53 protein-coding genes (1 of these 53 cut by a window edge) are annotated in these 56,741 nt (G+C 63.1%); 16 read left to right on the top strand and 37 right to left on the bottom strand.

Translation table 11 applies throughout. The features are described from left to right. Window positions 1–2,149: the 3' portion of a heavy metal translocating P-type ATPase gene (locus WA950_RS18685; RefSeq protein WP_424553225.1), read on the top strand. 356 nt of this gene lie to the left of the window's left edge; 2,149 of the gene's 2,505 nt are visible here — the last part of the coding sequence; its start codon lies beyond the left edge, outside the window; the stop codon is at window positions 2,147–2,149. 61 nt (window positions 2,150–2,210) lie between these two features. Next, entirely contained in the window at window positions 2,211–2,657 is a 447-nt protein-coding gene (gene cueR / locus WA950_RS18680) for a Cu(I)-responsive transcriptional regulator (protein ID WP_424553224.1), read from the top strand. A 426-nt stretch (window positions 2,658–3,083) separates the two neighbouring features. Here the strand turns inward: cueR and WA950_RS18675 are convergent, their stop codons facing one another. The 8 genes from WA950_RS18675 to WA950_RS18640 all read right to left on the bottom strand — a co-directional run bounded on the left by WA950_RS18675 (window position 3,084) and on the right by WA950_RS18640 (window position 11,488). Beyond that, a complete protein-coding gene (locus tag WA950_RS18675; RefSeq protein WP_424553223.1) occupies window positions 3,084–3,380 on the bottom strand; it encodes a DUF2218 domain-containing protein in 297 nt (98 codons plus the stop codon). Between the two features lie 58 nt (window positions 3,381–3,438). After that, window positions 3,439–4,389: a FecR family protein gene (locus WA950_RS18670; RefSeq protein ID WP_424553222.1), complete on the bottom strand. Its 951-nt coding sequence runs from the start codon at window positions 4,387–4,389 to the stop codon at window positions 3,439–3,441. Between the two features lie 61 nt (window positions 4,390–4,450). After that, on the bottom strand, window positions 4,451–4,999 hold the full coding sequence (locus WA950_RS18665; protein WP_424553221.1) for an RNA polymerase sigma factor: 549 nt from the start codon (window positions 4,997–4,999) through the stop codon (window positions 4,451–4,453). 269 nt (window positions 5,000–5,268) lie between these two features. Continuing rightward, window positions 5,269–6,066, bottom strand: a complete 798-nt coding sequence (locus WA950_RS18660; protein ID WP_424553220.1) for an ABC transporter ATP-binding protein — start codon at window positions 6,064–6,066, stop codon at window positions 5,269–5,271. Then, the gene (locus WA950_RS18655; RefSeq protein ID WP_424553219.1) at window positions 6,053–7,039 is read right to left on the bottom strand and encodes a FecCD family ABC transporter permease; all 987 of its coding nucleotides are present in this window, start codon (window positions 7,037–7,039) and stop codon (window positions 6,053–6,055) included. The genes WA950_RS18660 and WA950_RS18655 overlap by 14 nt, the downstream gene beginning before the upstream one ends. Next, window positions 7,036–8,064, bottom strand: a complete 1,029-nt coding sequence (locus WA950_RS18650) for a FecCD family ABC transporter permease (protein ID WP_424553596.1) — start codon at window positions 8,062–8,064, stop codon at window positions 7,036–7,038. Before WA950_RS18650 ends, WA950_RS18655 begins: the two co-directional genes overlap by 4 nt. Window positions 8,065–8,078: 14 nt before the next feature. Next, window positions 8,079–9,002, bottom strand: coding sequence for an iron-siderophore ABC transporter substrate-binding protein (locus WA950_RS18645; RefSeq protein ID WP_424553218.1), 924 nt, complete (start codon window positions 9,000–9,002; stop codon window positions 8,079–8,081). A gap of 65 nt (window positions 9,003–9,067) precedes the next feature. After that, window positions 9,068–11,488 carry a TonB-dependent receptor domain-containing protein gene (locus tag WA950_RS18640; RefSeq protein WP_424553217.1) on the bottom strand — a complete coding sequence of 807 codons (2,421 nt, stop codon included), beginning with the start codon at window positions 11,486–11,488 and terminating at the stop codon, window positions 9,068–9,070. 396 nt (window positions 11,489–11,884) lie between these two features. On the opposite strand from WA950_RS18640, the gene WA950_RS18635 reads away from it, so the two are divergent. Next, complete coding sequence (locus tag WA950_RS18635) at window positions 11,885–12,502, top strand: catalase (RefSeq protein ID WP_424553216.1); 618 nt, start codon at window positions 11,885–11,887, stop codon at window positions 12,500–12,502. A 48-nt stretch (window positions 12,503–12,550) separates the two neighbouring features. Here the strand turns inward: WA950_RS18635 and WA950_RS18630 are convergent, their stop codons facing one another. The 4 genes from WA950_RS18630 to WA950_RS18615 all read right to left on the bottom strand — a co-directional run bounded on the left by WA950_RS18630 (window position 12,551) and on the right by WA950_RS18615 (window position 17,138). After that, the gene (locus WA950_RS18630) at window positions 12,551–13,156 is read right to left on the bottom strand and encodes a deaminase (protein ID WP_424553215.1); all 606 of its coding nucleotides are present in this window, start codon (window positions 13,154–13,156) and stop codon (window positions 12,551–12,553) included. Between the two features lie 79 nt (window positions 13,157–13,235). Continuing rightward, window positions 13,236–14,708, bottom strand: coding sequence for a nucleobase:cation symporter-2 family protein (locus tag WA950_RS18625; protein WP_424553214.1), 1,473 nt, complete (start codon window positions 14,706–14,708; stop codon window positions 13,236–13,238). 713 nt (window positions 14,709–15,421) lie between these two features. Then, window positions 15,422–16,078, bottom strand: a complete 657-nt coding sequence (locus WA950_RS18620) for an NADPH-dependent F420 reductase (RefSeq protein WP_424553213.1) — start codon at window positions 16,076–16,078, stop codon at window positions 15,422–15,424. Further along, window positions 16,071–17,138: an LLM class flavin-dependent oxidoreductase gene (locus WA950_RS18615; protein WP_424553212.1), complete on the bottom strand. Its 1,068-nt coding sequence runs from the start codon at window positions 17,136–17,138 to the stop codon at window positions 16,071–16,073. The genes WA950_RS18620 and WA950_RS18615 overlap by 8 nt, the downstream gene beginning before the upstream one ends. Before the next feature lie 111 nt (window positions 17,139–17,249). Here WA950_RS18615 and WA950_RS18610 point away from each other — a divergent pair, with 111 nt between their 5' ends. Then, window positions 17,250–17,624 carry a winged helix-turn-helix transcriptional regulator gene (locus WA950_RS18610; protein WP_424553211.1) on the top strand — a complete coding sequence of 125 codons (375 nt, stop codon included), beginning with the start codon at window positions 17,250–17,252 and terminating at the stop codon, window positions 17,622–17,624. A gap of 26 nt (window positions 17,625–17,650) precedes the next feature. On the opposite strand, the gene WA950_RS18605 is transcribed toward WA950_RS18610, so the two are convergent. From WA950_RS18605 to WA950_RS18575, 7 genes are all read right to left on the bottom strand, one after another. Then, a complete protein-coding gene (locus WA950_RS18605; protein ID WP_424553210.1) occupies window positions 17,651–18,772 on the bottom strand; it encodes an NAD(P)-binding domain-containing protein in 1,122 nt (373 codons plus the stop codon). Between the two features lie 182 nt (window positions 18,773–18,954). Further along, the gene (locus tag WA950_RS18600; protein ID WP_424553209.1) at window positions 18,955–21,291 is read right to left on the bottom strand and encodes a heavy metal translocating P-type ATPase; all 2,337 of its coding nucleotides are present in this window, start codon (window positions 21,289–21,291) and stop codon (window positions 18,955–18,957) included. 102 nt (window positions 21,292–21,393) lie between these two features. Beyond that, the gene (locus WA950_RS18595) at window positions 21,394–21,768 is read right to left on the bottom strand and encodes a c-type cytochrome (RefSeq protein WP_424553208.1); all 375 of its coding nucleotides are present in this window, start codon (window positions 21,766–21,768) and stop codon (window positions 21,394–21,396) included. A 56-nt stretch (window positions 21,769–21,824) separates the two neighbouring features. Next, complete coding sequence (locus WA950_RS18590; protein WP_424553207.1) at window positions 21,825–23,267, bottom strand: multicopper oxidase family protein; 1,443 nt, start codon at window positions 23,265–23,267, stop codon at window positions 21,825–21,827. Between the two features lie 72 nt (window positions 23,268–23,339). Further along, window positions 23,340–23,609: a hypothetical protein gene (locus WA950_RS18585; protein ID WP_424553206.1), complete on the bottom strand. Its 270-nt coding sequence runs from the start codon at window positions 23,607–23,609 to the stop codon at window positions 23,340–23,342. 208 nt (window positions 23,610–23,817) lie between these two features. Further along, a complete protein-coding gene (locus tag WA950_RS18580) occupies window positions 23,818–24,534 on the bottom strand; it encodes an LrgB family protein (protein WP_424553205.1) in 717 nt (238 codons plus the stop codon). Further along, entirely contained in the window at window positions 24,531–24,899 is a 369-nt protein-coding gene (locus WA950_RS18575) for a CidA/LrgA family protein (RefSeq protein WP_424553204.1), read from the bottom strand. Before WA950_RS18575 ends, WA950_RS18580 begins: the two co-directional genes overlap by 4 nt. Before the next feature lie 277 nt (window positions 24,900–25,176). Between WA950_RS18575 and WA950_RS18570 the strand changes: the two genes are divergently transcribed. The 5 genes from WA950_RS18570 (at window position 25,177) to WA950_RS18550 (ending at window position 30,310) form a co-directional block, all read left to right on the top strand. Continuing rightward, the gene (locus WA950_RS18570; RefSeq protein WP_424553203.1) at window positions 25,177–25,848 is read left to right on the top strand and encodes a response regulator; all 672 of its coding nucleotides are present in this window, start codon (window positions 25,177–25,179) and stop codon (window positions 25,846–25,848) included. After that, window positions 25,845–27,257, top strand: coding sequence for a sensor histidine kinase (locus tag WA950_RS18565; RefSeq protein WP_424553202.1), 1,413 nt, complete (start codon window positions 25,845–25,847; stop codon window positions 27,255–27,257). The genes WA950_RS18570 and WA950_RS18565 overlap by 4 nt, the downstream gene beginning before the upstream one ends. Before the next feature lie 80 nt (window positions 27,258–27,337). Then, window positions 27,338–28,330, top strand: a complete 993-nt coding sequence (locus WA950_RS18560) for a Bug family tripartite tricarboxylate transporter substrate binding protein (protein WP_424553201.1) — start codon at window positions 27,338–27,340, stop codon at window positions 28,328–28,330. 10 nt (window positions 28,331–28,340) lie between these two features. Beyond that, entirely contained in the window at window positions 28,341–28,781 is a 441-nt protein-coding gene (locus WA950_RS18555; protein WP_424553200.1) for a tripartite tricarboxylate transporter TctB family protein, read from the top strand. Beyond that, the gene (locus tag WA950_RS18550; RefSeq protein WP_424553199.1) at window positions 28,781–30,310 is read left to right on the top strand and encodes a tripartite tricarboxylate transporter permease; all 1,530 of its coding nucleotides are present in this window, start codon (window positions 28,781–28,783) and stop codon (window positions 30,308–30,310) included. The genes WA950_RS18555 and WA950_RS18550 overlap by 1 nt, the downstream gene beginning before the upstream one ends. Before the next feature lie 94 nt (window positions 30,311–30,404). Here the strand turns inward: WA950_RS18550 and WA950_RS18545 are convergent, their stop codons facing one another. After that, complete coding sequence (locus WA950_RS18545) at window positions 30,405–31,922, bottom strand: glycosyl transferase family protein (RefSeq protein ID WP_424553198.1); 1,518 nt, start codon at window positions 31,920–31,922, stop codon at window positions 30,405–30,407. A gap of 186 nt (window positions 31,923–32,108) precedes the next feature. Here WA950_RS18545 and WA950_RS18540 point away from each other — a divergent pair, with 186 nt between their 5' ends. The 5 genes from WA950_RS18540 (at window position 32,109) to WA950_RS18520 (ending at window position 37,931) form a co-directional block, all read left to right on the top strand. Beyond that, window positions 32,109–34,199: a TonB-dependent receptor domain-containing protein gene (locus WA950_RS18540; protein ID WP_424553595.1), complete on the top strand. Its 2,091-nt coding sequence runs from the start codon at window positions 32,109–32,111 to the stop codon at window positions 34,197–34,199. 72 nt (window positions 34,200–34,271) lie between these two features. Further along, on the top strand, window positions 34,272–35,195 hold the full coding sequence (locus WA950_RS18535) for a siderophore ABC transporter substrate-binding protein (protein ID WP_424553197.1): 924 nt from the start codon (window positions 34,272–34,274) through the stop codon (window positions 35,193–35,195). Between the two features lie 54 nt (window positions 35,196–35,249). After that, a complete protein-coding gene (locus WA950_RS18530) occupies window positions 35,250–36,215 on the top strand; it encodes an ABC transporter permease (RefSeq protein WP_424553196.1) in 966 nt (321 codons plus the stop codon). Next, window positions 36,205–37,176 (top strand): iron chelate uptake ABC transporter family permease subunit, encoded by a 972-nt coding sequence (locus WA950_RS18525; RefSeq protein WP_424553195.1) that lies wholly within the window; start codon window positions 36,205–36,207, stop codon window positions 37,174–37,176. The genes WA950_RS18530 and WA950_RS18525 overlap by 11 nt, the downstream gene beginning before the upstream one ends. After that, window positions 37,173–37,931 (top strand): ABC transporter ATP-binding protein, encoded by a 759-nt coding sequence (locus WA950_RS18520; protein ID WP_424553194.1) that lies wholly within the window; start codon window positions 37,173–37,175, stop codon window positions 37,929–37,931. The genes WA950_RS18525 and WA950_RS18520 overlap by 4 nt, the downstream gene beginning before the upstream one ends. A 75-nt stretch (window positions 37,932–38,006) precedes the next feature. Here WA950_RS18520 and WA950_RS18515 read toward each other — a convergent pair whose 3' ends face one another. The 10 genes from WA950_RS18515 to WA950_RS18470 form a co-directional block, all read right to left on the bottom strand. After that, window positions 38,007–39,164 (bottom strand): alpha-hydroxy acid oxidase, encoded by a 1,158-nt coding sequence (locus WA950_RS18515; protein WP_424553193.1) that lies wholly within the window; start codon window positions 39,162–39,164, stop codon window positions 38,007–38,009. A 1-nt stretch (window position 39,165) separates the two neighbouring features. Continuing rightward, window positions 39,166–40,458, bottom strand: a complete 1,293-nt coding sequence (locus WA950_RS18510) for a hypothetical protein (protein ID WP_424553192.1) — start codon at window positions 40,456–40,458, stop codon at window positions 39,166–39,168. 25 nt (window positions 40,459–40,483) lie between these two features. Next, window positions 40,484–41,215: a histidine utilization repressor gene (gene hutC, locus WA950_RS18505; protein ID WP_424553191.1), complete on the bottom strand. Its 732-nt coding sequence runs from the start codon at window positions 41,213–41,215 to the stop codon at window positions 40,484–40,486. A 52-nt stretch (window positions 41,216–41,267) separates the two neighbouring features. After that, window positions 41,268–42,281 (bottom strand): zinc-dependent alcohol dehydrogenase, encoded by a 1,014-nt coding sequence (locus tag WA950_RS18500; protein ID WP_424553190.1) that lies wholly within the window; start codon window positions 42,279–42,281, stop codon window positions 41,268–41,270. 5 nt (window positions 42,282–42,286) lie between these two features. After that, window positions 42,287–43,615 carry a histidinol dehydrogenase gene (hisD, locus tag WA950_RS18495; RefSeq protein ID WP_424553189.1) on the bottom strand — a complete coding sequence of 443 codons (1,329 nt, stop codon included), beginning with the start codon at window positions 43,613–43,615 and terminating at the stop codon, window positions 42,287–42,289. Between the two features lie 39 nt (window positions 43,616–43,654). Then, window positions 43,655–44,455 (bottom strand): ABC transporter permease, encoded by an 801-nt coding sequence (locus tag WA950_RS18490; protein ID WP_424553188.1) that lies wholly within the window; start codon window positions 44,453–44,455, stop codon window positions 43,655–43,657. Continuing rightward, a complete protein-coding gene (locus WA950_RS18485) occupies window positions 44,452–45,396 on the bottom strand; it encodes an ABC transporter permease (RefSeq protein WP_424553187.1) in 945 nt (314 codons plus the stop codon). The genes WA950_RS18490 and WA950_RS18485 overlap by 4 nt, the downstream gene beginning before the upstream one ends. A 65-nt stretch (window positions 45,397–45,461) precedes the next feature. Continuing rightward, complete coding sequence (locus WA950_RS18480; protein WP_424553186.1) at window positions 45,462–46,577, bottom strand: ABC transporter substrate-binding protein; 1,116 nt, start codon at window positions 46,575–46,577, stop codon at window positions 45,462–45,464. Between the two features lie 32 nt (window positions 46,578–46,609). Further along, window positions 46,610–47,728: an ABC transporter ATP-binding protein gene (locus tag WA950_RS18475; protein WP_424553185.1), complete on the bottom strand. Its 1,119-nt coding sequence runs from the start codon at window positions 47,726–47,728 to the stop codon at window positions 46,610–46,612. A 235-nt stretch (window positions 47,729–47,963) separates the two neighbouring features. Continuing rightward, window positions 47,964–48,731, bottom strand: coding sequence for an SDR family NAD(P)-dependent oxidoreductase (locus WA950_RS18470; RefSeq protein ID WP_424553184.1), 768 nt, complete (start codon window positions 48,729–48,731; stop codon window positions 47,964–47,966). Between the two features lie 127 nt (window positions 48,732–48,858). Here WA950_RS18470 and WA950_RS18465 point away from each other — a divergent pair, with 127 nt between their 5' ends. Next, a complete protein-coding gene (locus WA950_RS18465; RefSeq protein ID WP_424553183.1) occupies window positions 48,859–49,989 on the top strand; it encodes a histidinol-phosphate transaminase in 1,131 nt (376 codons plus the stop codon). 165 nt (window positions 49,990–50,154) lie between these two features. On the opposite strand, the gene WA950_RS18460 is transcribed toward WA950_RS18465, so the two are convergent. The 6 genes from WA950_RS18460 to WA950_RS18435 all read right to left on the bottom strand — a co-directional run bounded on the left by WA950_RS18460 (window position 50,155) and on the right by WA950_RS18435 (window position 54,103). Then, entirely contained in the window at window positions 50,155–50,352 is a 198-nt protein-coding gene (locus WA950_RS18460) for a hypothetical protein (RefSeq protein ID WP_424553182.1), read from the bottom strand. Between the two features lie 5 nt (window positions 50,353–50,357). After that, window positions 50,358–50,837 carry an ABC transporter permease subunit gene (locus tag WA950_RS18455; protein ID WP_424553181.1) on the bottom strand — a complete coding sequence of 160 codons (480 nt, stop codon included), beginning with the start codon at window positions 50,835–50,837 and terminating at the stop codon, window positions 50,358–50,360. 3 nt (window positions 50,838–50,840) lie between these two features. Next, the gene (locus WA950_RS18450; protein WP_424553180.1) at window positions 50,841–51,533 is read right to left on the bottom strand and encodes an ABC transporter permease; all 693 of its coding nucleotides are present in this window, start codon (window positions 51,531–51,533) and stop codon (window positions 50,841–50,843) included. Beyond that, window positions 51,530–52,288, bottom strand: coding sequence for a transporter substrate-binding domain-containing protein (locus tag WA950_RS18445; RefSeq protein ID WP_424553179.1), 759 nt, complete (start codon window positions 52,286–52,288; stop codon window positions 51,530–51,532). Before WA950_RS18445 ends, WA950_RS18450 begins: the two co-directional genes overlap by 4 nt. Before the next feature lie 29 nt (window positions 52,289–52,317). Then, window positions 52,318–53,109, bottom strand: a complete 792-nt coding sequence (locus tag WA950_RS18440; RefSeq protein ID WP_424553178.1) for an ABC transporter ATP-binding protein — start codon at window positions 53,107–53,109, stop codon at window positions 52,318–52,320. Window positions 53,110–53,200: 91 nt separating this feature from the next. Further along, complete coding sequence (locus WA950_RS18435; protein WP_424553177.1) at window positions 53,201–54,103, bottom strand: LysR family transcriptional regulator; 903 nt, start codon at window positions 54,101–54,103, stop codon at window positions 53,201–53,203. 89 nt (window positions 54,104–54,192) lie between these two features. Here WA950_RS18435 and WA950_RS18430 point away from each other — a divergent pair, with 89 nt between their 5' ends. Next, window positions 54,193–55,299, top strand: coding sequence for a succinylglutamate desuccinylase/aspartoacylase family protein (locus tag WA950_RS18430; protein WP_424553176.1), 1,107 nt, complete (start codon window positions 54,193–54,195; stop codon window positions 55,297–55,299). A gap of 142 nt (window positions 55,300–55,441) precedes the next feature. Here the strand turns inward: WA950_RS18430 and WA950_RS18425 are convergent, their stop codons facing one another. Then, window positions 55,442–56,719 carry a diguanylate cyclase domain-containing protein gene (locus tag WA950_RS18425; RefSeq protein ID WP_424553175.1) on the bottom strand — a complete coding sequence of 426 codons (1,278 nt, stop codon included), beginning with the start codon at window positions 56,717–56,719 and terminating at the stop codon, window positions 55,442–55,444. Between the last annotated feature and the right edge of the window lie 22 nt (window positions 56,720–56,741).

Raw genomic sequence — 56,741 nt, 5'->3', positions numbered from 1 at the left:
CAACCTCGCGACCGAAAAAGCTACCGTCCACGGCACCGCCGATGCGGCCGCGGTTCTAGCCGCCATCGAGCACGCGGGCTACGACGCCAAGGTGGTCGCGGCTCCAACCGGAGGCTACCAGACCCAGGGGGACGACCGCGCCGAGAAGAAGGAAGCAGAGCGCCGTGAACTGACCCGCGACTTTACTCTCGCGGCAGTGCTTACCGGGCCGGTCTTTCTTCTGGAGATGGGATCACACCTCATTCCGGGCGTACACGGCCTCATCGAATCGACCATTGGCATGCAGGCCAACTGGTACATACAGTTCGCGCTGACCACCCTTCTGCTCTTCATTCCGGGCATCCGTTTTTACGACAAGGGACTTCCGGCACTCTGGCGTCTTGCCCCCGACATGAATTCGCTCGTGGCCGTCGGCACGCTTGCCGCCTATGGATACTCGCTGGTCGCAACCTTCGCGCCCGGCTTCCTGCCCCCCGGAACGATCAACGTCTATTATGAAGCAGCGGCGGTCATCGTGACGCTGATCCTGCTCGGCCGGTTGCTTGAGGCCCGTGCCAAGGGGCGCACATCCGAAGCGATCAAGCGCCTGGTCGGCCTTCAGGCCAAGATGGCGCGCGTGCGCAGGGACGCCAAGACGATCGAACTTCCGATCGATTCCGTGCTGTTCGGGGACATCGTCGAGGTTCGCCCAGGCGAGCGCATCCCGGTGGACGGTGAAGTCGTGGAAGGCGAGAGCTATGTCGATGAATCGATGATCACCGGCGAGCCGATCCCCGTTTCCAAGAAGAACGGCAGCGAGGTCGTGGCCGGAACGGTGAACCAGACGGGCGCATTCGCAATCCGCGCCACGGCGGTCGGCGGCAACACTGTGCTTTCGCAGATCATCCGCATGGTCGAGGAAGCACAGGGCTCCAAGCTGCCGATTCAGGCGATCGTGGACAAGGTGACCATGTGGTTCGTGCCGGCGGTTTTCGCGCTGGCCACGCTCACCTTCGCCTCATGGTTCTATTTCGGGCCGTCGCCTGCGCTCACCTTCGCACTGGTCAATGCCGTCGCCGTGCTGATCATCGCTTGCCCATGCGCCATGGGGCTGGCGACGCCGACCTCCATCATGGTGGGAACCGGCCGCGGGGCTGAACTTGGCGTGCTCTTCCGCAAGGGCGAAGCGCTCCAGTTGCTGAAGGATGCGAAGGTCGTCGCGGTCGACAAGACGGGCACGCTGACCGAAGGAAAACCGGCCCTCACCGATCTGGAACTGACCGCGGGCTTTGAACGGGCGGACGTCCTCGCGCTTGTCGCCGCCGTGGAAGCCAAGTCGGAGCACCCGATCGCCCGGGCGATCGTGGACGCAGCCGTCGCAGAAAACATCTTGTTGCCTGCCGTGTCGGGCTTCGAATCGGTGACGGGTTTCGGCGTCAAGGCCGAGGTCGACGGCAAGCGTGTCGAGGTCGGCGCGGATCGGTATATGACCGAACTCGGCCTCGACGTCGCTGCCTTTTCCGGCGTTGCCGAGCGTCTCGGCAATGAGGGCAAGTCGCCTCTCTATGCCGCGATCGACGGCAGGCTTGCGGCGATCATCGCTGTGGCCGATCCGATCAAGGAGACGACGCCTGCTGCCATCAGGGCGCTGCACGACCTCGGCCTCAAGGTCGCGATGATCACCGGCGACAACAAGCGCACGGCCAAGGCCATCGCGGCGCGCCTCGGGATCGACGAGGTGGTGGCGGAAGTGCTGCCGGACGGCAAGGTCAGCGCGGTTCGTCGCCTCAAGGCCGAGCACGGCAAGGTCGCCTTCGTCGGAGACGGCATCAACGACGCCCCGGCACTTGCCGAGGCGGATGTGGGTCTTGCCGTCGGCACGGGTACGGACATTGCCGTCGAGGCGGCCGACGTCGTCCTTATGTCGGGCAGCCTGCAAGGCGTGCCGAATGCGATTGCCTTGTCCAAGGCGACGATCGGAAACATCCGGCAGAACCTGTTCTGGGCCTTCGCCTACAACACGGCCCTGATCCCGGTTGCCGCAGGTCTGCTCTATCCGGCCTACGGCATCCTGCTGTCGCCCGTCTTCGCCGCGGGCGCCATGGCCCTGTCGAGTGTCTTCGTGCTCGGCAATGCACTGCGCCTCAAGACCTTCAAGGTCCCGCGCTGACGAAACCTGACGGCCGATCCTTGGTTCAGGATTGGCCGTCCCTACGCACAGGAGAGAACGCATGAATATCGGACAAGCTTCCAAAGCATCCGGCGTGTCTGCCAAAATGATCCGCTACTATGAGCAAACCGGCCTCATTCCGGCCGCCGACCGTAGGGCTTCCGGCTACCGGGACTATTCGGGTACGGACGTGCATATGCTGCGCTTTATCCGTCGCTCACGCGATCTCGGTTTTTCCGTGGCCGAGATCGGCGATCTTCTCGGTCTATGGCGCGACGACACGCGGCAAAGTGCGGAGGTGAAGCGCATGGCGCAGGGCCACATCGACGGACTGGAAAAGAAGATCTCGGATCTGCAAGACATGGCGCACACGCTCACGATGCTGGTCAACGCCTGCCAGGGCGATCACCGCCCCCATTGCCCGATCCTCCAGCGGCTCGGGACAGATCAGGATGGCGAGGACCTGTCGGTTCGGCCGCGCCCCGGTGCTGTTGCCCGTTCCATGTAGCAGGCAGGTCGCTTCACCGCCACATCGCACTCCTGCGATGGCCGTCCGTCGAAAACTTGAGGCATGCCGTTCCGACCTGCTCGATAGACACGATTGGGGGCGGATGCTAAGAATGATTACTGCCGCCTCATACAGGCGCTGCCGCGCAGGACGACCTGCTTGCGTATCTCCAAGCCAGAGGGACGGCCCTCGTAGACGCTTGCGAGGCTGTATGGGCATGATTCCCCGTCTGACTACCCTTCTTGGTTGCCTGATCGGATACTTGATCGTCATAGCCATGGTGGATTCCGACATGGCTGTGGGAACCGGCGAAGCTGTCGCGGCAACCTTCATACCACCCGTCATGGGCCTTATCGGCGCACTGTTGGGAATGTCTTGGGACGAGTAACCCTCGAGTACGACCGACAGGCCGATCGCCGGAAGGACCTAGGCACCATTTGAGCGGTGCCAGGCGAGGCTTTCGAGATTTTCTCGAAAGGCAAAGCGCACCAGATGGGATTCGATGGCCGACTGGGCCCAGGCGACGGTCTCCTCCGTCGGCGCCCTCACGACCAGATGCAGGCCCTCCGCGTCTGCGTCGAGGGTCGCGATGCCACCGTCAAAGCGGCATTCGCCGTGGGTATCGGTGTATTCGACGTCTATCTTGTGAGCGAAGTGCTTGCACATCTGCACCAGATACTTGGCCGCAAATTCGGTCTTCACCACTGAGGTCGTTTCGATCATACCATTGCTCCTGTTACCGGTTGCTGTCTCTCGAGAAGGCCGGATGCCGTGATCGGCGCTAGCGGATCACGATCAGCGGGCCGATCCGTGTCACGCTCACGCCGAGTGCCTGCCGGATGAAAGACAGGGCGGCAGCCGTATCTGAAACGGTGATCGTGCCGCTCACCCGCCGATTGGCGAGCCCGCTGCCGGCAAGGACGATCCGACCGGAGAAATGGCGCCCGATCTCTTCAAGGACATAGGAAAGCGGCGCGTTTTCCACGGCGAGCTGGCCGCGCTTCCAGGCGAGGTCCACGAGGCCGTCCACTTGCCGGATATCCGTCTTTCCGCTGGCACGGTCATAGGTGGCCTGCTCGCCCTCGGAGACACGGATGGACGGCGAACCTGCACCGCTCGTCTCGAGTAGAACGGTGTGTTCGGTGACCGTCACCCCCGTGTCGAGCGCGCCATAGCGGACATCGAATGCAGTGCCGAGGGCCGTCACGCGCGTATCCCCGGCTTCGACCGTAAACGGCCGCTCGGGCGCAGACGCGACCTGGAAGAATGCCTGTCCGCGCAGCAGGCGGATCGTGCGACGCTTCTCATCGAAGTCGACAGCGATCGCAGAGGACGCATTCATCTGCACGATCGAACCGTCCTCAAGCGTGAAAACCGGCATGTCGTCCACGCCCGACAGGGCATCGGCCTGCAGGCGCATCGGACCGTCGAGAGCGAGAAACGCCGTCGCGGCGCAGGCCAGGACCAGAATGGACGAGAGGACCGGCTTGGCACGGCTGCGTGGCTCGGTCCTGATGTTGCGCAACGCCGGATCGGATTCGATGGCCGTGCGGACGTCGCCCATCAGCCCCTCGGCGACCCGGTACGTGCGACAGTTTTCCGGATCGTTCAGCCAATCCTCGAAATGCGCCTTCTCCTCCGCCGGTTGCCCGGAATCGCGGTTGCGCAGAAGCCAGTCCGTCGCTTCCCTGTTGCGCTTTCGCTGAATCTGATTGGCACGGTTGCCCCGCATCGACTTCTCCCGGAGCCTCGGTCCTGCCTTGTAGACGATTGGCACCGCCTGTTCGGGACTCTTACTCGATCCAAAGAAGACGGTCGAGGCAATGCGCGAACGCCCTGCGCAGATGCCGGTCGACCATGTTGCGGGAAATCTTGAGTTTTATCGAAATTTCATCCGGCGAAAGGTGGTGCAGCCTATGCAGAATGAAGACAACCCGGCGACGCTCCGGCAGCTCCGCGATGGCCTCCCGGAGAATGGCGACGCGCGCCTCGATTTCAAGCGCCCGGTCGGGCGCCGGGCCAACGCAGGCAACGGCGAGCGCTTCCTTTTCCGTGCCCGAGAAAAGCCCCGCCTCCCTGTTTTCGCGCCGCAACCGGTCGATACCCAGATTGATGGCGGAGCGGCAGAGGAAGGCCTTGATGGAACGTTTTTTGCGCAGGACGTCGGGCTGAGCCGCCAGCTTGATATAGAGGTCGTGAACCACATCCCTGGCGGTGGAAAGCGGGTGCCCCTTGCGCCGCACGGCCCTCGTCATGTCAGCGTAGTGGGCCTCCATGGCGCGGTTGAGCAGATCATTGCCATCGAGGGCATCCCAGCTAAGCGGAGAGGAGGAGTTGGACATCGGCACTCTGTTCCCAATCGCATGACGGCATGCCTGCGCTCACACGAGCAAAAGACATTTCGAGCCTTCGAGGAAAGGGCTATCGATTCTGCAAAATGCCTGCAAGTGCAACAGGTTAGAATTCCGAAAGGCCACCCCGCTAAATCAAGACTAAAAAACTCACCTTTACATCTGATTTCGTTGTCAGAATCCTTTTGCCGGTCGAATTCCGGGCTCGCTACCTTTGCCTGAAAAACCGGACGGCGTGATATTTCCGCAACGCTTCGCCCTTACAACGGAATGCAAAGAGGCGTGCCTGCGACGGGATCGCGAATAACAAGCGACCGCACGCCGAACACATCGGCAATCGCCTCTTGCGAGATCACGTCCGATGGATGGCCCGCCGCACTGATCCTTCCGTCTTTCAACAGGACGACGTGATCCGCATAACGGGCGGCCTGATTGAGATCGTGCAGCACGGCAACGACGGTCTTGCCGTGATCGCGCACGAGAACGGTGATCAGGTTCATCAATTCGATCTGGTGTGCGAGGTCGAGGTAGGTCGTCGGCTCATCGAGCAGCAGCACTTCGCCTTGCTGCGCCAGTGTCATTGCAATCCATGCCCGCTGCCGCTGACCGCCGGAAAGCGTGTCGAGGGGAACGTCGGCCAATGTCGTCATGCCCGTCAGCATCAGGGCCTCGTCACAGGCCATCTGATCGCTTTCGGACCAGCGGCCGAAAAGAGAGCGATGCGGATAGCGTCCCTGCCGGACGAGATCCCGCACCGTCAATCCTTCCGGCGCCACGGGCCCTTGAAGGAGCACGCCGACGCGCCTCGCCATCTCCCGCGTGCCGAGCGTTTCGATGCTCCTACCATCCAGAAGAATGGAGCCGCGTGAGGGCGTCATGAGCCCGGCAAAGGTGCGCAGGACAGTGGATTTACCGCTGCCATTCGGCCCGACAAGCGCCGTGAAGCGGCGCTCCGGCACCGGGAGATCGAGGTCCTCGACGATCCGGCGATCGCCGTAGGCGATTGATACGCGCTGCCCGGCGAGCTTTGCCGACATGGTGCATTCATCCCCGGGCATGGCGGCGCTTCCATAAGAGAGAGGCGAAGAAGGGTGCGCCGATCAATCCCGTCACGATCCCAGCCGGAAGCTGGATCGGCGCGATGACCAGACGTCCGAGGAGATCGGCGGCCACCAGGAGAATCGCCCCGCACAAGGCGGCGACGGGGAAGATCTTCGCATGGGAGGGGCCAACCAGGCGGCTTGCGACATGGGGCGCGACCAGTCCGACGAAGCCGATCAGCCCTGCCGCGGCAACCGCGGCACCGGAAATGAGCGTGCAGAGCACGATCATCAGGCCACGAATCCGATCCACCGGCTGACCGAAGCTTTTCGCCGCATCATCCCCCAAACGGATCAAATCCAGCTCGCGCGCCGCCGTCCATGCCAGCACCAGCGGAACGATCAACCAGAGAAGCAGGAAGCGCACCTTCGCCATGTCGGCGTCATAGACGCTGCCCGCCAGCCAGATCATCGCACGCTGGACATCGCCGATCTCGCCGAACGCCGAAAGGAAGGTCGTGGCGGCGCTGGCGAGCGAACCAAGGCCGATGCCGATCAGGATGATCCGCAACGACGACGTGCCGGCGCGCCACGACAGGAGGTAGACGGCTGCCGCCATCGCCGCCGCGCCCAGGAAGCCGGCGGCAGGCAACAGCAGGACCGGCGGGTCCTGCAGGAGCACGATGACGGCCATCACGGCGGCCGCAGCACCGCTGTTGATTCCCAAAACGCCGGGCTCGGCGAGAGGGTTGCGCATGATCGCCAGCATGATCGTACCGGCGCTTGCAAGCGCCGCGCCGACGAGAACGGCGAGCAGGACGCGGGGCAGACGCAAATCGTAGACGATCATGGCGTTCTGCGGGCTCGCATCCTGAGATCCGACAAGCGTTTTCCAGAGATCCCGCCATGACAAGGCGATGTCCCCGAGCGCTAGGCTGGCGACGACAAGACCGACGAGGACGATCACGAGGAGAACAAGCCAGCGCGTCATGCCTGGCTCCCTGCCCGGCTGCGCGCCAGCCAGAGGAAGAACGGCGCGCCGATCAGCGCGGTCGTCACGCCCACGGGGAAATCCTGGCTGCCGAAGATCATGCGCCCGACAAGATCGGCGACAACGACAAGCAGCGCGCCCCCGACCGCACTGAAGGGCAGAATCCAGCGATAATCGACACCGATCGTCAGCCGAACGATATGGGGAACGACCAGCCCGACAAATCCGATGGGGCCTGCAAGCGACACGGCACTACCTGCAAGCAGGATGACGACGACAATGGAAATTGTCCGCCAGGTCGCCTGGTTCTGCCCCAGCGAGCGTGCCGCTTCAGCCCCCAGGCTCAGGGTGACGAGATGTCGTCCGAGGAGAAGACCCGTCGCAAGTCCCGCCAGGATATAGGGCGCCACCCTCGCGTTTTGCGCCATCGTCCGACCAGAGACAGAGCCCGCCGTCCAGAGGCGGACGGCGTCCAGCGTGTTCTGGTCGAAGATGAGCACGGCGCTTGTGAGCGCCGTCAGGAAGGTGGCGACGACGGCGCCGGCGATGACAATCCCGAATGTCGACTGTCCCGCCGGGCCGAAAGACCCCAGGGCATGGACGAGCACAGCGGCGGCAGCAGCCCCGCCGAAGGCGAACCACATGTAGATGTCGCCGGTGCCCGCTCCAAAAAGCGTCATGACCAGCACGACGGCAAACGCCGCGCCGGCATTGATGCCGAGCAGCCCCGGCGAGGCGAGAGGGTTGTTCGTCACCGCCTGTGTGATAGCGCCGGAAACGGCGAGCGCGCTGCCCGCGAGCACGGCTGCAAGTACCCGTGGCAGGCGGATCGTCATGACCAGCAGGTGCTCCCGCGACCCATCGAAGCCACCAACCGCACTCCACACCACCGGAAGCGGGATACGCGTTGCGCCCGTCGAAACTGACCACATCGCAGCGGCAAGGAGCAGACAGAAAAGAAGGAGCAGGCCCAGAAACCTGCTCCCGTCGCTCGCCGCGTGGTGACGACGCCGTGCGATGTCCATGCTGTCACGACGGTTCATCGATCCGCCAGGATATAGCGTTCGATATCGTCAAGGATGCGGTGCGCGGAGGCGATGCCGTGAAAACTCTGCCAGGTCGTCCGATCGACGCGATGGGCGCGGCCGTTCTGCACGGCGGGCAGAAGCTGCCAGAGCGGATTGCCGGTAACTTCCTTCTCCAGTGCATCGTCCGGACCGCTCTCGAAGCCGCTGGCGGAAACATAGAGAAGAACATCGCCGTCGAGATTGGCAAGTTCCTCCCAGTCCGGCCGCTTGACGATCGTCCCGTCCGTCACCGTCTCATAGGCCGTGCGCTTCACGCCGGCTTCGTGCAGGACCGAAAACGGTGCATAGGCGCTGGGGCCATCAAGAAAGACGACAAACCGGCCCGGTGCGAAGCGGACGGTGGACACGGTGAGGTCCTTGTCCTTCATGCGCTCGCGGATCGCGGCAACGCGCGTTTCATAGGCCGCCAGCGCGTCGTCGGCCTTGCCTTCGCGGCCAGTGATCTGCGCGACGCGCTGGCGATATTTCTTCCAGTCCGTGTGATCGAGCAGCACCGTCGGCGCGATCCTCGACACCGTCTCATAAATCGCGGCATGCCCCTCCGTGCTGCCGATGATGAGATCAGGCTTCAGGGCAGCGACGCGCTCCAGGCTGGGTTCGCGCGGATTGCCGAGATCCACCATTTTCGCCTGCCTGACGACATCCAGAACCTGCTCGTCCTGGATGGCCATGTAAGGTGTGGCGACGACGGGCGCCTCGAGTTCGATGAGAAGGCCGAGCGTCAGCAGAGGATCTAGCGTGACGATCCGCCTAGCCTCCGCCGGAACGCAGAGCGGGGGATTATAGACGCCTTCCGTTATTTCCCGTCCCTGGCAGGCCGCACTCGCCAGCGAGAGAGAGGAGAGAAGGAACATGACAGTCAGACAGAAACGCAAGACGAACACCATTTCAGAGGAACACGGGCGGTGAGATCGCGGGGCTTTCGCCCCGCGATCCAGTTTCAGAACTTGGCGCGGAGATTCAGCCCGAACGACCGCCGTGCGCCGGCCTGGCCGAAGGGCAAGGCGGCATCCGGGTCGACGATGGTGAAATATTTCTCGTCGGTGAGATTTTCCGCAAAGGCGGTAATCTCCCAGTTGTCCTTCTTGAAGCCGGCCTGCGCGTTCAAGAGGAAACGAGAGTCGATCTTGTACATGCCCTTCGTGCCAAACCGCGAATTGTAGTCCGCGGTGTATTTGGCATCCGCACCGAGATAGACACCGTTCTCAAACTCATATCGCCCACCGAAACCGACGGACCATTCCGGCGCCTCGGGGAAGGATCTTCCGGCCTGATCGCCAAGGCCGACATGGTTCCATTCGAGGAACCTTGTATTGAGATAGCCGATCGACGCGAAGGCCAAGAACTGGTCCGTGACCTGATAGGTCGGTTCGATCTCAAAACCCCAGGCGCGCGAGGAAGCAGCATTTTTCGTCACGCGGTAGCCGGGGACGTCTGACCGCGGGCGGATTTCGACCTGCTGGTCCGTATACTTCGTGTAGAAAAGATTGGCATTCAGCGTGAGCCGGTCGTCCAGCAGCATTCCCTTGTAGGAAAGCTCGTAGCTCTGCGAATATTCGGGATCATACGTATCGATGGTGTAGATCGGGGCTTGGCTTCGGTTGACGTAGGAACCGCCCGAGCGGAAGCCCTGCGAATAGGTGACGCCGACCTTGTGGTCGTCACCGAACTCCTTCACCAGGCCGACTTTCGGCACGAAATTCACTTCGTTGAAGGACGAGGTGCCATTCGGCGGCGACCACACCGGATCCATTCCATAGAGCACCATGGAGTTCAGCTCGGTGTTCTTTTCCTTCAGGTAGTCCAGTCGCCCGCCGACAGTCGCAAACCACGTCGGCGCAAATTCATAGGTCGCTTCGCCGAACACCGCGAGATTCGTGGTCGTGCGCTTTTGGTCGTCATCGAGCTGATAGATCACGCCCGGCATGAAATCGGGATAGGGCTCGGCGATGAAACGCGATGCGCCGTCGAAGACCTGGTGGCTGCCGAAAACACCGGCGACCCACTTCCAGCGCTCAGCCTCGTAGTTGAGGCGAAGTTCCTGGGTGACGATCGAATCGTCATCCGTGCCCCATACGCCGGTCACGTAACCGGGCGTGTCGCCATCGACAGAACGGCGATTGTTGATGCCGTACTGGAAGCCCGATTGCGACGTGAAGCGTAGCGCGTCGGAGATGTCATGCGTGACTTCCAGACCGAGATTGTGGACTTCGGTCCAGCGATACTCCGTATAGGTGTCGGGGTTGTTGTTGAAGTCGCCACGCCCGTCATAAAGGCCTACCAGACGATCGTTCGGGCGATCCTTGGAGTAGGAATAGGTCGCAACTGCGCGGGTCTCCGGCATTTCGGACGGCGTGATCAGCACCTTGGCCCTGATGGTGCCGCTGATATCGGTGGTCAGGTCGTCATAGCCGGCATAGTGATTGAAGTTCGAGTAGCTGACATCGGAACGGGACCGCTCGAACGCACCGGCGATGCGCAGCGCAATCTGCTCCTCGACCAGCGGCGTGTTGACGGCAAATGCCGCGCCCACGAGATGGTTGCTGCCAATGGTGCTGGAAAGCTCCACTTCCTTGTCGAAGGTCGGATCCTTCGACTTGATGTAGACCGCACCGGACATGGCAGCGCGGCCGGAGAGCGTCGATTGCGGGCCGCGATAGACCTCGACCTGCTCGACATCCCAGAGATTTCTTGCGCCGAAACGCGCATTGTAGCGGGTCTGGAGAATGCCATCCACGTAGAGCGAGCCGACCGGCGCGCCGCCCGGAACGAACCCTTCCGAACTCATGCCGCGGATGACGAAGCCGGAATTGACCGTCGCGCTGTCCAGCACGTTGGCAAGGCGGCGATAGGCGTCCTGCGTATGCCGGATCTGGCCGTCCTGGATCGCCTTGGCGTTGACGATGCCGACGCTTGCGGTCGTGTCGTTGAGCGTCGTTGCCTCGCGCGCGCCGTAGAGCGTGATTGCCTCCAGCAGGGTCGCACCCTCGTCGACCGCACCCGTCGTGGCGCCGGTTCCCGTAGGGTCCAGGCTCAGTGTCACCTGGTTGCTTCCGGCAAACCGCGCATCCACGCCACTGCCGGCAAGCACGGCGTTCAGGGCCTGCCCCGGTGTCAGGTTCCCGCGCACCCCGCCCGTCGATTTTCCTGTTGCCAGGGATGCGTCATAGAGAATTTGGAGGCCCGTCTGAGCGGCAAGGCTGTTCAGCGCCGGCGTGAGCGGGCCGGCCGGCACGATGATGGACCGGGTTGCAGATTGCGATTGCTCCGATGCTTGAGCACCTGCCGGCGCTGGCGCACCGAACACAAGAGCGGCAGTTCCGGCCAGAAGCATCGCCCTGACGGAAAAACTCGTATTCATGAAACCCCCAATCCATGCGGCGTTCAAGGCGCCGCAGTCCACCAATGAAGCGGATCACACCCGCTCACTGGCTTGACGATTGGGTTTCCCAATTTGGGACTCCAGACGGCCCAATGTTTTTGAAACATTCAGTCCGGTCGGTTCACCATACCGCTGGGTCCAGGGTCCTGCCGCTGATAGACGAGTTCTTCATACCGCCATCCGACACCCCGCCCACTGAAAGCGGGTTTACATGGCAGTATCCTTTCGGGGGCCAATGCACCCACCGCGTACAACCATCGTCCAAGGTCCAAGGCGGCCAATGTGCTGAAGATCTTCAACGATCTTCTGGATGCCGCTCGAAGCTGAGCCAAACCACGCACCAGAACCTCACAATCAAGAACTGGAGTATTCATCATGGTACCCGGGCAATACGATCGTGCAGAGAAAATGGTCGAGCTGGTCCACGGAGTTTCTGGCTTCCACCCGACATATCGCGCGTTTCATGCGGTTGGCGACATTTATAGAGGAACATTTACCCCCATCCCTGAGGCGAAGCAGTTCACCAGGGCGATGCATTTTCAGCAGGCAGTGCCGATGACCGTCCGCTTCTCCGGTGGCGGAGGCAATCCGGATGCACCCCCGTCGACCACCGCCGACATGGCGTGCAAATTCTATTTCCCGACCGGTCGTGTGACCGGTCTGATTTCCCTGAATGCGGATACCTTCGTCGCCCAGAATGTCGGTCAGGTGGTCGGCTTCGTCGATGCCACAGAGCCGGACCCGGAGACCGGGGAAAAAGACGACGCCAAGGCGATGGCCTACATCTCCTCGATCCCGACGATGACGAGCGCTCTGGCACTTCGGAAAAAGATTCCGGCGCCAGTCAGCTTCGCCAAGACGGCCTATCATGCGATTCACGCGTTCCGGTTTGTAAATGCGTCGGGCAACGTTAGGCGCCAAGCTTGCCTACCTACAGGTCACTTGCCCTGCCGCTCACCGGTCTTCCAAAGTTGCCCGCCACGCCGCCAGTGAGGGGGAGTCACCAGCAGCGCGTCGGGGGAGGAGCGTTGGCGCGAAAGATCAGTTGAGCGGGATTACGTTGCCATCCTTGCTCGACTGGTACACACCAGACAGATCGTCGTATTTGCGGCTGATGGCGGCAGCCCTTTCCTTCAGTCGCGAACGATATGGTTCCGGCGCGTTTTCAACCAGACTATGGATCGATTGCCCCTTCCAGAAGGCGTTTGTGCGATTGTAACCGCCGGGCTCCAGTGTGAAGACCTCCTTCAGGATCTTCAAATCGTGCGGGATGGCGAAGGCGTCGCGGGAATCCTCGTGGCTGAAGAAGTAGAAGAAGTTGTCAAAGCCTGCCCAGGTGATCGCCGAAAGGCACATCGAGCAGGGTTCATGGGTCGACAGGAAGATGAGATCCTTCGTGTCCGGCCGGTCGCATTGCGGCATCTCGTAGAACCTCTTCAAGGTATGGACCTCGCCGTGCCATAACGGGTTCTCCGTCTCGTTGTTGGTCTCGGCGAGAACGACAGAGAGGTCCGATTTGCGCAGAAGCGCCGCGCCGAAGATCTTGTTGCCCGTGGCAACGCCGGCTTCGGTGGCGGGAATGATGCTGTTCTCCATCGTGCCGAACAGGGCATCGAGCAGGCGTTTGGTTTCGGTTTCTTCCGACATTTCGTCTCCTTCGACGTCTTGGAAAGTGGCCGGATCAGCAGCAAGGCTCGATCCGGCCCGTGTGGTTAAGCGGAAATCCTCAATGGGCGGCTTCCGGGATCATTGGAATCTCGATGCCCTTGGCGTCGTAGAGCTTGCCGTTGAGGAAGTAGTCGCCATCGTGCAGGCGCGCTACGTCCTGATAGCGGATCGTCCTCTCGGTCCCCGCGACGAACACGGACTGCTGGTCGGAATTGCCCGTCTTGAAGTGGTTGAACAGCAGGTTGAGGGCAATCGCCATCAGCGCAGCGGAGCTGATGCCGGACTGGAAGATCGTGGCAACCCAGGCCGGGAAGTGTTCGTAGAAATTTGGCGAGGCGATCGGGATCATGCCGAAGCCGATCGAGGTCGCCACGATCACCAGGTTCATGTTGTTGTTGTAGTCGACCTTCGAGAGGGTGCGGATGCCGCTTGCCGCCACCGTGCCGAAAAGCACGATCCCGGCGCCACCGAGGACGGAGCTGGGCACTGCCGCAACCACCCGGCCCATAACCGGCATGAGGCCGAGGGCTACGAGGAACAGGCCGCCCGTTGCCACGACATAACGGCTCTTCACACCCGTCACAGCAACGAGACCGACGTTCTGGGCGAAAGCGCTCTGCGTGAAAGAACCGAAGACGGGAGCGATGATGCTCGACAACATATCGGCACGAAGGCCATCGCCCAGGCGGCGGGAATCGACCTTGGTCTCGACAATCTCGCCAACGGCCAGAATATCCGCCGAGGTCTCGACCAGCGTCACCATGATCACGATGAACATGGAGATGATGGCGGCGATCTCGAAGGTGGGGTAGCCGAAATGGAAGATCGTAGGCAGGGCAAGGAACGGACCATTCGCCACCTGCGAGAAGTCAGTCATCCCGGCGACATAGGCGATGCCCGTGCCGATGAACAGCGCCAGCAGGATCGACAGCCGCGAGATCGAGGCGCTCCCGAGCTTGCTGAGCAGGAGCACGATAACGAGCGTTACTCCGGCGAGCTGGATATTGGCCGGACTGCCGAAGCCAGGCGCGCTTGGGTTGCCGCCCATCGCCCAGAAGGCGGCGACAGGCATCAGAGTCAGGCCGATGGTGGTGATGACGATACCCGTGACGAGCGGGGGGAAGAAGCGGGTGATCCGCGAAAAGACCGGGGTAATCAGAAGGCCGATCACGGATGCGACGATTACTGCCCCGAGAATGGCCTGAATGCCGCCATTGCCCGAAATCGCGATCATCGTCGCCACGCCCGAGAATGAAACGCCCTGCACCAGCGGCAAACGGCTGCCGAAGAACGGCACGCCTATCGTCTGCAGGATGGTGGCAAGGCCCCCGGCGAAAAGCGATGCCGTGACCAGGAGTCCGATATCGCTGGCGTTCAGTCCGGCTGCCTGCCCGAGAATGAGCGGTACTGCGACGATGCCTCCATACATCGTCAGGACGTGCTGCAGCCCGTATGCGAGATTGGCGAAGATGCCAAGCTTCTCGTCCTCCGGGCGTGTGTTGGGTACACTTTCCTCTTCTGCATATGCCAAGGTAAACTCCTCCCTACCTTTGCAAGCGTTTCGCTCTTGATTGCGCCCCTGTCGATCAGGCACGGCATAGCCATCGGGGCACTGGCTATGCCGGAGCCGGGCTCATGCCTGAAGCTGGGATCGCTGCCGGTCGCAGTCGCGATACGCGTGCAGATTCTGCGGCTGTGCGGATGGGGCACCCCTGGCACAGACAAAGCAAAAACGGCTATGAACGTAAATATTGCACTCCATGCCCTACAAGTCTCCATAGTTGAACCGGCTATTCTGCCAGTTTCGCTAGGACCCTGTTCCAAGAGGTGCGAGCTCTGGATCGTCATCAACTTGCGTTAAGCGGGGCATTCCAATGCAGGCTGTGCCTACAATTTCCAGATTTAATGTTCATTCTTGAAAAACTGTCAAGGCCGCACCTCTGCAGCCCTTCATTTCAATTGCATGTATTGGCGTGCAATCGCGCACCAGGTTGGTTTTGCCACTCACCAATATCAAGCAAAATCAAGGCAGCACAGGCCTTCCACGTCTCGGCGCGCACTCACATCTGTTCCAAAAAAGAGAAACATATTGAGCAGAAACGAGCGTTCTTATCTCGATAGATCCAGAGGAATTCTGACCGTCAATGGTCGCCTCGAGTGGTGCGCACTTGCAGCGAAAAGCTCCGCGCACCACTATCTCGGCTGCCTTCACTCATGCCTTCCGCAGGTGCTAGGGCCTTGAGCTCATTCCACGCCTTCCAGCGCCTGCCCGCCGGACAACAACCCGGCCATTTCCGCATGCCCGAAATCGGCGCCGAAGAGTGGCGTCCCCACCCCGAAGCGGCGGCTTGCGGACAGCGGTCCGGCGTCGACAGGATCGTAGCCTAGCCGGTCGATGAAACCGGCCACGACCGCGCGGGCCTGCGCATCGTTGCCCGCGAGCGCCAACGCGCGCCGTTCGGGGTCGCCGGACGGGCGGCTGCGCTGCTCAATCTCGTGATAGCCCAGATGGTTGAAGCTGCGCACCAGCCGGGCACCGGCCAGATGGCGCTGCACCACTTCGCTGCTCGACGCCTCGCCTTCGAATTCGAGGATGGTCCCGTCGGTCGGCGCCCAGTAGTTCATCACGTCGATGACGACCTTGCCGGCAAGCTGTTCCGACCGCAGGCTGCGGTACTTCGACAGCGGCAACGCCAGGATCACGATATCGCTGGCGGCGACCAGCGCCTCCGCAGTATCGGGCCGAGCCCCCGGAGCCATGATCTCCAGCAGCAGCGCGATCTCCGCGCCAGGCCGCGCCGTGGCGACGCGGACCTCGTAGCCGGCGGCAAGCGCCAGCCGCGCCAGCGCCGTGCCGACCCGGCCGGCACCGAGAATTCCGATGGTTTTCGGCTCAGGCATCGTTCTTCGTCTCCGTTGCGGGTGCCTTAGCGCCCAGTTCCGCATCGACCAGCGGCTTGACCTTCGTGCCGAGAAGCTCGATCGAGCGCAGGAATTCCCGATGCGGCATCTGGCCGACGTCGATCTGGAAGAACTGGCGCATATGGCCGATGCTGCCATGCAGCCTCACGATGCGCTCCGCGATCTCTTCCGGGCCACCGGCAAACAGCGCGCCGTCTCCGCTCGCTTCCTTGTCGTAGTGGAAGCGCGGCGGCGGCGAGAAACCGCGGATCCTGCCGATCTGCTCCATCACCGCATGCCAGTGCGTCCAGAAGAAATCCTTGGCCTTGGCCGAATCCTCCCCGACGAAACCGGGGCTGGCGACCGAGACCTTGACCTTTTCCGGCGCGATGCCGGCCTGGTCGGCGGCCCGGCGGTAGAGTTCGGCCAGCGGCGCGAAGCGATTGGCCTGCCCGCCGATGATCGCATAGGAAACGGGCAGCCCGAGCAGCCCGGCGCGCACCGACGAATGCGGATTGCCGCCGGTCGCCAGCCAGATCGGCAGCGACCCGCCATCAGGACGCGGCACCACAAGCGCGCCGTCCAGCGCAGGACGGAACTTTCCCTGCCAGGTAACGGATTCGCTCTCGTTGATCTGCATGAGCAGTTCGAGCTTTTCCGCATAGAGTTCGTCGTAGTCGTTCAGGCTGTGGCCGAACAGCGGAAAGGATTCCGTCGAGGAACCGCGCCCCGCCGTGATCTCCGCCCGGCCATTGGACAGGGCATCGAGCGTTGCGAACTGCTGATAGACACGCACCGGATCGTCGGTGCTGAGCACGGTCACGGCGCTGCCGAGCTTGATGGTCTTCGTCGTGGAAGCAGCCGCACCCAGAACGACCGTCGCGGCCGAAGCCGGCATCTCGCGGGTGTGGTGTTCGCCGATACCGAAGTAGTCGAGCCCGACCTGATCGGCCAGTTGGATCGCTTCGAGCAGGTTGCGCATGGCGTCGGCCGTCGAGCCGAGCGCGCCTGTCGTCTTGTCTTTCTGCACATCGCCGAAGCTGTAGATACCCAGTTCCATTGTGATCCTCCAAACCGGCAAAACGGCTTGTGACCGCATTTCGCCATTAGTATATATTCATAACCAGGGCTAATATTGTGACTGAAAGCCCTGCCGCAAGGAGGCACATCGGTGTTACCGGAACCCGTCAATCTGCTGGAGACCTGCCGGCCCGTGCGCCAGATCCTGGCACGTGTGGGCGACAAGTGGAGCGTGCTGATCGTCATGGCGCTGCGTGACGGTCCGCGACGCTTCAACGAGATGAAGCGGGACATCGGCACCATTTCGCAGCGCATGCTCACCCTGACATTGAGGGGTATGGAGCGGGACGGGCTGGTCCGGCGGACCGTGTTCCCGACCAAACCGCCCCGCGTCGACTACGAGCTGACCACCCTTGGCCGTTCGCTGTATGAGCCGATCGAGCGGCTGGGGCGCTGGGCGATCGACAACGAGACCGAGATCACGCGGGCACAGGAAACCTTCGACCGGCTCGAGAAAGACGCGTGAGCCTCGCGCCCCGGGCCGGGCGAACGTCAGGCCAGGCCCAGACGGGCGGCAAGCTCCCGGGCTGCTGCGGCACCTGCGCGATTGGCGCCGATAGTGGAGGCGGAAGGCCCATAGCCCACCAGGTGGATGCGTGGGTCCTTCTCGACCTCCGTGGCCAGCCGTCCCGTCATGACGATGCCGCCGTTTTCCCCGCGCAGTTGCAGGGGCGCGAGATGGTCGAGCGAACTGCGAAAACCCGTGGCCCACAGGATGACGTCGGCCCTCTGCTCGGTGCCATCGGGCCAGCGCACGCCATGCGCGGTGATCTCGCTGAACATCGGCAAGCGCTTGAGCACGCCGCGTGCCGCTGCCGCCCGCAGCGCCGGCGTCCACGGAATGCCTGTGACCGACACGACAGACCCCGGAACCAGCCCGTTCCGCACCCTGTCCTCGACAATGGCGACCGCCGCGCGGCCGTCCTCCGGGGTGAAAGGCCCGTCATGAAACCGGGGCTCGCGCCGCGTGACCCAGCTCGTCGTCGTCACCTGCGAAATCTCGTCGAGATGCTGGAGCGCGGAAATGCCGCTGCCGACGATGACGACATGCCGGCCAGCGAATTCGGCCGCTGTCCGGTAGTCGCGGGAGTGCAGTTGCCGCCCTTCGAACAGCTCCGCGCCGGGATATTCGGGAACCTGCGGGGTCTCCCAGGTTCCGGTGGCATTGATGATGCCGCCGGCCGAAAAAGCCTCACGATCAGTCTCCACCCGAAGCCGCTCGAAGCGGTTGCAGACGACCTTGACCGCGACCGGGCGATAGACCGGCAGCCGGAATTTTTCCTCATAGGCGGCAAAATAGTCGGGCACCGCGACCGATGCCCGCGCCTCGGTCTCGCCTGCCGGCACCACCTCGGCAAACTCCATGCCCGGCAGGTCGTGAACCCGGTTGACCGTGCTGAGCGTCAACGACGGCCAGCGATGCTGCCAGGCGCCGCCCGGCTTTTCGTTCTTGTCGAGCACGATGAAGTTGCGGCCGGGCCGAAGGCCGAGCTTCATGAGGTGATAGGCCGACGACAGCCCCGCCTGACCGGCGCCGATCACCACGATATCGACCTTGATGGCCGCGCGCAGGCCGGCCTCGTGCGAGGGCGTTTCAGGAGGCAAAGCGTGCAAATCGATCCTCGTTCTTCTCAGGCGGCCTGACGACAACCGATACTTCATTGCTGGCCCGGTGAAAACCGGAGCCCTCTCGGCCACCTCTAGAGGCTTCGCCGACCTGTCCTTTCAGCCGATCTGAGCTTGGCGCCCAGATCGGCAATCTTTCGTTCATCTGATATTCTTCGGTTCAAAGCTCGTTACAGATCAACCCGCCGCAAACGCAGCGCGTTGACGATGACCGAAACCGAGGACAGGCTCATCGCCGCCGCAGCGATCATCGGAGAAAGCAGCGTACCAGTCACAGGATAGAGCAGGCCTGCTGCCACCGGGACGCCGGCGGCGTTGTAGACGAAGGCGAAAAACAGGTTCTGCTTGATGTTGCGGAGCGTCGCTTCGGCGAGACGCCTGGCGCGCACGACACCCAGCAGGTCGCCGCCAAGCAGCGTCAGCCCGGCGCTTTCGACGGCGACATCGGCCCCCGTGCCCATCGCGATCCCGACGTCGGCGGTGGCAAGGGCCGGCGCATCATTGACGCCGTCGCCCGCCATGGCGACGACAGCCCCCCTGGCGCGCAGGTCCTCGACCAGGTTTTTCTTGTCTTCGGGCAGCACTCCAGCGCGCACTTCATCGATGCCGAGCCGGCCGGCCACAGCTTCGGCGGTGCGCCTGTTGTCGCCGGTCGCCATGATCACGCGCAGGCCGAGCGCGTGCAACTGCCGGATCGCTTCGGCGGCGGTTTCCTTGATCGGGTCCGCTACCGCGACGATGCCCGCGACCTGCCCGTCGATCGCGACGAACATCGCCGTCTTGCCATCCGCGCGCAAGGCGTCCGCCCTCGCCTCCGCCGACGTCGCATCAAGCCCGAGGGCTTCCATCATCGCCGTATTGCCGAGAGCGACGGAGCGACCCGCGACATCGCCCTGCACCCCCTTGCCGGTGACCGCTTCGAAATGCCCGACTTCGTGGCGTTCGGCGCCGCGCATGACGGCGCCCTCGACGATGGCCTCGGCCAGCGGGTGCTCCGACCCGCGTTCGAGCGCGGCGGCAACGGCCAGCAATTCGCCCTCGGAAATAGCGCCCAGGGCAACGACATCCGTCAGCTTCGGACGCCCCACGGTCAGGGTGCCGGTCTTGTCGACGATCAGCGTGTCGACGGCGGCCATCCGCTCCAGCGACTCGGCGTTCTTGATGAGGACGCCGGCCTGGGCGCCGCGGCCGGCGGCGGTGGTGATCGAAATCGGTGTCGCAAGCCCCAGCGCGCAGGGGCAGGCGATAATCAGCACCGACACGGCCGAAGCCACGGCGAAGATCAGCGCCGGTTGCGGCCCCCAGACCAGCCACGCCGCGAAAGCGAGCACCGCGATCACGACGACGGCGGGAACGAAGATCGCCGAAACCCGGTCGGCCAGCCCCTGGATCGGAGCCCGCGACCGGCGTGCGGACGAGACCATCTCGACGATCCGCGACAGCACGGTATCCGCACCGATATGACGCGCCTCGATCACGAGACTGCCGTTTCTGTTGATCGTGCCGCCGGTCACACTATCGCCCGGCGTCTTCTCCACAGGCACCGGCTCGCCTGTGATCATGCTTTCATCGATGGACGACCGCCCCTCGATCACCTCGCCGTCCACCGGCACGCTATCGCCCGGACGCACCCGCAACCGATCGCCCACCATGATGTTTTCCAGCGGCGCGTCATATTCGGAGCCGTCGTCGAGAACCCGGCGCGCGGTTTTCGGCGCAAGGTCCAGCAGCGCGCGGATCGCGTCCCCCGTGCGCTCGCGCGCCCGCAGTTCCAGGACCTGCCCGAGGAAGACCAGCGCGACGATCACCACCGCCGCCTCGAAATAGGTGCCGACGCCGTGGCCGATCCGATATTCTTCCGGAAAGAGGTCAGGCAGGAAGGCGGCGAATATCGAATACAGATAGGCCGCTCCAACGCCGAGCGAGATCAGCGTCCACATGTTGGGTGAACGATTGACAATCGAATCCCAGCCGCGCCGGAAGAACGGCAGGGCCGCCCACAACACGATGGGCGTCGCCAGCAGGAACTCGAGATAGCCGGCGGTGCGATGTCCGACCCAGTCACGCACCGGAAGCGCGACCATCTCGCCCATCGTCAGGATGACGAGCGGGATCGCCGCAGCGCCGCTGACCCACATCCTGCGGGTGAAATCCACCAGCTCATGGCTCGGCTCGTCGCTCGGGATCATCGGTTCGAGCGCCATGCCGCAGATCGGGCAGGCCCCCGGGGCATCCTGAACGATCTGCGGATGCATCGGGCAGGTATAGTGCGTGGCCGATGCGACGGCCTTCGGACGCTCGGCGGCGCGGCCCGAGGCGTAGAACCACGGATCTCCTTTGAAATTGAGCCGGCATTTTTGCGAACAGAAATGGAAGCGCCGCCCTTCGAAATCCGAATGCGGGGTCTCGGGGCCGACAGCGACGGTCATGCCGCAGACCGGGTCCTTCTCGGTCGGTGTACCAGATGGAATTTCCGCATGTCCGTGCATGTCATGGTGTTGCGTCATGCTTGTCTCCTGAACTGGGTTCGAGGCGCGCGATGAAATCGCCCGGAAACGTCTGTCTTGTGAACCGGCCACGAAACCGCTTCGTGGCCGGTTCCTTGGGTGTCACCCGCCCGAGATCTCGCGCTGGTAGTCGGCTTCACGCTTCGGCCAGGTGCTCTTGATATAGTCCAGCACGGCCGCGATTTCGGCGTCCGTCAGAACCCCGGCAAAGCCGGGCATGTCGCTTTCGTAGCCGCCCCCGACGACGGCCGCCGTGCCCTGGCGGATAATCGCCAGAAGCTGCTCGTCGGGATGGTGCCAGGTGTGGCCGGTCTCGTCGTGCGGCGGCGCCGGCAGACGTCCGCCGGCCCCAGGCGTGCGCCAGTCGGGTTGCCCCTCCAGCTGGAGACCGTGGCAACTGGCGCAGTTGGCGTCATAGACGGCTTTTCCAAGCGCAATATCCGTGCTCGTCCACGGCCACGCGATCGTCGCACTCACGAACCCAACGCCTGCCACAGCCAGCCCGGCCGCAGCGAAAGCGACCAGCGGCCTCCTCACGACGCGACCCGGAACTCGGTCATCATGCCGGTCGCCAGATGCGGCATGTGGTGGCAATGCAGCATCCAGCTTGCGGCCTCTCCCGCATCCAGCGCAACCGTGACCATGGACATGGGCGGCACATAGACCGTATCGCGACGGGCACCCTCCATGCGGCGGCGGTTGAGCCCAACAACCTGGAACGCATGGCCGTGCAGGTGCATTGGATGTCCCATCATCGACATATTATGGAACGACAGCTCCACCCGCTCGCCGCTGGTCGCCTCGATGGGGCGATGCTTGCCCCAGGTCGCACCGTCGATGGTCCAGACATAGGGCTGCATCGAGCCGCCCAGCATGACCATATGGCTTCGCTGGACCGCTCGGGTCGGCAGCGCATCGATGGCCGCCAGCCGGGCCTCCTGCCCCAGATCGATGTCGAAGGCTGGGGCTTTGTCCCCGGCCAGGGTCTCGATCCTGGAGACGGGTGCGCCCGCCGTGGCGAGGATGAGGCCCGTCCGCTCCCGGGCGCCCTCGCGCAGCGCCAGGACAGGCCACGCGCCGCCCTCGCTCGGCAGGTCGATCTCGATATCGACGCGTTGGCCCATGGCGAGCCCGAAGCGAGAGCCTTCGAGGGGCTGAACCTCGTGCCCGTCCACCGCGACGAGCCGCCCCGCCACCGTGCCCGTGTCGACCCAGAAGACCGTGGCGGCGGCTGCATTGATGACACGAAGCCGGATCCGCCCGCCCCGCTCGACCGCAACGACCTCGGGGTCGGACAATGTCCGGTCATTGGCGAGGTAGGCATCCCAGTCGTAATCGTTCAGGTCCATGGCCATGCCGCCCATGTCCATCGTCATCGAGCCCGCGCCGCCGTGATTCATGCTGCCGTGGTCCATGCCCTGCATTCCGCCGGAAGCATGCCCGGCGGTGATCTCGTCCAGCACCTCCTCCGGGGTCTTGAAGGAAAAGTCGTGCAGGAAAAGCACCACTTCCTGCCGGTCGGCCGCCGCATCCTCGGGCCTGCGCACGATCAGGGGGGCGGCAAGCAACTGCATTTCCTGCACGGGGACGTGGCTGTGCATCCAGTGCGTCCCCGGCAACGGGGCAAAGTCGAAGCTTCGCGTCTCGCCCGGCGCCAGCAGCGGCAGCGGCATGTCCGGCACGCCGTCCTGCGCATTCGGCGGGATCTGGCCGTGCCAGTGGACGATGGTGGGGACGGCCAGATCATTGGTGAGATCGACCTGGAAACGCTGGCCGGGCTCGAGGATCAGGCCTTGCCCGCCGGGGCCGGAAAGCCCGAACACGGTGGCGGCACGGCCGTCGATATCGAGCGTGCGGCTGGTGGCGGCGAGCCGCAGCGGCGCGGCCTGCTGGCCGTAAGCCCTCAGGGGAAACTGGGTTGCAGCAAGCAGCGCTGCGCTGGCGGCCAGAAAGCCGCGTCGGGAATAATCTCTCATATGCGTTACCTCGGGACAGCGCGTCCCGTTAAAATATCCACTGGATCACGACGGGCCGGGCCCGCCGCAGTTTCAGAGGAAGCGCAGTATGGGAGGTCGATCGTGCCGGCGGGGGGCCGTCGCCACGAGGTCCGCCTCGGGACGGCTGAGATACTTTTCTTCCAGCGAGATCGCGTATGTGGATGTGGGGTCCAGCGGCAGGAATACCCCGACCCCAGTGCAGACGAGATCGCATAGGCCCGCTTTGTCCGAACAGGTGCCATTGTCGGAACAGGATGCCTTCGAAGACGAGGCATGCGCCATGTGCTGCATCTGGACGCCGTATTCCTTCGAAACGGCCATGCCGGTTTCATGCGCCGAGGCCGTGAAAGACACGGCTACGAACGAAATCACCCAGAAAATGATCATCCAGATCCGAAGCATGGCGGAAAAATAGAACGGCGACGCCGTTTTGTCCATCGACCATATGCCGCAAGCCGTCCGACACCCACCGAAACGAGGCTGATCGCCGTCAAGCAATCCTGCGGCGCGGTCACCGTGCCGCGCGCTTTCATAGCATGAGCCTGACCAGGAGCGGCACCACCAGAGAGGTGGCAATGGCATTGAGGGCCATAGCGATGCCTGCGAACAGTCCGGCGGTTTCGTCGACATCAAAGGCCCGCGCCGTGCCGATGCCGTGCGAGGTCAGGCCAACGGCGAACCCTCTCGCAGCATAGTCCTTGATACGCATGGCATTCATGAAGGGCGTGACCACGAGCGCACCGGTGATGCCGGTGAGGACGACAAGCACGGCCGTCAGGGATGGGTTGCCCCCCAGAGACGAAGAAATCGCCATTGCAACACCGGCAGTCGCGGATTTCGGGAGGAAGGCAATCAGCATATCGCGCGATAGCCCCGCCCACGTACCGATCAGCATGATCGAGGCGACCGCCGAAAACGAGCCGACGACAAGCGCGGCGATCATGGGCAGCAAAGCTTTCCTCACCTGCCGCCACTGACGATAAAGCGGCACTGCAATCGCGACGGTCGCGGGACCGAGAAGGAAGTGGATAAACTGCGCACCTTCAAAATACCGCTCGTAGGGAACTCCGAAGATCAAGAGGGTACAAGCAAGCAAGGCAATCGAAATCAGCACCGGATTGGCCAGTGGGTGGCGCTTGAGGCGCGCTGAAACACCGGTCGCGAAGATCCATACGAGCAGGGTAAGGGTCAGCCAAAGCAGCGGTGAGGTCGAGAGATAAACCCAGAGTTCAAGAGGGTGCTTCATTCCGGCTGGCCCCGCCAGACAAGGCGCCGCACGGCGATGAAGGTCCAAACCGTCGTCGCGAGCGTGAAAATGGCGGAGGTCACTAGAATAACCAGCAATATCGCCGCCTGGCTTTGCAACTGCCCCCACAGCGCTACGATGCCGACGCCCGCCGGGACGAACAGCAGACCGAGATTGGCAAGAAATCCATCGGCAGCGGTTTCCGTTTCGGTGAAGACGCTGAAACCGAGCACCTTGCACGCCTGCATGGCCACGAAGAAGAACACCAGGCCAACGACCGGCCCCGGAAGCGGCAACTGCGTGGTGAAGACGAGGCTTTCGCCCAGCAATTGAAACAACAGCAGAATGGCAATTCCCTTGATCATGACGGTCCTTTTTCATGCGCGCTGCAGGCTTCGATCAATCTAACAGAACCCGCAGGATGGTTGGATTCTTGGTGCATGGTCGCACCGATCCTCGAAATGTCGATAGCCGGTGTGACCATTGGGCGATTGCTTTGTGGAATATGGTCGTCTCGTAACCCGAGCCATACCAAGGAGGAGCACCATGGTGAGCTATCCTGGTGGAGCAGTAAGCCGCCTCGCTCTTTCCCTTTGATTGTCATTCCGGTTAAAACCGGACCTCACGCGGGGGGAGGTCTGCTTGAAAATCCTTTTGGTCGAAGACGATGGCGAACTGGCTCAATGGCTCATCAAGGCGCTGAAGCAGCGCTATGACTTCATGATCGAATGGGCCGATGACGGCGCGATAGCGGACCAGCGTCTGGCCAGGGAGGAATTCGACGTCGTCATTCTGGACCTTGGCCTGCCAGGAATGGATGGCAGGGCAGTGCTGGCATCAATGCGGTCGAGAGGAGATGCAACGCCGGCTCTGGTACTCACCGCCCGCGATACGCTGACGGAGCGGATCGGCAGCCTGCATGAAGGCGCAGACGACTTTCTGGCAAAGCCTTTTGCAATCGAGGAGCTGGAAGCACGGCTGGTCGCGCTTGTGCGAAGGGCTCATGGCCGCAACTCCGGGACATTCTCGTGTGGCGATCTTTCCTATTTCTCGGCCGAACAGCGCTTCACGCTGGCTGGAACGCCTCTTGAGCTGACGCCGCGCGAGCATGCGCTGCTGCGGGTCCTGATCCACCATGCAGGGGAGCCCATGTCCAAACAGAAGATCATGGACAGAATGTTCTCCTACGATGCCGACATCCAGCTCGAGGCAATCGAGGTAATTGCGCACCGATTGCGCAAGAAGCTATCCGGTTCCGTGCAGATCAGCACTTTGCGAGGGCTCGGCTATGTCCTTGAAACAGGCATGGCATGAGCGGGACGCAGGAAACCGACCATACGGCCCGCCGCCTCGCGACCACCCTCGGGTTCTGGATCGTCCCGGCCATCGCCGCGGCAATGGCCTCGACGCTCTGGTTCAGCACCACCACCATCCAGGAGCTGGCCGATAGCGCCTATGACCGCTCGCTTGCAGGCGCCATAAGAGCGATCGACGCGAACATTTCGACAGAGAGCGGAGGGGTTGGCGTTGAACTGCCGTACAATCTCTTCGAGTTCTTTCAGCTCACGGCTCAGGGCAAGGTGTACTTCAATGTCGCCACCAGCGATGGCCTTGTCCAGATCGGCGATGTCCTGCTGCCCGATACGCCCGGACTGGCCAGCGGCGAGCTTCGTTTTCATGACGGCGCCTACTTCGGCGAAAATATCCGGATCGGCACACTGAAACGGCCTCTCGACGAAGCCAAGCCATATGGAACGCAGATCACGATCCAGGTGGCAGAGACCAAGATGTCCCGCTCCGCCTTCCAGAACGAACTGATATTGCGCGCCGCTGTTCGCGATATTCTCGTCGTCGCCGTTCTTGCTTCGCTCATTCTGATCGGCGTTTTCATGGCGCTCAAGCCGCTGAACCGGTTGCGCGAGACGATCGACGCCCGCGAGCCCGACGATCTGACCCCCGTGGAAGTCGCGTCCTTGCCCGTGGAGGTACGCCCCCTGGTCGAGGCCATGAACGGGCTCATGCAAAGGACGGTTGAGCAGGCCAGGCAACAGCGCAGGTTCCTGGAAGATGCTTCTCACCAGCTGCGCACCCCCATGACTATTCTCCGGACACAGATCGACTACGCCCTTCACCAGAGCGACATCGGCGATGTCCGCACAACGCTTCGCTCGTCCCAGCAAGTCCTCGAGCGATCGATCCGCACCACAAACCAGCTCCTCGCTCTGGCCATGGCGAGAACATCGCAAGGTACGGAAATCTACCCGCAGAACGCCCTGGTTCTCTCCGAGACGGTCGCGGAGACCGTCAGGATGCTCTGGCCCCGTATCCGCAGCCGGCGCATGGACTGCGTGTTCAATCATCCCGACACAGAGATACATGCGCGGGCAAATGAAGGGCTTCTTCGCGAAGCAATCATGAATGTCATCGACAATGCGGTTGCCTACTCCCCGCAAGGGTCCCTGGTGGCCGTTTCGCTTCACGATCGGGATGGCTACGCGGTGATCGAGGTGATCGATGAAGGACCGGGCATGGAGGAGGACGAACTCGCCCATGCCGGGACGCGCTTCCGGAGGGGGACCCGAACCGGCAATGGCACCGGCAGCGGCCTCGGACTTGCAATCACCCTGACCGTCGCCAGAGCCTGCGGCGGGATGATGAGCGTGGCGAACCGTAAGGATCGGTCCGGCCTCGTCGTCTGCATCTGCCTTCCGAAGCTCGGATGAAAGCCGGTTGAAAGCTTGGGGGCTGTATAGGGCTGGAGTGCAGATTGGAGGTCTGCACACGTCATCTGGAGGAGAAATCAATGACATTCGTCGCACGCGCCGTGCTCACGGCTGCAATATCGTCGGCTGCGCTGGGGTCAACGCCCGCCATCAGTCTTGCCGAACCCAACAATCCTGAATGTATCGCGCCGGCTCAGCCGGGCGGTGGTTTCGACATCACATGCAAGCTCGCGCAGGCGACGTTGCAGGAGTCGGGCGCGGTGAAATCGCCTGTACGCGTTTCCTACATGCCGGGCGGCATCGGTGCGGTGGCGTACAACGCGATTGTCGGCAATCGCCGTGATGAGCCGAACATCATCGTCGCGTTCTCGGCCGGTTCGCTGCTCAATCTCGCGCAAGGCAAATTCGGAGACTATACCGAGAAGGATGTTCGCTGGGTGGCCAGCATCGGCACCGACTACGGTGCCGTCGTTACGCGGGCGGACAGTGAATACAAGACGCTCGGCGACCTGATGTCCGCCATCAAGAATGATCCCACCTCGGTTATCATCGGGGCGGGCGGAACAATCGGCAGCCAGGACTGGATGAAGGCGGCCATGGCGGCCCGCGCCGCGGGCATCGACTACAAGACGATGCGCTTCGTTGCTTTCGAGGGGGGCGGAGACTGCGCCATCGCCCTTCAGGGCGGGCATGTGCATGTCTGCATGAACGACGTCGGCGACAGCCAGGCAGCGATCGACGGCGGCGCCCCGCTCAAGCTTCTCGCCATCTTCTCGGAAGAAAGGCTGCCCGGCAAGCTGGCGCAGTCTCCGACCGCCAAGGAGCAGGGTTTCGACATCCAGTGGCCGATCGTACGCGGGTTCTATGTCGGCCCTGACGTCAGCGATGCCGACTACAAGTGGTGGGCGGATTCCTTCGCGACAGCCATAAAGTCCCCCGGCTATGCCGCTGCGCTGGAGCAGAAGAACCTGTTTCCGCTGCCCATGACGGGCGAGGAAACCACTGCCTTTGTCGAGAAGCAGGTGGCGGCTTACAAGAAGCTCGCCTCCGACTTCGGACTTGCGACCAAGTAAGGCACTCGAAATGAACACAGACCGCTTCCTGGGTGTGACCGCAATTGCGGTCGCAGCGATCATGCTTGTCTTCGGATGGGGTTTGCAGGCGCCGTTCGCCTACGAACCCGTTGGCCCAAGGGCCTTTCCGCTCATCGCAGCGGCGATCATCGCCTTCTGCGGCATGATCCTCGTGATAAAACCCGGTGAAGCGGATCCATCGCAAAACCCGATGCCCGGCAGAGCCATTGTTGCTCTGTCGGGCTCGCTCCTCGGCTACGCACTTCTTTTCCAGCCGCTGGGCTTCGTGATCGCAACCACGCTCTTCATGATCCCGATCGCCACCATCTTCGGCGCGAAGTGGTGGCAGGGCGCCCTGACAGGGGTGGTGCTCGCCGTCTCGTCCTATCTTCTGTTCGACCGCGTTCTGGAGGTCGTTCTGCCAAGTGGCCTTCTTGGAGGTATCATCTGATGGATACGCTCGGTTACCTCGCTCATGGTTTCGGTGTCGCCCTGGCCCCGACCAACCTGTTGCTGGCAACGCTGGGCGCGATCGTGGGCACCATGGTCGGCGTTCTGCCCGGCCTCGGGCCAATCAACGCCGTCGCCATGCTGGTCCCTGTCGTCTTCGCGCTCGGCCTGCCGCCGGAAGGATCGCTGATCCTGATGGCGGCCATCTATATCGGCTCGGAATATGGCGGGCGCATCAGCGCCATTCTTCTGAACGTTCCCGGCGAGGCCTCGGCCGTCATGACGGCCCTGGAGGGATATCCGCTTGCCCGGCAGGGCAAGGCGGGGATCGCCCTTTCCCTTTCCGCCTGGACTTCGTTCGCAGGATCGGCGATCGCGACCACGGGTATTGTGCTTGCAGCGCCGGTACTGGCGAACTGGGCCCTGGCGTTCGGACCGGTCGAATATGTCGCCCTGATGGTCTTCGCCTTCGCCTGCCTGACAGGGCTCCTGACAGACCAGCCGGTCAAGGCGCTGCTGGCGATCATGCTGGGCCTTGCTGCCTCGACCATCGGCATCGACGCGAATTCGGGCGTCTATCGATATACGTTCGGCTCGGCGAACCTCGTAGACGGCGTGCAGTTCGCCACGGTCGTCATCGGCCTCTTCGCCATCAGCGAATTGCTGATCATGCTGGAAACGATGCATGGCGGCGCCACCGTCAGGATCAAGCAGCTTGGCCGCTCCCTGTTCAATCACGCCGAGATGCGGTTCACCGGCATGGCGACGTTGCGTGGCTCATTCATCGGCTTTTTTGTCGGCATCCTGCCCGGCGCCGGCGGCACGGTCGCCTCGGCTCTCGCCTACACCACGGAAAAGCGGGTCGTGGAGAAAGCCGATCCCGAAAGCAGCAGGTTCGGAAAGGGCGACATGCGGGGGCTGGCCTCGGTCGAGGCTGCGAACAACAGCGCATCGAACAGCAATTTCATTCCGATGCTCACACTTGGCATCCCGAGTTCCGGCACGACCGCCATCATGCTCGGCGTGCTGACCCTTTACAATCTGACCCCGGGACCGGCTCTGTTCAACTCGCAGCCCGATCTCGTCTGGGGCCTGATCGCGTCGCTGTTCATCGGCAACGTCATCCTCCTCGCCATCAATATCCCGCTGGTCGGCATTTTCGCCAGGATGCTGTCGGTTCCGTCATGGATGCTGGTGCCGTTCATCGTCGTCGTCAGCGCTATCGGGGTCTATTCGGGCAAATCGACGACGTTCGATCTTGTGCTGATGGTCGGCCTCGGGGTCGTCGCCTACTTCCTTCGCCGCTTCGGCGTGCCCATGGCGCCGCTGATCCTTGGCCTGGTGCTGGGCGAAATTCTCGAACAGAGCCTTCGACGGGCCCTCTCGCTCTCGGCAGGCGACGTCACCATCCTGTGGTCAAGCACGATCTCCATCACCCTCTGGACCATGGCCGCAGCGGTCCTTCTCGTCCCGCTCCTGCTGCCGCGGTTCCAAAGCTGGAAGCACGAAAACGTGGTGGATCAAGATTGAGGCTTGTGGAGGATGTCCAATCGGCGATGGAGCCGCAAGACAGAGAGTCATGCCAGATGTCGAGCATCGATCTCACAAGGTCTCGACAGCCGGGTCACTGCGAAAACGAGACCGGATGATGCAGGGATTTCGATCGACTGGTGGCTTGGCCTCGATTTTCGGAATTCCGGCTCTGCCACAAGGCTACCGCCTGCGCTCTTGCAGCCTCGAAAGTCTCTGCCGGGCAACGCGGAATCGTAAGAAGCGCCGCTGCGGCCGTATCGACAACAATTGCTTCAGCAGCGTCATCGCGCGCTGCACCGGACCAAACCGCGTGCCAATATTCACGGCTCGTATAAGCCGCTGGTGGAGACATGCCGGCAACGGACCGGCGTGCAATCACGCGTGTGTCTCGCGGCTCCCCATCGACCAGCCGGAAAAGCGTCGTCGTCCGGAACGGGGTAAACTCGGCAAAATCACGATTGCTGCCGAGGATCGAGAGGTTTTGAACGCCGAGCAGGCCCGCCGTATCGCGCATCATGTCTCGCCGCGACGGCGTGGCGACACCCAGCAGGCTTGACGCCGCGCCCAGAGGATTGAGCAGGTGGACGGCCGTGTTGAGCGGCAGCCGCATCTCGAGAAGGGAATAAAGCCCGAAGAGGCGCTGGATCTGGGCCGAGGCGCCGCCGATCGGCAGGTAGGCGATGGAGCTGGCGACAAGCGCCGCCCTCGCCTCGTCGATCGACGCACACAAGGGAATGCCCGCCATTTCCGCTGCGAGCTCCAGCTTGCCGGCTTCTACCCCCTGCCCGTAGTGACCATGCAGCAGGACACGGTAGCCTGCCATGGAAACAAGCCGCGCGGCATGCAGGAACCATGGCGGGTTTTTCAGCTTCGGCGACAAATAGGCCGGCCAGTCGAGGTCCGCGAGCCCGTGGGAGATATCAAATGCGCCGACATGGCGCCGCAGTGCCTGGATGAAACCCGCCATCTCCGCAGACGTCACACCGCGATACTGCATCGTGGCCAGAAGTGCGCCGACCTGTACCGGATCGGCTTCACCTTCGAGAATGATCGACAGCGCGTCTTCAGCCTCCTCCCGCGCCAGCGGGCGGCACCGGCCGACGCCGCTGCCGGAGATGGCTATATATTTCGCCAGGCGTTTTTGCGGTTCCGCGTTGTGACCGATGCGCGCCAGCTTGCGGGCGAAGTCATCGGGGGTGGGCTGCCCTTGGAGAAGCACGCTCGGTCGGACCGCGAGCGGCGGCGGCGAGATCAACGGTACACGGATCCAATCGTCACTAACAGTTTCGCGCGCGGGCGGCGGTCCGTCCAACGGCGCGGTGACAAGCTGTTCCGTCTCGGCGGCGAGCGCGCGCAGGCGCAGTCGCAAGCCCTCGGCAAAAGGCGTCGCGACCAGCCCCTTGGCGGTTCGGGTGAACAGCGGGTCACCATAGAGGTCGCGCAACTGGGCGAGCATGCGGCTGACGGCCGGGCTCTGGAGCCCGAGGCCGGCCGCAGCCTTGGTGACACTGCTCTCGCGCAGCAGCGCATCGAAGACGACCAGAAGGCGCAGTTGCCCCGGGCGGTCGAACGCCACCTCCCCGATAACCTTGCCCTCCTTCGTCGCCATTTTCCGCCTATCCATCACCGTGCCAGTCCCAGTAAGTTGCGATATTTCGAATTTAGAACCATTCAAAATCAAGGCCATTGACCACCCACCCTTGGACTACATAAGTGGACAAACTTCCTCAAGTTAATCGCAAGAGGAATAACACAGATGTGATTTCAGGGGGCATGCATGAAGCGCGTTGCAGGCATGAATACAGATCAAGGCCAGAGACTGACCATGCGGCGCTGGTGCGCCGCCCTGCTTGCCGGCACGGCGTTGGTAGCGCCCGGGACGCCACTCGCGCAAGAGCAGGCCGATGCGACAGTTCTGGAACAAGTGGTCGTAACCGCTGCCGGCTTCGAGCAGAGCGTCAAGAACGCGCCCGCCAGCATCACCGTCGTCACGCGCGAGGAGCTGGAGAAAGGCTCGTTCCGCGACCTCACCGACGCGCTGCGCGAGGTACAGGGTGTAGCAGTCACCGGCGTCGCCAACGAAAAGGACATCTATATCCGCGGCCTGCCCGGCAGCTACACGCTCATCCTGGTTGACGGCAAGCGACAGAGCACCCGCGATGCGCGCCCGAACGGCAGCGCAGGTTACGAGCAGAGTTTCATTCCGCCGCTTTCGGCCATCGAGCGTATCGAAGTGGTCAAGGGGCCGATGTCCTCGCTCTACGGTTCGGACGCCATGGGCGGCGTCATCAATATCATCACCCGCAAGGTCGCCGACAAGTGGTCCGGCTCGATCACCACGGAAGGCACGCACCAGCAGCATTCGAAATTCGGCGATAGCGGCAAGGCATCCTGGTATCTCAGCGGGCCGCTGTTCGAGGAAACCCTCGGCCTCCAGATCTGGGGCAGCGGCTATCGCCGCTCGGAAGATGCCATCGTCGGCGGCGCGCTCGGCGCCAAGGACTTCGATCTCACGGGTCGCCTCACCTGGACGCCTACCGAAGACCATGACATCAAACTCGAGGCGGGCCGCCAACGGCTGCGCCGCGGGGAGACCATCGGCAAAACGCTGGAGGCGGGCGACACCGAAGCGTTCCGCCTCAACACCCGCGATCATTGGTCGCTCTCGCATACCGGCCGCTGGGGACCAACGACGTCCGATTTCTCGATCCAGCAGGAATGGGGCCAGCGCGACAGCTATAGCTACAACGCCGTCTCCGACCGCTACGTTGTCAATCCGCGCCGGCCAGAAATCCGCAACACGGTGATCGACGGCAAGTTCACCACGCCGTTCGACCTTCTCGGCCAGCACACGCTGGTCACGGGCGGCCAGTATTTCGAAGCCCGCCTCAGCGACCAGAATCCCGGCCGCCGCACCGGCCTGACCGAGACGTTTTCCGCAACGCAATGGGCGCTCTTTGCGGAAGACGAATGGCGCATGGTGGACGATTTCGCGCTGACCACCGGCCTGCGCATGGACCACCATGAACAATATGGCCATCACCTCAGCCCGCGCATCTACGGCGTCTGGAACGCAACGAGTGACCTGACGATCAAGGGCGGCATTTCCACGGGTTTCCGTGCGCCGGATATCCGTCAGATCGCCCCCGGCTATGCGATGACCACGGGCGGTGGCGGCTGCTCCTATGGTCCTGCCGGCACCTGCGGCGTCATCATCGGCGACCCGGACCTCAAGGCTGAAAGCAGCACCAGCTACGAATTCGGCGCGATCTGGGACAATGGCGATGTGATCCTTAGCGGCACCTATTTCTACACCGACTTCAAGGACAAGATCGCCAACGCCCTGGTTCTCAACCCGGATGGCACGATTGCCCGCTGGAGCGAGGATCCAAACTATCGCCTCTGGTACAACTACAACGTGGACGATGCGGTCATGCAGGGGGTCGAACTGGCCGCCACCTGGCATGTCACGCCCGATCTCTCGCTGCGCACCAGCTACACCTACACCAAGTCCGAGCAGAAGACGGGCACCTTCGCCGGCTTCCCGCTCGCCCGCACGCCGGAGCATACGGGCAATATCCGCGCCGACTGGACGACCAGCGTCGAAGGTCTGACGACCTGGGCGAGCGCCAGCTATCACGGCTCGGAAATTGCCGCCGGCGCCCGCATCGGCACCAATGGCACGCCGGTAAGCATCAATGGTCAGCCGGGACGCAAATACGACCCGTATGCCACGCTCGACCTCGGCCTTCAGTATATCGTCAACGACAACGTCACGCTGAACGCCGCCGTCTACAATGTGTTTGACAAGAAGGTCGAGCCGACCGATTTCAACACGCTGATGGAAGGGCGCCGTTTCTGGGTGAGCATGAAATCGGAATTCTGATAGATGCGCGGGGAAACAATCCCCGCCCCTTCACGGGATCACGGTCCCTTCGAGACTGCAGGAGTTGAAAGCATGAAGTTCCTCAAGCCCGCGCCGCTTTTCGCCGCGCTCGCATTCGCCACCACGGCTCTGTTGAGTGGCACTGCCGTTGCGGCCGACATCGTCATCAAACACAAGCAGGGCGAAACGACGCTTGCCGCCAAGCCCGAGAAGGTGCTGGTCTTCGATCTTGCCTCGCTCGATACGCTCGGCGCTCTCGGCGTCGAGGTGACCGGTGTTCCCGGCGGCGTCAAACCCGATAGCCTGAAGGGCTACAACGACGATAAATACGTGAAGATCGGCACGCTGTTCGAGCCCGACTACGAGGCGGTAAACGCAGCGGAACCCGATCTCATCATCGTCGCCGGCCGCTCGGCCGCGAAATATCCCGATCTTGCCAAGATCGCGCCGACCATCGACCTGACCGTCGATGCAAAGAACTATCTTGCCGAAGCGAAGGACAATGTGGCGATGCTCGCCGGCCTCTTCGACAAGAAGGCGGAGGGCGACGCACTTCTCGCCAAACTCGACAGCTCCGTCGCCGATCTCCACTCGCTCGCCAGCAGCAAGGGCAAAGGCCTGCTGATCCTGACGACGGGCGGCAAGATGAGCGCCTTCGGCCCCGGATCGCGCTTCGGCATGCTGCACAGCACCTACGGCATCGCGCCCGCTGCCGAAACCGAGCATGTCGGCAACCATGGCCAGGCAATTTCCTTCGAGTACATTCTCGAGACCAACCCCGACTGGCTCTTCGTGATCGACCGCGACGCCGCGATCGGCCGCGAAGGTACCGCAGCCGCACAGTTCCTGGACAATGAAGTGGTTCGCCAGACCAAGGCCTGGCAGGCCGGCCATGTCGTCTACCTCGATGCAGCCGGCTGGTATCTCGTCGGCGGCGGCATATCCTCGATGCAGCGCACGGTGGACCAGCTCGCAGCCGAGCTTTCCAAGGATTGATCCTGGTAGCGGGGTCGGCCTCCGGCCCCGCTATGCCACGCCACTGCCCGGTGAATGCCCGCCTTGAAATACATCGTCACCCTATCCGCCCTCGTCCTGCTTTCGGTCGCAAGCGTCCTCATCGGCGTAAGCGACCTTTCGCTGTCCAGCCTTCTGTCCGGTGAGAACGCCACGGCGCGCCTCGTCCTCTTCGAAGTGCGCATTCCGCGCACGCTGGCGCTCGTCTTTGCCGGCGCGGGCATGGCCGTTTGCGGCACGATCATGCAGATGCTGGCGCGCAACCGGTTCGTCGAGCCTTCGACGGCCGGCACCGTCGAATCCGCGGGCCTCGGTATCCTCGCCGTGCTGCTCCTGGCGCCCGAACTGCCCGTTTCCGTGAAGATGCTCGTCGCGACGGCCTTTGCGCTGGCCGGCACCAGCCTCTTCCTTCTCATCCTGACGCGCATTCCGCTGCGCTCACCGCTCATGGTCCCGCTCGTCGGCATCATGCTCGGCGGCATCATCAATGCGATCACGACCTTCTTCGCCTATCGCTACGACATGCTTCAGTCTCTCGGCGCCTGGACGACCGGCGATTTCTCCGCCGTGCTGCGCGGCCGCTACGAGCTGCTCTGGCTGTCGCTCGGCCTCACGGCGCTTGCCTACGCCGCCGCAGACCGCTTCACCGTCATCGGCATGGGCGAGGCCTTCGCCACCAATCTCGGCGTCAACTATGGCCGTGTCCTCGCCTTCGGCCTCGTCATCGTTTCCATGGTGACGGCTGCCGTCGTGGTGACGGTCGGCATGGTGCCGTTCATCGGCCTCATCGTGCCCAACCTCGTCGCCATGACCATCGGCGACCAGCTGCGCCGCTCGCTGCCCTGGATCGCGATCAGCGGCGCCGGGCTGGTGCTCATCTGCGACATGATCGGCCGGCTTGTCATCGCCCCGTTCGAAGTACCGGTCGGCACGGTTCTCGGCATGCTCGGCAGCGCCTTCTTCCTCTATCTCGTGCTGAGAAGGCGTTCCCGTGCAGCCTAGAGCCGTCCTCCTCGCCCGCTCCCGCCGCACGCTGATCGCGCTCGCCGTGGTGGCGTTCGCCGTCTGTCTTCTCTTCATGACACTCGGCGCGAAGGGGAGCTGGTCGTTCGTCCTGCCTTTCCGCGGCGCGAAGCTCGCCGGAATGCTGCTCGTCGCCTATGCGATCGCCGTCTCGACCGTGCTGTTCCAGACGATCACCAACAACCGTATCCTCACCCCCTCGATCATGGGCTTCGATGCGCTCTATGCGCTGATCCAGACCGTCATGGTCTTCTTCCTCGGCGCGCAGGCGACGAGCGCAATCGACCCACGGCTGCTCTTCATCGTCGAATGCGGCGCCATGGTGCTGTTTTCCTGCCTGCTCTACCGCTGGCTCTTTTCCGGCGCCGTGCGCAGCCTGCATGTGCTGATGCTGGTCGGCATCATCTTCGGCATCCTGTTCCGCAGCGTCTCGGGCTTTCTCCAACGGGTGATCGATCCCAACGAATTCATCGTCCTGCAGGACCGCCTTTTCGCCAGCTTCAACAGTTTCGACACGCGCCTTCTCCTGCTCTCGGCCGTCTTGATCACCGCGGCGAGCCTTGCAGCCTGGCGCCTGTTCCACACCTTCGACATCCTCGCGCTCGGCCGGGAAAGCGCCATCACTCTGGGCGTTGCCCATCGCCGGGCAACGACGCAGATCCTCGTGCTCATCGCCGTGTTCGTCTCGGTCTCCACCGCGCTTGTCGGCCCCGTCACGTTCTTCGGCCTCCTGGTGGCAAGCCTTGCCTACCAGTTCATGCCGCTTGGCCTGCATCGCTTCACGCTGCCGGCGGCAGTCCTGGCCGCCGTCATAAGCCTGGTCGGCGGGCAGCTTGTGCTGGAGCGTATCTTCGCCTTCGACACTGCCGTTGGCATCGTCATCGAATTTGTTGGCGGCCTCGTCTTCCTCATCCTGCTCGTAAGGGGAAAAACCCGATGATCCGCGTCGAAAACGCCGTCAAGCGCTATGAAGAAACCGTCGTGGTCGATGGCGTAAGCCTGGAACTTGCCACAGGTGGCGTGACCGCCATCATCGGTCCTAACGGCGCCGGAAAATCGACACTGCTCTCGATGATCAGCCGCCTCATCGGCCTGGACGCCGGCACGGTGAGTATCGATGGGCTTGACGTCACGAAGACGCAGAGCGACGTCCTCGCGCGGCGCCTGTCGATCCTTCGCCAGGATAACCAGATGACGGCGCGGCTGACGGTCGGCGATCTCGTCGCCTTCGGCCGCTATCCCCATTCGCGCGGACGCCTGACCCGCGAGGACGCGCGGCATATCGAAAACTCGCTCGGCTACATGGATATGGGCGGATTTCGCGACCGCTTTCTCGACGAACTGTCCGGTGGCCAGCGGCAGCGCGCGTTCGTCGCCATGGTGCTCTGCCAGGACACCGACTACGTGCTCTTCGACGAGCCGCTCAACAATCTCGATATACGCCATGCCGTCTCGATGATGCACATGATCCGCCGCGCAGCGGACGATCTCGGCAAAACCGTCATCGTCGTGTTGCACGACATAAATTTCGCGTCCTGCCACGCCGACCGCATCGTCGCCATGCGTGACGGCAAAATCTTCCGGCAAGGCACACCCGAGGAGATCATTCGTTCCGACGTGCTGGAGGAACTGTACGGGACAGCTTTCGAGGTGACCGTCACGACCGGCAAAAGAATTGCCAATTACTACACGTAGAGCTTGTTTCCTGCTCCGGCCGCTGCAGCACCGAAGGGCCATGGGTTCGCCGGTGCCGGTTGACGGCCGTTGGCCTCAGCCGGAAGGATGAGACGCTTGAATGGCGGAGCCACGCAGAGCCTTGAGTTCGTCAACAGAGGAAATGCCCATCAGGGCCAGACTGATCGAGATTTCCTTGGTCAGGATCGCGATCACCTCGGCGACGCCGCCTTGCCCTGCCGCTGCAAGGCCGTAGGCATAGGCCCGGCCAAGCAACACGCCGTCCGCGCCAAGGCCAACTGCCTTGAGGATGTCGGTGCCGCGGCGGATACCGCCGTCCAACAGGAGGCAGAAATCAGGACCGACAGCAGCCCGGATCGCCGGAAGCGCTCCGATGGTGCTTGATGCACCGTCGAGCTGACGACCGCCATGATTGGAGATCACTACGCCGTCGCAGCCGAGGTCACGCGCCTTCACGGCGTCCTTCGGCGCCAGAACGCCTTTGACGACGAGTTTTCCCGTCCAGCGCTCCCGCAGCCATGCGATATCCTTCCAGGACAATGTGTTGTCGATGCGACGCGACAGGTTCGCCGCTTGTTCGAGTGCGCCGCGACCGAACTCCGGCCGGTGCTCGATTGCACGCACCGAAGGCATGCCGCGTAGCGCCACGTCGGCAAGCCATCGCGGCTTCAGCGCCAGCCGCGCCAGAAGCCCCGGCGTCACCCGCGTCAGCGACCGGAAACCGTTGCGCACATCCCTTTCTCGAATGCCGGTAATGGCTGTGTCGACGGTGACGAACAGGGTATCGACCCCGGCCTGTTCGGCCGCCGCCAGGAACTCCTCGCAGAGCGAACGATCCTCCAGAACGTAGAGCTGAAAATCGAGCGGCCCATCCGTCACCGCGCGAAGATCGGCAAGCGACGCGATCGAGAAGGTCGACAGGCAGAAGGCGATGCCTGCGGCATGCGCGGCGCGCGCTGCCTTTTCTTCGCCGCCGCCGGAATAGAGACCGAGGAAACCGACTGGCCCCAGCATGAACGGCAGGGGATGGCGCCGCCCCAGATAGCTGGTCGAAAGATCCTGCGGACGCGGCTCCACCAGCACCGTCTGGCGCAGGCCGAACCGGGCAAAATCCGACCGGTTCGCCCGCATGGTCTCCTCTTCGAACGATCCGCCGTCGATGTAGTCGAAGAAGATCTTCGGCAGGCGCCGGCGGGCAAGCTCGCGAAAATCGTGGATATTGACCGGAACCATGTCAGCCTCTGCCTGGGTCGATTGCGTCGAGGAAGCGGCTGACCACATCCTCCCCCGCCACCGGCTCGCTGCCCGCCATCACCGCGATGGAAAGGCCGATGAGCGACGAAACGGGGTTGTGGCTCGTAGCGTCGGCACGAAGATTCATCACCAGCGTCGGGCAGAGGAAGAGGCCGAGCCTGACGACCCGGCGCCAGTCGGCGGGCAGCAGGCCGCGCGCCTTCAGGTTCGCCAGCAAAGGGCGCCACAGGGCTTCGGCCTTGATCTCCAGCAGTGCCTGCCGGACTGGGCTCGGCGCAAAGTCCATGGTGACGTGCAGCCGGTCACCTTCGAGAACCACGCTTGCCTTGTACCGTTCGGCCGCTTCGGCAGGGTCGTACAGCCAGAAAGGATGGGCGAGGATGTTGTGGAAGGTCGTCTTCACCTCGGCGAGAAGCGTCGGGATATTCTCGCCGGCAAAGGCAGGGTCGAAGAAGGAAAGGCGCGCGGAACCGCCGTGCTGCTCGTACCAGACATTGGCGTTGTGGGCATCGCCATGGGCGACGACGCCGCCAGCATCCGCAAGCCGCGCCGGGGCAAGCCGTTCGTGCGCGGCATCGAAAAGCGCGCCGATACCGTCCTCGTATTCGATGCCATTGACGACGAAGCGGCAGCTTGAAAGCCGGTCCCAGCCGAGCGTGAGGCCAGGCAGGGCAAAGTCCTGCCCCACATAGAAGCGCGCCAACCGCCCACCGGGATAGGAGCCAGCCGGCGCATCGATCAGGCGCTCGTAGAACAGGCGGTGGATCGGCTCGGCGGCAACCTCGGCGACGCTCACCGGGTGCAGCGTGTCGAGATAGACCTTCAACACGGCCTCGCTCAAAGCACGTTCTGCCTCGACGGCCTTTTCGCGCGCCGCAGCGTCATCCTTCATATCCAGCGTCCGCAGGACGTCGGAGAAGCGAGGATCTGTGCGGCGACGATAGACGAGGATCTGCTCGCCTGGCAGCACCGACATCAAAAGCGGCTGATCCACCGGCAGGCCGGCCTTTGCCAGGATATCGGCGCGATAGTATTCGCCGCTCATCGCCTCCTCCCCCTCTTCCTGGTGGAATTTGAAGAAGAAGGCGCCCTCGTCCGTCTCGAAAAAGCCGTTCAGCGAATTGAGACTGTACTGGTCGTGATTGATCGTCACGTTGCGCGCGTCGATCGCGAACAGGTCGCGCAAGAGGTCGGCCAGCAGCCGCTCCGCCTCCCCGCTTCCGGTCTTGGCGAGTTTCCTGATTTCCGCCGTGCGGCTGATGGGCTGGATCATGGCATTCTTTCCGGATGGACGAGGTTTACTTGCTGCCGTGCAGGTACCGGCTGCCGAGCGAATAGCGGCTGCCGACATAGATCAGCGTGTTGACGGTGGCGACGACCGGCCCCGTCCAAGTCTTGCGATGCAGGACGAGGCAGCTATCGCCGGGGCGGATTTGCAGGAGCCGCGCATTCTCCTCGCCGGCCGGCAGGGCGCTGATCAGGTGCTCGACCTCGGTCAGCGGCGTTGCGGTCTGCAGATAGTCGTAGGTCGCAGCGATGCTGAAGTCCTGCTCGACATAGCCGGAAACAAGATCCGGGTTGACGTAGCGCTCCTCGAGCTGGACGGGGAGGTCGTTCTCGAAATGGATCACCACCGAATGGTCGACAGGCCGGACGGATTCGAACTCGAAAGCAAGCAGAAGCTCCGGCTCCGGCCGCTTGATGCGTTCCAGCACGACGACCTCGGCCCGATGGCGACTGCCCCGCGCCTTGATCTCGGTGGTGATGTTGCTGATCTCGATCAGCGTCGATTGCGGCTTCGGCGGTGCGACGAAGGTGCCGACGCCCTGGATGCGACGCAGGTGCCCTTCGGAAGTCAGCTCCCGCAGCGCCCGGTGCACGGTCATGCGCGAGACGCCGAGCGCGGTAACAAGCTCGTTTTCCGAGGGAAGCCGGCTGTTGCGGCTCCACTTGCCGCTGCCGATATTGCCGAGGACAAAATCCTTGACCTTCTCGTAAAGCGGCGATGCCGAATCCGAAAGCGTATTCATGGTTCACTGTCTCCCCCGGCATGAAGGGCCGGCAACCGGAATGACGCGGCGGCTAGTCGGCCACCGCGACGATCGTCTTCAGCGCCCGGCTTTCCCCCTGCAAAAGCCGCTCATAGGCCGCCGGCACCGCATCGAGCCCCGGCAGAACCTCGATCAGCTGTTCGAGCGCCGGGGCGAGTTCGGCAAGCAGGCGGACCGCCTCGGCCAGTTCGTCCGCAAAGGCATGGCAGCCGACCAGTGCGATTTCCCGCTCCACAAGAATGTTCGGGTCGAAATCGAGCCTGCCGTGTCCGATGCCGACGAGGGCGAGCGCGCCGCCGCCCGAAATAAGGTCCAGCACCCCGGCAATGGCCCGGATGCTGCCCGTCGCATCGAGTGCGTAGCGCAGTCGCCTGCCGGAAAGAGCCGCGTCGACGGCATCCCGCGCCAGCGTAACCACCGCACCACCCGCCACCGCCTTCACCAGCGCCGCCTTTTCAGGATTGAGGTCGGCGAGAAGAAGCGGGCCTTCATGCAGGCGGGAGAGCAGCAGTGCGCTCAGCCCGCCGATCGTGCCGCAGCCGACGACGAGCACCGGTTCACCCGCCGGGGCGGCCAGCCGGCGCACGGCATGGAGCGCCACGGCCAGCGGTTCGGCCATTGCGGCGACACGCGCGGGCAGCGTCGGCTCGTGGCGCAGGACAAGCCGCGCAGGCAGTTGCACCGCTTCGGCAAAGCCCCCGTCGCAGACTTCGCCGACAAAGCCGAGGCTTTCGCAGACATTGACGCGCCCGCTGCGGCAGGCCGGACATGTGCCGCACCCGACGCGGGAATCCGCACAGACCACGTCCCCGACGGCGACATGGCTGACGCCTTCGCCGACCGCCGTCACGCGGCCGCAGAATTCGTGCCCTGCCGTCGAAGGCCGGCGGGTGATCCACTGGCCGGTGCGGTAGTTGTGAAGGTCGGAGCCGCAGATGCCGGCGGCCCGGACCGAAAGATTGACGAAGCCGGCAGGCGGCGCGGAAAGCGGGGCCACCGCCTCCACCCGCAGGTCCTTCGCATCGTGGAGCCGCACCGCCTTCATCGCTCTCAGCCGCCCTTCTTCAGATAGGTCTGGCGTAGCGGCGACACGGCCAGCGCATGGGAGGAGAAGCCCTCATAGACCGCGAGATTGTGCGAATGCCGCGCGAATTCCGGATAAGCCGGCGCGGTGACATAACCGATCGAGCTGCGCTTGACGAAATCGGTGACGGAGAGCGGGCCGAAGGTGCGGGCCCAGCGGCTCGTCGGCAGAACGGCATTCGGCCCGAGCGAGAAGTTGGCGATGCTCACCGGGGTATGCGTCCCCATCAGGATCTCCGATGCCTCGGTGATGCGGCCGAGATGGATGAAGGGGTCTTCCGAGAGGAGTTCGAGATGCTCCGGCGCATAGGCGTTGACGAAGGCATAGCTTTCCTCGATCGAGCTCGTAAGCACGATGCCGCCCGTCTTGCCGGTAAGCACAGCCTTGGAGAAGGCGACGCGCTGCTCCGACATGCGCGCCCAGTGCTCCGGCAGGGCGGCGAGCGCTTCTTCCACAACGCGGCGGCTGTGGGTGACGAGATAGGCCGACGAATCCGGGCCGTGTTCGGCCTCGATCAGCAGGTCGAGCCCGGCAAGCCCGCCATGCACCGTTTCATCGGCGAGGATCATCACCTCCGAAGGGCCGGCCGGAAGGCCGGTATCGATGACACCGGACAGCGAGCGCTTGGCGGCGACCACCCAGGGGCTGCCCGGCCCGACGATTTTCAGCGCCGGTTTGACGGTCTCGGTGCCATAGGCGACCGCCGCCACTGCCTGGGCGCCGCCGACCTTGTAGACCGTCTCCACGCCGGCAAGGCGCGCGGCGACCAGCGTCGCGGCATCGACGGAGCCATCCGGCGCCGGTGGCGTGACGATGGCAAGGTTCGGCACGCCCGCAACGACGGCGGGAACGGAGGTCATCATCGTCACCGACGGGAAGGAACCCTTGCCGCGCGGCACGTAGAGGGCCACCGACTGGATGGGCGTGAAGCGGTCGCCGGCAAAGGCGCCGGGCCGGATTTCCTTCAGCCACATGGCCTCCGGCTTCTGTTCCTCGTGGAAGGTGCGGATATTGTCGATGCCGAACTGGATCGATTCCACGACGCTCGCATCGACCAGCTTGAAGGCCGCGTCGAATTCCGCTTCGGTGACCTTGAGGTTGGCTTCCGTCACGGCGGCCTTGTCGAGCTCGCGGCCGAAACGCGCCAGCGCCTTGTCACCTTCGGTACGCACTGCCTCCAGGATCGGTGCGACCTTCTCGATGAAGCTTGAAATATCGGTCTCCGACCGGCGCAGAAGGGCCGCCTTCTCCTCGGCGTTGAGCTTGGAATACTCGTAGAAAGACACTGATGTCATCGTCTTGTCCTTAGATCTGGCCCCTCAAGGGCCGAAGGGTCATTTCGATTTGAGGAAGATGTCGAGGCCGACCAGGCGATCGAGCAGGGCGATCGCGACGGCGGCGCAGGCGATGAACACCACCGATATGGCGGCAAGATCCGGCGTGATGATCGACCGGATGGAATTGTAGATCTGGACCGGAAGCGTGACGCTTCGGGCATCCACCAGCAGCAGGCTGACCAAGAACTCGTTGAGCGCGAGAATGAACATCAGAAGCGAGCCGGTGATGACGCCCGGCAGCACCGCCGGAAGCGTGATGTAGAGGAAGCGCTGCACGGGCGGTGCCCCGCAATTGGCCGCGGCCAGCTCCAGATCGGGCGAGAGATTGCTGGCGCTCGCGGTCACGGCCCAGATCATGAAGGGCAGGTTGATGACGCAGCAGGCAATGGCGACGGGCCACAGCTTGCCGAGCACGCCAGCATTGCCGAATACCAGCATCAGGCCGATACCGGAGCCGATCAACGGAATGGTGAACGGCAGCAGCAGATAGAGCTGGATGGAACGGGCGAAGCGCACGCGGTACTTGGCAAGCGCGATGCCGGCAAGCGTGCCAACGGGAATGGCGACGATCGTGCAGATGGTGGCGACGATCAGCGAGCGCAGGAAAGCCTGCCGGAGATCGCTGGCCTGCACAATCGCGCCGTACCATTTCAGCGACAGACCGTCCGGTGGGAAGGTGATGATGTTGCCGGCCGTGAACGAGGCGCCGAGCACCACGATAGTCGGCGCGGAGAGCATGAGGAGCGCGGCGGCGACGAAGGTCCACAGTACGACGGATTTGCTGCGGCTGCCGGTCATTTGCGCGTCTCCCCCATGGCAAGCGTGCCCGCACCGAAGAGCATGAAGACGACGCCGACGAGGATGGAACCGACGGCGACGAGCATCAGCGACAGCGTCGCGCCGAGCCCCTGGTCGGACGTGCGGAAGAACTGGTCGTAGATCGCGTTGGCAATGAAATCCTGGGTGCCGCCGCCGAGGATGGCGGGGATGGCGAAATCCGTCAGCGAAAGCGTAACAACCACGAGCCCCGCGCCGACCAGACCAGGGCGTGACAGGGGCAGCACGACATAGCGGAAGGTGCGCACCCAACCAGCGCCAAGCGAGGCGGCCGCAGCCTCCAGCTCGTTCGGAATCGCCGTCAGCGCGGGGGCCAGCATCAGCACCGCAAAAGGCAGCATGTATTGCACGAGGCCGAACAGCACGGCCGGATAATTGTAGAGCAGCCGCATGGGCGGCACGCCGACGAGCCCCAGCGCCTCGTTGACCATGCCCTGGTTGCCGAGGATAACGAGCCAGCCATAGGCGCGCACGACCTGGCCGATGAAGAACGGCAGGAAGAGAGCGACCAGCAGGAACTTGCGCAGCACCGAGGAGGGCGTGCGCACCATCAGGTAGGCATAGGGGAAGGCAAAGAGCAACGTGACCGCGGTGACGATCAGCGAGCCCATCAGGCTGCGGCCGGCCACCGTCGCGAAGAAACTCTCCGTCAGCACACGCTGGTAATTGGCGAGCGTGTAGTTCTCCGACATCAGAAACGTGCTTGTATCGAGCGTCCTCAGGCTCACGTCGCCGATCTGCACAAGACCGAGCACCAGCAGCCCCACCAGTACGATGGCAGGCAGCAGCATGAGATAGGGCAGGCCTCGCTGGAAACTCGATGGCCAGACGGCGGCCGCAAGGCGTTCGAGCATATCCATGACACGCCATGTCACGGGATATGCGGCACGGGGAGTGCGCATGAACCGATCCTCTTAACGAAAGGAGATGGCCCGCCGCCTATGCTGTGCGGCGGGCAGGCAGAGCCTCAGCCCTGCATGATTTCCTTGAACTTGGCGAACCACTGGCTCTCGTTCTCGACCTGTACCTTGGACGAGATGCGGATGAGGTGCTTGAAGGCCTCTTCCGTGGTGGGGTAGGACGGGTCGTTGGCGAGATCGGCCGGCGGGGTGAGGCCGGGCACGACGCCGGGCAGCCCGAGGCCGTCGAGCCAGACCTGCTGGGCTTCCTTGGTCAGCGCATGGTTGATGTACTGCTTGGCCCAGTAGAGTTCGTTTTCCGGCAGGCCCTTCGGTATCCACAGGCCGTCCGTATCGAACTTCGCGCCTTCTTCCGGCACCACCCAGGCAAGCTCGATACCGTTCTTCTTGGCTTCGCGCACATTGGTCGAAATGGTGCAGGCGGCGTCGATTTCGCCCTTCTGGAACCAGGTGGTGAAATCCGGATCCTCGCCGAGCAGCGGCTGCTGTTCCTTGATCTTCGAGATGAAGTCCCAGGCCGGCTGCATGTTGCCCGGAATATCCTCCAGCTTGCCACCGCCGGCGACCTGCGCCGGGAAATGGAAGCCGATACCGTCATTGTAAAGCGCAATGCGGCCCTTCAGCTTCGGATCGAGCAGGTCCTTCCAGGACTTCGGCGCACCGTTCGGGAAGGCCGACGGGCGATAGGCCAGCACGTAGACATAGCCGTAGGTGTTGACGATCGGATAGCCATCGAGCCCGACGGGCTTGGCAAGGTCGGTGGTGTTCTTGAGGTTCGGCAGATCCGACAGATCCTCCGTCACGCCGCGCAGCGCCGATTTGGTGGCGTTCGTGGTCGTGTCCCAGTTGATATGGATCGGCGGCACCCGCTTCTGCGCGACGGCAGCCCAGACCTTCGGCTGGATCTCGTTGTCCTCGGTGAGGTCATGGCGTACCGCGATCCCGGTCGCCTTGGTGAAGCTGTCGGAAACGCCGGCCTTCAGCGCTTCGACCCAACTGCCGCCCCAGGCACGGACGATGATCTCGGCCGGCTTTTCGGGCTCCTGGGCAAAGGCACGGCTGACACCGAGCGTCGAAAGACCTGCGGACGCTCCGGCCGCGGCCATCGACGCCAACAGCGTGCGGCGGCGGATCTGCATGGATGAAAATTTATCATGCGACATTACGCGTTCTCCTCTGGCTCAGCCTTCGTTGGTTATTTTGCAAAGACATGCATGTCCCTTGCGTTCCAGCCGAGGCGAACCGCATCGCCCGGACCGAACTGCAAATGGGATTCGGGATCGTGGTCGAAGACGCGCATCAGCACGTCGCCGAGCTGCGGCACCTGGACTTCATAGACGAGGCGCTCGCCTTCGAAGATGCAGTCGACCACGAGGCCGTCGACCACCGTTTCGAGGCCGTCGAGGTGGCCGTCCTTCGGCGCGACGCGGATCTGCTCGGCGCGGACCGCGCCGGCGCAGACCCTGCCCGTCGCAAGCGTTGCGTCCGCCGCCAGGCCGGCAAGGCGAAGGCCACTGGCTTCGATCGTTGCGCGCGATCCGGCAAGATCGAGCACCCTGCCCTCGATGAAATTGGTGACGCCGATGAAATTGGCAACGAAGGCATTCGACGGCGCGCGATAGGCATCCACCGGGCGCGCCTTCTGCTGGATCGACCCGCCGTCCATGACGATGACCTCGTCGGAAACGACAAGCGCCTCGCGCTGGTCGTGCGTGACATTGATCGTCGTGACGCCGAGCTCCTTCTGGATGCGGCGGAACTCCAGCTGCATTTCCTCGCGCAGCTTGCGGTCGAGCGCGGCGAGCGGCTCGTCGAGCAGCAGGAGGTCCGGCTCGAACACCAGCGCGCGGGCAATCGCGACGCGCTGCTGCTGGCCGCCGGAAAGCTCGCCGATGCGCCGATTGCCGTAGCCGCCGAGACGGACGAGTTCGAGATATCGCTCCACTTTTTCCGGAATGCTACGGGCATCGTGGCGGCGCATCTTCAGCGGGAAGGCGACATTCTCCGCCGCCGTCATGTGCGGGAAAAGCGCCAGCTTCTGGAACACCATGCCGATGGCCCTGCCATGCGGCGGCACTGCGCTGACGGGCTGGCCATTGATGAAGATCTCGCCGCCGGTCGGGCGATCGAAGCCGGCGATCATGCGCAACAAGGTCGTCTTGCCGGATCCCGACGGCCCGAGGATGGTCAGGAACCGACCTTTCGGCAGATCGAAGTATACGCTCTTCACAGCATGGACATTGCCGAAGACCATGCTGACATCCTTGACGGAAACCGCAATCCGGTCGAGCTGCTCGGTATCAACAACGCCCATGATATTCCCCCGTGCTGCTCTACCGGCGACGCAGGGCCGCTGGAAGGCTTCCTCTTGCTACTGCGGCCGCGGGCGGGCGGGCGGGCGAGCATTTCACGCGGTTGTCTATACATATACATACAAGCTCAGTCAACAATACATGCATATATTTTGCACCGCAAGAAGATTCGCTTAAATATTGTGCAATTGCGAAAAATCTTCTCTGTCGCCGACCTTAAGAAGGCGCGGCCAATGCTCAGATGGAGGCAAGGTAGCCGCCATCGACCGGAACGCAATGGCCGGTCACATAGGCAGCGGCATCGCTGCACAGGAAAACCGCCACGCCGCCGATATCGGCCTCGCCACCGAAGCGGCGCTGCGGAATCTTTTCCAGCATTCGCGCCTGCCAATCCGGGTTCTCGTAGAACGTCTCCGTCATGGCCGTACGGAAGTAGCCGGGGGCAATGGCGTTGACACGGATATCGTGCGGGGCCCACTCCGTGGCGAGCGCTCTCGTGACGCCAAGAAGGCCCGACTTCGACGCGCCGTAGGGCGCCGCCGTCGGGATGCCGACGTAGGAGGTCAGCGAGCAGAGATTGACGATCGCACCGCCGCCGGACCCGGCCATGATGCGGCCAGCCGCCTGCGCACAGAAGAAGGCGCCCTTCAGGTTCGTCGAGAGGATGGATTCCCAGAGCGCCTCATCGACGTCGAAGGATGGGCGGACATTTTCGTAGCCGGCATTGTTGATGAGAATGCCAAGACCACCCAGCGCATCGGCCGCCGCCTTCGTCACGGTCGCACAAGCCTCTACGTCGCGCACATCCTGCACAAGCGTCACACAGCGTCGCCCGGTTTTTTCCACCAGTGCCCGGGTCTCCGCCAGGCCCTCAAGCGAGCGCGCAGTAACGGCGACATCCGCACCGGCCTCGGCAAGCGCCACCGCAATGGCCTGGCCGATCCCGCGGCTTGCCCCGGTAACGAGCGCGCGGCGGCCGGAGAGATCGAAGATCGGACGGTTCATGGCGGCACCTCGATTGACTTCCCGCCAAAAGACAGCACTTCCGCAAGAAAATGTCTATACATATATACAGATCAAAATTCCCGGCGTATTAGTGCGGCATGGCAAACTGATCGCATGGAGCCGCAAAATGGCAGACCCTTCAAGCCTGATTCGCGCAGAAATCCGCTCTATCCCGCCCTACAATGCCGGACTGACGCTCGAAGAGGTACGGGCCACATATCAGGTGGAGACGATCGCCAAGCTCGGCTCCAACGAGAACCCCCTGGGCCCCTCCCCGAGCCTGCGGCGGCTGTTTTCCGATATCGGCGAACTCGCCCGGCTCTATCCCGATCCGCAGGGCCGCGCCCTGTGCACACGGCTTGCCGACAGCTTCGGCGTCGACAGCCGGCAGGTTATCCTCGGCAACGGCTCGGAAGACCTGATCGGCGTCATCTGCCGCTCGGTCGTGCGCCCCGGCGACACGGTCGCGACGCTATATCCGTCCTTCCCACTGCATGAAGACTATACGGCGCTGATGGGCGGCCGGATCGAGCGCGTGTCGGTGACGGAGGACCTTACCGTAGACATGGCGGCGCTCCTTGCGGCGGCAGCCCGCAAGCCGCGCATGCTGATGTTCTCCAATCCGATGAACCCCGTCGGCTGCTGGCTGACGCCCGACGAGCTGGCGGCGGTCATTGCCGCGATCGACGGGCAGACGCTGCTGGTTATCGACGAGGCCTATGCCGAATATGCCGCCGGCGACGACTATCCGTCGGCAATCGAGATGCTCAAGGGCAAGAACATTCCGTGGGTGGTGCTGCGCACCTTCTCCAAGGCCTACGGTCTCGCGGGCCTGCGCATTGGCTACGGCATTGTCAGCGACAGCGGCCTTTGCGATTTTTTCAACCGCGCCCGTACCCCGTTCAACACCAACGCCATCGCCCAGGCCTCCGCGATCGCGGCTCTCGACGACCTCGGCCACCTCGCGCAATCGGTCAACGCCGCCCTTGAGGAACGGAAACGGCTGAAGGCAGCCCTCGCTGCCGCCGGTTACCGGACAGCACCGTCGAAGGGCAACTTCCTGTTCGTCGATGTCAGGCAAAACGCAGCGGACCTGGCCGTGGCGCTGCTCAGGCACGGCGTCATAGTCAAACCGTGGAAACAACCCGGCTTCGACATGTTCATCCGCGTCAGCATGGGGTCTCGGGAGGAAAACGACCACTTCCTTCGTTCGCTCCAGGCAGTACAGGACGCAGACAAAGCAAACCTTCCATCCTGAAAACATCGCCGCTTTTCTCCGGCACGCGGTTCTCGCCCACTGCCCGTCGCTCAACTCGCAACGCTTCGCCGCCACCCGGCATCCTCGTGGCCAACACGGCGGCCTATGAAGCGGCGATCATCGATTTGGGAGTCCTGAATATCGATACGGGTTCGCCACGGCGCGCTACCTCGAAGAATGAACGAACCACCTTCGGCCAATCGCCTTGAAGACCGCAGCGATCAGGAAGGTCAGCGCGAGATAAAGGGCAGCGGCGGTGATCAGCCCTTCATAGGCGAGATAGTATTTGCCGTTCAGCAGGCGACCGACACCGAGGATATCCTGGATCGTGATGACGCTTGCGACGGTGGAACCATGCAACATCAGGATCACCTCGTTGCCATATTGCGGCAGGGCACGGCGAAAGGCCCCGGGATGACGATGCGGCGCAGCACCTGCAGGCGCGTCATGCCGATGGCCTCTGCCGCCTCGACCTCCCCCTTCGGCGTCGCCTCCAGCGCGCCGCGCAGGATTTCCGCGGTATAGGCCGCCGTGTTCAGCGAAAACGCGATGAGCGCGCAGATGAACGGATCGCGCAGCAGTGGCCACAGGATACTCTGGCGGACAGCCTCGAATTGCGCCACCCCGTAGTAGACGAGGTAGGTCTGCACGAGCATGGGCGTGCCTCGGAAGACGAAGACATATCCGCGCAGAAAACCATCGAGATAGGGAATGCGCCGCATGCGCAGCACCGCCACCGGCAACGCGATCACCATGCCGATTGCGAGCGACGCCACGGTCAGTTTCAGCGTCATGAAGATACCGGCCCAAAACAGGTCGGCGTGGGCGGCGACGAGATCGAAGCGCAACGGTCAGGCCCTCGACGGATAGCGGTGCTCGAGACGCTGCAGCAACGCGCCCGATACTGCGGTCAGCGCCAGGAAAAACAGGATCACGGCCAGCATGAAGAGGAACGGCTCGCGCGTGGCTTTGCCCGCCTTATCCGCAATCCCCACCATGTCCTGCAGCCCGACGATGGAGATGATCGCGGTGGACTTCAAAAGCACCAGCCAGGTGTTGGAAAATCCGGGCAGGGCAAGCGGCAACATCTGCGGAAAAACGACCAGGCTTAGAATCCGGTGTGGCGGGAGGCCGAGCGCCTGGGCAGCCTCGATCTGACCGCGCGGGACGGAAAAGAACGCCCCACGGAACGTTTCCGTCAGAAAGGCGCCAAAGATGAAGCCAAGCGTCGCCACCCCGATCACGAAGGGGCTGACGGTAATGCGTTCATAGCCGAGCAAAAAAAGCGCTCCGTTGATCGCCCTTTCGCCGCCGAAGAAGAACAACAGCATGAGCACCAGATCGGGCACGCCGCGCGCCACCGTCGTATAGACGGTCACGAACCCGCGCGCGACCGGACCGCCCTGCACGGCGAGAACGGCAAGGACGATGCCCACGGCCGTTGCCAACGCCATCGAAAGAAGCGCGACGGCGAGCGTCACGCCCATGCCGCCGAGCAGGATCGGCCCGAAGGCAACTATCTTCTCCATGGCCACGCCGATCATTCGCCGTACTGATCGGTCGAAAAGTACCTATCGTTGATTTCCCGGTATTTTCCGTTGCCGCGAATGGTCTTGATGGCTGCGTTCAGCGTCTGGCGCAATGCATCGTCACCGGGGCGCAGCGCAATGCCGACGCCCTTGCCGAAATATTTCTCTTCTATGTGAGGCCTGCCGAAGAAGGCAAAGCCTTCGCCCTGTGGCGTCTTCAGGAAGGCGGTTTCCCCGGTTCCAGCGTCCACGAAGGCTGCATCCACCCGCCCCGCTTCAAGGTCGAGGTAGATTTCCTCCTCCGAACCATAGAGCCCCAGTTCGACGTCGGGATACTCGCCCGCCAGGAAATCGTGCGCCACCGTACCGCGCTGCACGCCGACACGCTTGCCGGCCAGACCCTCGACGTTCTCCACCAGTCCGGCAACCACGCGGCCGATGAACATGTTGGGCGTCTGCATGTACTTGTCGGTGAAGGCCACCACCTGCGCCCTTTCCGGCGTGATCGACATCGAGGCAATGATAGCATCGCACTTGCCCTCCAGCAGCGACGGGATCATGGCGTCCCAATCAGTCTTCACGAGGGGGCACGCCATGCCGGCGACCGCGCAGAGCGCGTTGGTCATGTCGATGTCCATGCCGACAATCTCACCCTTCTCGTTCATCATCGACATGGGCGGGTAGGCACCCTCCACGCAGACTTTCATTTCCGCCGCATGGGCCAATGTCACGGTGCCCACAAGAAAGGCGGCGGCCACTGTCAATTTCATTCTCGTCCTCCCCATTGATCGTCGCTCGCTCAACTCGCCAGACTGGCGCAGGCGATGAATTGTCGAAGCCGGTCCGTTTGCGGCGCACCGAATATCTGCGCAGGCGGCCCGGCTTCCTCGACCCGCCCCTGATGCAGGAACATCACCCGCGTCGAAACATCCCGTGCGAAAGCCATTTCATGCGTCACCAGCAGCATGGTGCGCCCCTCCCTTGCCAGGTCGCGGATCACCGCCAACACCTCAACCACCAGCTCGGGGTCGAGTGCGCTGGTCGGCTCGTCGAACAACAGCACATCCGGCTCCATCGCCAGCGCTCGGGCAATGGCAACCCGCTGTTGCTGCCCACCCGACAGGTGGGCGGGATAGGAGCTATGCTTGCCCTTCAGCCCCACGCGCTCCAGCAGGCGAAGCGCCAGCGGGACGATTTTTTCGCGAGACAGCTTGCGAACGAGGATCGGGCCTTCGATGACGTTCTGGAGCACCGTCATATGCGGCCAGAGATTGAACCCCTGGGACACGAAGCCGAGCCTGGCACGAATCCTTCGCAGTTGCTCGGGATCGCGCGCCACCCGGCACCCTTTGCGCATCACCAGCTCCAACTGCTCCCCGCCAACAAAAATGTCACCCGAATCGCTTGCCTCGAGTTGGTTTATGCAGCGCAGGAAGGTCGACTTGCCCGAGCCGGAAGCACCGATCAGCGAGATCACATCCCCCTTGCCTGCCTCCAGTGAAACGCCGCGCAGCACTTCGGTAGCTCCGTAGCGCTTGTGCAAGTCACGCACAGAAAGGCGCGGTTCAGACGGTGCGATCCGGGTCGCCATGCATGTTCCCCCCACCAGCCGGCTCATCGCCAGCAATCGGGGCAAGCCTAGCATCGGGCATGGATTTGCGGGCATGAGAAATGCCGGCAAACTATGAGTACGAATCATGTGTTTTTTCACGCGCCATCCGGCGCAGCCATGTGACAAGCTGGAGAATGTCGGGTTCCCGCCGGCGCTCGTATTTCACATGGACATCGTAGTGAAGGCCCGTCGGCATGGGTTCCCCGGCAAGTCGGCATAGCTCGCCCCGCGCCAGAGAGGGCGCTGCCAGGAAATCGGGAACCAGTGCCACACCCATCCCCGCCCGCGCCATTTCCAGGGCGAGCAGATAGTGCGAACAGCATTGCCACGGCCCGCGGCGAATGCCGGGCAGGGACATGCCGTTCAGCGCAGCGAAGCTCTCCCAGTCGATGCCGGTGGCCACAGGGTCGGTTTCCGACGTAATCAGTGGAAGGCCGTCGCCATAGCCCGCCGCGAATGCCGGGTTGGCCACCGGCAGCAGCAGCTCCGCGAAGAGCCGCACCGACCAGTAGCCACGCCGGGGCGTTTCGGAGGTAATGAAGACATCTGCGAGACGATCACTAATTTCCGGCGGATCCGACATCATGACAAGGCGCAGATCGATATCGGGATTGGCCGCCGTGAAGGCAGGCAAGGCGGCAATCAGCCACCCCGCCGAGAAGGATGGATACATTGCCAGCCGCACCATGCGCCGGTTCAGCCCGATGGTGGTTGCCGCCGAACGCTCGATCAGGTCGAGCGCATCGTCCAGCGCCTCGGCGAGCCGTGCGCCGGCCTCTGTCAGGCTGATCCGGCGCCCCTGACGCTCGATCAGTTCCTCACCGAGATATTCCACGAGATGCCGCAGCTGATGGCTGACGGCGCTTTGGGTGATGCCGAGCTCCGCCGCAGCCTGCGTCGCCGACAGATGGCGGGCAACGGCCTCGAAGACTTGAAAGCCACGCAGGTTCAATATCAGGCGACGCTTGACCATGCATGATCCCCACTCATCTGAAACGAGAGAAACTCATTTTCTCGACGCACGTCAAGCGACTAGCGTGAAGGCTCGCACAGGAGCAGCCGATGAACGTCGAAACCATTTCCCTCACACCCGGCCCGATGGGCGGCACCCGTGACCTCACGGTCTACCGCTTCGGCCAGCCAGGCGCACGGCCGCGGGTCTATATTCAAGGAGGGCTGCATGCCGACGAGGCGCCGGGAATGCTCGTCGGCTTCGCGCTGCGCGACCATCTGGCCCGGCTGGAAGCCGAAGGCGCGATCCATGGCGAGATCCTCCTTGTGCCGGTCGCCAATCCGATCGGACTGGACCAGGGCGTGGCCGGTGGCAGCGCAGGCCGTTTCGAGGCGACGACCGGCCAGAACTTCAATCGCGACTTTCCCGATGCCGCGCAGCTTGCCCTTTTGCAGGACGACAGTCCGCCACAGGGTGACTGTGTTTCCACCCTGCGCAAACGCATGCTCGCAGGGTTGGACGCGCTTGCGCCGATGACCCAGCTAGCCGCGCTACAGCGTGCTTTGCTCCGGTTGGCGATCTCTGCCGATATCGTCATCGACATGCATTGCGATTCCGAGGCGACGACACATCTCTACTGCCACAGCGAGCAGGTCGATCGCGCTGCAGGGTTCGGCCATGCGGTGAATGCCGGGGTTGTGTTGCATGCGCGCCTACAGGGCGGCGCCTCCTTTGACGAGGCGTGCGCCCTGCCATGGTCGGCCTTTCGGGATCGCTGGCCCGGCACGGCAATTCCCCTCGCCTGCTTTGCCGTCACGCTGGAGTGGCGCGGAATGCTGGATACCGATCCCGCAACGGCCGAGAACGATGCCGAGGCGGTTGTCGCCTGGCTTGCCGCGCAGGACGTGCTGTCTGCCAAGGCAGCAACGGCCTGCGAACGGTCCGTGGCTGTTGCCCCGCTGGCCGGCGTCGAGGTCGTGACCGCGCCAAGGTCAGGCCTGTTCCTTGCCACGGCCCTGCCGGGCACACAGGTCATAGCTGGCACGGTTCTTGGTCAACTACGATGCCTGCCGGACGGAGAACTGCATGTCCTGCGCGCCAGCACGGACGGATTGCTCTATGCCCGCGAACAGACCCGCATCGTCCGGTCAGGGGCCGAACTGTTCTTTATCGCCGGCCAGACACCCATCCGGCATGGCATGCTTTTATCGACTTAGTGAACGAGTTTCTATGGAACGAGCCGTAGTCATCAGCAAAGCGGACCCCCTGTCCAACTCAATGTCTACCGTCACGCACCCAACGCACGTTCGGCAATCTTCTGATCCGGTTCCCGCGCCACATCGGCCTCACGCCGCATGATCACGGCTTGGGTCGTTGTCCTGCTGCGGCCGCGTTGAACGCCCTGTTCCGGCCGAGCGCCTTCGCTTCATAGAGTGCAGCGTCAGCACGCATCAGCAGCTCGCGAAAATCCTTTGCATCCGCCGGATAGGTGGCAATACCGATGCTGATGGTGACGCGCCGGTCGAGGCCTGGATGCGAAACGGCCGCCACTGCCGCACGGATGCGCTCGGCCAGCGCCATCGCTCCCGGCTGCGCTTCCGGGCAAAGCAGCGCGAACTCCTCGCCGCCATAGCGAAACAACTTGTCCGTCTCGCGCTTGGTGCGCATGATCGTGTCGGCCACTTCCCGGATGACATCGTCTCCCTGGGGATGCCCATGCTGATCGTTGATCGCCTTGAAGTGGTCGATGTCGATCATCATCAGACTGACCGACAGCTCCGATTGCAGGGCTGTCTGCAACATGGCCGGCCCTCTCGTATCGAACCATCCCCGGTCTTGCAGGCCAGTCAGTGCGTCCCTTCCGATCCGTTCGACCAGCTTTTCGTAGCGGTGACGATAGGTCAGGCGATCGAACACATCGACGGCTCCGTGCGGGCGAGCACGAATGGCGCTTGTCTCGACGAAGCGCAAATAGAGCGCCAGCATGAGGCCGAAGAAGCTGGCAGCCACGATCTTGGCGATCCAGCCACCGTAGAAAGCCGTGAGCGGGACGCCTGACAGGAGATATAGCCCCGCATAGAAGAAGACCTGATCGAAACTCAGCACGATTGCCAGGCTCATGAATATTCGGCCCGGAATCGTGTTGCTTATCAGCGTACCAAGCCGCTCGTAGACGACGACCAAGGCTATCAGGTCGACGAAGAGCAGGACCGTGCCCCAGACCATGAGGAAGCCGATCTGGTCGAGGAAGCGAAGGTCTGGATTGTAGCCCGGCAGACTTGCGGGATCACTGTAGACGCGCAGGATCATCGCCAGCACCACCATAAGAATGTTGCCGACCAGCAGCCCGTAAACGGGCTGACGCATGCTCTCGGCATCTTCCTTGATGTAGAGCAGCAGAAAGAAGGCCAGCTTGCCCGCAAACATCACCGTCGAGCCAGGCGAGATCAGCCCGAAAGGCAACTGGATGAAAAAGACCGCTGCGAGATAGGTCTCAAGGAAATGCATCGCGCCGAGAACGCAGTAGAAGACCCCGATCCCGATCACCGTTCTGAAATGGAAAATGACTGCCATCGCGGCAAAATAAATGACCGCCTGCGCCAGCAGGACCAGAAAACCCGTCATGTCGTCAATCAATCCCCAATCCTAATCCGTGTGC

Origin of the sequence: Shinella sp. (genome assembly GCF_049651085.1) — a bacterium.
Lineage (GTDB): Bacteria > Pseudomonadota > Alphaproteobacteria > Rhizobiales > Rhizobiaceae > Shinella.
Note: the sequence above shows the minus strand (reverse complement) of the source record. Positions and strands in the feature narration are given on the sequence as shown.

What these genes read in the sequence shown, in the direction of transcription:
- WA950_RS18540 (WP_424553595.1), top strand. Translation starts at nt 32,109, where the DNA reads ATGAATACAGATCAAGGCCAGAGACTGACCATGCGGCGCTGGTGCGCC.
- cueR (WP_424553224.1), top strand. Translation starts at nt 2,211, where the DNA reads ATGAATATCGGACAAGCTTCCAAAGCATCCGGCGTGTCTGCCAAAATG.
- hisD (WP_424553189.1), bottom strand. Translation starts at nt 43,615, where the DNA reads ATGACATCAGTGTCTTTCTACGAGTATTCCAAGCTCAACGCCGAGGAG.
- WA950_RS18460 (WP_424553182.1), bottom strand. Translation starts at nt 50,352, where the DNA reads ATGTTGCATGGTTCCACCGTCGCAAGCGTCATCACGATCCAGGATATC.
- WA950_RS18500 (WP_424553190.1), bottom strand. Translation starts at nt 42,281, where the DNA reads ATGAAGGCGGTGCGGCTCCACGATGCGAAGGACCTGCGGGTGGAGGCG.
- WA950_RS18580 (WP_424553205.1), bottom strand. Translation starts at nt 24,534, where the DNA reads ATGAAGCACCCTCTTGAACTCTGGGTTTATCTCTCGACCTCACCGCTG.
- WA950_RS18555 (WP_424553200.1), top strand. Translation starts at nt 28,341, where the DNA reads ATGAACACAGACCGCTTCCTGGGTGTGACCGCAATTGCGGTCGCAGCG.
- WA950_RS18490 (WP_424553188.1), bottom strand. Translation starts at nt 44,455, where the DNA reads ATGACCGGCAGCCGCAGCAAATCCGTCGTACTGTGGACCTTCGTCGCC.
- WA950_RS18440 (WP_424553178.1), bottom strand. Translation starts at nt 53,109, where the DNA reads ATGGCGACCCGGATCGCACCGTCTGAACCGCGCCTTTCTGTGCGTGAC.
- WA950_RS18640 (WP_424553217.1), bottom strand. Translation starts at nt 11,488, where the DNA reads ATGAATACGAGTTTTTCCGTCAGGGCGATGCTTCTGGCCGGAACTGCC.
- WA950_RS18650 (WP_424553596.1), bottom strand. Translation starts at nt 8,064, where the DNA reads ATGGACATCGCACGGCGTCGTCACCACGCGGCGAGCGACGGGAGCAGG.
- WA950_RS18620 (WP_424553213.1), bottom strand. Translation starts at nt 16,078, where the DNA reads ATGCCTGAGCCGAAAACCATCGGAATTCTCGGTGCCGGCCGGGTCGGC.
- WA950_RS18515 (WP_424553193.1), bottom strand. Translation starts at nt 39,164, where the DNA reads ATGGTTCCGGTCAATATCCACGATTTTCGCGAGCTTGCCCGCCGGCGC.
- WA950_RS18520 (WP_424553194.1), top strand. Translation starts at nt 37,173, where the DNA reads ATGATCCGCGTCGAAAACGCCGTCAAGCGCTATGAAGAAACCGTCGTG.
- WA950_RS18485 (WP_424553187.1), bottom strand. Translation starts at nt 45,396, where the DNA reads ATGCGCACTCCCCGTGCCGCATATCCCGTGACATGGCGTGTCATGGAT.
- WA950_RS18635 (WP_424553216.1), top strand. Translation starts at nt 11,885, where the DNA reads ATGGTACCCGGGCAATACGATCGTGCAGAGAAAATGGTCGAGCTGGTC.
- WA950_RS18665 (WP_424553221.1), bottom strand. Translation starts at nt 4,999, where the DNA reads ATGTCCAACTCCTCCTCTCCGCTTAGCTGGGATGCCCTCGATGGCAAT.
- WA950_RS18530 (WP_424553196.1), top strand. Translation starts at nt 35,250, where the DNA reads ATGCCCGCCTTGAAATACATCGTCACCCTATCCGCCCTCGTCCTGCTT.
- WA950_RS18615 (WP_424553212.1), bottom strand. Translation starts at nt 17,138, where the DNA reads ATGGAACTGGGTATCTACAGCTTCGGCGATGTGCAGAAAGACAAGACG.
- WA950_RS18590 (WP_424553207.1), bottom strand. Translation starts at nt 23,267, where the DNA reads ATGAGAGATTATTCCCGACGCGGCTTTCTGGCCGCCAGCGCAGCGCTG.
- WA950_RS18655 (WP_424553219.1), bottom strand. Translation starts at nt 7,039, where the DNA reads ATGACGCGCTGGCTTGTTCTCCTCGTGATCGTCCTCGTCGGTCTTGTC.
- WA950_RS18630 (WP_424553215.1), bottom strand. Translation starts at nt 13,156, where the DNA reads ATGTCGGAAGAAACCGAAACCAAACGCCTGCTCGATGCCCTGTTCGGC.
- WA950_RS18565 (WP_424553202.1), top strand. Translation starts at nt 25,845, where the DNA reads ATGAGCGGGACGCAGGAAACCGACCATACGGCCCGCCGCCTCGCGACC.
- WA950_RS18535 (WP_424553197.1), top strand. Translation starts at nt 34,272, where the DNA reads ATGAAGTTCCTCAAGCCCGCGCCGCTTTTCGCCGCGCTCGCATTCGCC.
- WA950_RS18465 (WP_424553183.1), top strand. Translation starts at nt 48,859, where the DNA reads ATGGCAGACCCTTCAAGCCTGATTCGCGCAGAAATCCGCTCTATCCCG.
- WA950_RS18510 (WP_424553192.1), bottom strand. Translation starts at nt 40,458, where the DNA reads ATGATCCAGCCCATCAGCCGCACGGCGGAAATCAGGAAACTCGCCAAG.
- WA950_RS18475 (WP_424553185.1), bottom strand. Translation starts at nt 47,728, where the DNA reads ATGGGCGTTGTTGATACCGAGCAGCTCGACCGGATTGCGGTTTCCGTC.
- WA950_RS18470 (WP_424553184.1), bottom strand. Translation starts at nt 48,731, where the DNA reads ATGAACCGTCCGATCTTCGATCTCTCCGGCCGCCGCGCGCTCGTTACC.
- hutC (WP_424553191.1), bottom strand. Translation starts at nt 41,215, where the DNA reads ATGAATACGCTTTCGGATTCGGCATCGCCGCTTTACGAGAAGGTCAAG.
- WA950_RS18545 (WP_424553198.1), bottom strand. Translation starts at nt 31,922, where the DNA reads ATGGCGACGAAGGAGGGCAAGGTTATCGGGGAGGTGGCGTTCGACCGC.
- WA950_RS18675 (WP_424553223.1), bottom strand. Translation starts at nt 3,380, where the DNA reads ATGATCGAAACGACCTCAGTGGTGAAGACCGAATTTGCGGCCAAGTAT.
- WA950_RS18430 (WP_424553176.1), top strand. Translation starts at nt 54,193, where the DNA reads ATGAACGTCGAAACCATTTCCCTCACACCCGGCCCGATGGGCGGCACC.
- WA950_RS18550 (WP_424553199.1), top strand. Translation starts at nt 28,781, where the DNA reads ATGGATACGCTCGGTTACCTCGCTCATGGTTTCGGTGTCGCCCTGGCC.
- WA950_RS18585 (WP_424553206.1), bottom strand. Translation starts at nt 23,609, where the DNA reads ATGGCCGTTTCGAAGGAATACGGCGTCCAGATGCAGCACATGGCGCAT.
- WA950_RS18480 (WP_424553186.1), bottom strand. Translation starts at nt 46,577, where the DNA reads ATGTCGCATGATAAATTTTCATCCATGCAGATCCGCCGCCGCACGCTG.
- WA950_RS18450 (WP_424553180.1), bottom strand. Translation starts at nt 51,533, where the DNA reads ATGATCGGCGTGGCCATGGAGAAGATAGTTGCCTTCGGGCCGATCCTG.
- WA950_RS18445 (WP_424553179.1), bottom strand. Translation starts at nt 52,288, where the DNA reads ATGAAATTGACAGTGGCCGCCGCCTTTCTTGTGGGCACCGTGACATTG.
- WA950_RS18660 (WP_424553220.1), bottom strand. Translation starts at nt 6,066, where the DNA reads ATGCCCGGGGATGAATGCACCATGTCGGCAAAGCTCGCCGGGCAGCGC.
- WA950_RS18670 (WP_424553222.1), bottom strand. Translation starts at nt 4,389, where the DNA reads ATGCGGGGCAACCGTGCCAATCAGATTCAGCGAAAGCGCAACAGGGAA.
- WA950_RS18600 (WP_424553209.1), bottom strand. Translation starts at nt 21,291, where the DNA reads ATGACGCAACACCATGACATGCACGGACATGCGGAAATTCCATCTGGT.
- WA950_RS18435 (WP_424553177.1), bottom strand. Translation starts at nt 54,103, where the DNA reads ATGGTCAAGCGTCGCCTGATATTGAACCTGCGTGGCTTTCAAGTCTTC.
- WA950_RS18575 (WP_424553204.1), bottom strand. Translation starts at nt 24,899, where the DNA reads ATGATCAAGGGAATTGCCATTCTGCTGTTGTTTCAATTGCTGGGCGAA.
- WA950_RS18560 (WP_424553201.1), top strand. Translation starts at nt 27,338, where the DNA reads ATGACATTCGTCGCACGCGCCGTGCTCACGGCTGCAATATCGTCGGCT.